The 57,187-nt window shown below is 59.9% G+C and carries 54 protein-coding genes; 31 read left to right on the forward strand and 23 right to left on the reverse strand.

All coding sequences use genetic code 11. From position 1 onward, the window contains the following. The first annotated feature begins 208 nt into the window (after positions 1–208). The 5 genes from CD928_RS22520 (at position 209) to CD928_RS22535 (ending at position 4,359) form a co-directional block, all read left to right on the forward strand. On the forward strand, positions 209–724 hold the full coding sequence (locus CD928_RS22520) for a sigma factor-like helix-turn-helix DNA-binding protein (RefSeq protein WP_095389337.1): 516 nt from the start codon (positions 209–211) through the stop codon (positions 722–724). 216 nt (positions 725–940) lie between these two features. Next, positions 941–1,591 carry a GntR family transcriptional regulator gene (locus CD928_RS22525; protein ID WP_095389339.1) on the forward strand — a complete coding sequence of 217 codons (651 nt, stop codon included), beginning with the start codon at positions 941–943 and terminating at the stop codon, positions 1,589–1,591. Positions 1,592–1,757: 166 nt separating this feature from the next. Further along, positions 1,758–1,886, forward strand: coding sequence for a benenodin family lasso peptide (locus CD928_RS23205; protein WP_176473673.1), 129 nt, complete (start codon positions 1,758–1,760; stop codon positions 1,884–1,886). A 56-nt stretch (positions 1,887–1,942) separates the two neighbouring features. Next, positions 1,943–2,605, forward strand: a complete 663-nt coding sequence (locus CD928_RS22530) for a lasso peptide biosynthesis B2 protein (protein ID WP_095389341.1) — start codon at positions 1,943–1,945, stop codon at positions 2,603–2,605. A gap of 119 nt (positions 2,606–2,724) precedes the next feature. Continuing rightward, on the forward strand, positions 2,725–4,359 hold the full coding sequence (locus tag CD928_RS22535) for an asparagine synthase-related protein (protein WP_176473674.1): 1,635 nt from the start codon (positions 2,725–2,727) through the stop codon (positions 4,357–4,359). On the opposite strand, the gene CD928_RS22540 is transcribed toward CD928_RS22535, so the two are convergent. The 4 genes from CD928_RS22540 to CD928_RS22555 form a co-directional block, all read right to left on the reverse strand. After that, positions 4,326–6,464: an Atxe2 family lasso peptide isopeptidase gene (locus tag CD928_RS22540; protein ID WP_095389344.1), complete on the reverse strand. Its 2,139-nt coding sequence runs from the start codon at positions 6,462–6,464 to the stop codon at positions 4,326–4,328. The two genes, CD928_RS22535 and CD928_RS22540, sit on opposite strands and share 34 nt — an antisense overlap. A 1-nt stretch (position 6,465) precedes the next feature. Next, positions 6,466–9,045, reverse strand: coding sequence for a TonB-dependent receptor (locus CD928_RS22545; protein WP_095389345.1), 2,580 nt, complete (start codon positions 9,043–9,045; stop codon positions 6,466–6,468). 65 nt (positions 9,046–9,110) lie between these two features. Continuing rightward, complete coding sequence (locus tag CD928_RS22550) at positions 9,111–10,184, reverse strand: FecR domain-containing protein (RefSeq protein WP_095389348.1); 1,074 nt, start codon at positions 10,182–10,184, stop codon at positions 9,111–9,113. After that, positions 10,181–10,759, reverse strand: a complete 579-nt coding sequence (locus CD928_RS22555) for an RNA polymerase sigma factor (protein ID WP_095389350.1) — start codon at positions 10,757–10,759, stop codon at positions 10,181–10,183. Before CD928_RS22555 ends, CD928_RS22550 begins: the two co-directional genes overlap by 4 nt. 383 nt (positions 10,760–11,142) lie before the next feature. Between CD928_RS22555 and CD928_RS22560 the strand changes: the two genes are divergently transcribed. From CD928_RS22560 to CD928_RS24090, 5 genes are all read left to right on the forward strand, one after another. Beyond that, a complete protein-coding gene (locus CD928_RS22560; RefSeq protein WP_176473675.1) occupies positions 11,143–11,679 on the forward strand; it encodes an RNA polymerase sigma factor in 537 nt (178 codons plus the stop codon). After that, positions 11,676–12,626, forward strand: a complete 951-nt coding sequence (locus tag CD928_RS22565) for a FecR domain-containing protein (RefSeq protein WP_095389354.1) — start codon at positions 11,676–11,678, stop codon at positions 12,624–12,626. Before CD928_RS22560 ends, CD928_RS22565 begins: the two co-directional genes overlap by 4 nt. 97 nt (positions 12,627–12,723) lie before the next feature. Next, on the forward strand, positions 12,724–15,339 hold the full coding sequence (locus CD928_RS22570) for a TonB-dependent receptor (RefSeq protein WP_095389356.1): 2,616 nt from the start codon (positions 12,724–12,726) through the stop codon (positions 15,337–15,339). Between the two features lies 1 nt (position 15,340). Continuing rightward, positions 15,341–17,467, forward strand: a complete 2,127-nt coding sequence (locus CD928_RS23210) for an Atxe2 family lasso peptide isopeptidase (RefSeq protein ID WP_141237234.1) — start codon at positions 15,341–15,343, stop codon at positions 17,465–17,467. A 135-nt stretch (positions 17,468–17,602) separates the two neighbouring features. Next, the gene (locus CD928_RS24090; RefSeq protein ID WP_095389360.1) at positions 17,603–18,034 is read left to right on the forward strand and encodes a GFA family protein; all 432 of its coding nucleotides are present in this window, start codon (positions 17,603–17,605) and stop codon (positions 18,032–18,034) included. A 59-nt stretch (positions 18,035–18,093) separates the two neighbouring features. On the opposite strand, the gene CD928_RS22585 is transcribed toward CD928_RS24090, so the two are convergent. The 5 genes from CD928_RS22585 to CD928_RS22605 form a co-directional block, all read right to left on the reverse strand. Beyond that, complete coding sequence (locus CD928_RS22585) at positions 18,094–18,705, reverse strand: plasmid pRiA4b ORF-3 family protein (RefSeq protein ID WP_095389362.1); 612 nt, start codon at positions 18,703–18,705, stop codon at positions 18,094–18,096. A gap of 18 nt (positions 18,706–18,723) precedes the next feature. After that, complete coding sequence (locus CD928_RS22590) at positions 18,724–19,347, reverse strand: NUDIX hydrolase (protein WP_095389363.1); 624 nt, start codon at positions 19,345–19,347, stop codon at positions 18,724–18,726. 258 nt (positions 19,348–19,605) lie between these two features. Further along, positions 19,606–20,526, reverse strand: coding sequence for a nucleotidyltransferase domain-containing protein (locus CD928_RS22595; protein WP_095389425.1), 921 nt, complete (start codon positions 20,524–20,526; stop codon positions 19,606–19,608). A 40-nt stretch (positions 20,527–20,566) separates the two neighbouring features. After that, positions 20,567–20,950: a type II toxin-antitoxin system VapC family toxin gene (locus CD928_RS22600; protein WP_095389365.1), complete on the reverse strand. Its 384-nt coding sequence runs from the start codon at positions 20,948–20,950 to the stop codon at positions 20,567–20,569. After that, positions 20,943–21,191, reverse strand: coding sequence for an AbrB/MazE/SpoVT family DNA-binding domain-containing protein (locus tag CD928_RS22605; protein ID WP_037514232.1), 249 nt, complete (start codon positions 21,189–21,191; stop codon positions 20,943–20,945). The genes CD928_RS22600 and CD928_RS22605 overlap by 8 nt, the downstream gene beginning before the upstream one ends. Before the next feature lie 179 nt (positions 21,192–21,370). On the opposite strand from CD928_RS22605, the gene CD928_RS22610 reads away from it, so the two are divergent. From CD928_RS22610 to CD928_RS22675, 14 genes are all read left to right on the forward strand, one after another. Continuing rightward, entirely contained in the window at positions 21,371–22,066 is a 696-nt protein-coding gene (locus CD928_RS22610) for a helix-turn-helix transcriptional regulator (protein WP_255247301.1), read from the forward strand. Between the two features lie 62 nt (positions 22,067–22,128). Continuing rightward, entirely contained in the window at positions 22,129–22,458 is a 330-nt protein-coding gene (locus CD928_RS22615; protein ID WP_255247302.1) for a hypothetical protein, read from the forward strand. A gap of 59 nt (positions 22,459–22,517) precedes the next feature. After that, complete coding sequence (locus CD928_RS23555; protein WP_176473677.1) at positions 22,518–22,973, forward strand: hypothetical protein; 456 nt, start codon at positions 22,518–22,520, stop codon at positions 22,971–22,973. A gap of 152 nt (positions 22,974–23,125) precedes the next feature. Continuing rightward, entirely contained in the window at positions 23,126–23,914 is a 789-nt protein-coding gene (locus CD928_RS23560) for a JAB domain-containing protein (protein WP_176473678.1), read from the forward strand. 94 nt (positions 23,915–24,008) lie between these two features. Continuing rightward, positions 24,009–28,235 (forward strand): strawberry notch family protein, encoded by a 4,227-nt coding sequence (locus tag CD928_RS22625; protein WP_095389371.1) that lies wholly within the window; start codon positions 24,009–24,011, stop codon positions 28,233–28,235. 263 nt (positions 28,236–28,498) lie between these two features. Then, on the forward strand, positions 28,499–28,960 hold the full coding sequence (locus CD928_RS22630; protein WP_095389373.1) for a MucR family transcriptional regulator: 462 nt from the start codon (positions 28,499–28,501) through the stop codon (positions 28,958–28,960). Between the two features lie 482 nt (positions 28,961–29,442). Then, on the forward strand, positions 29,443–31,488 hold the full coding sequence (locus CD928_RS22640) for a ParB/RepB/Spo0J family partition protein (protein ID WP_095389378.1): 2,046 nt from the start codon (positions 29,443–29,445) through the stop codon (positions 31,486–31,488). Positions 31,489–31,591: 103 nt separating this feature from the next. Beyond that, on the forward strand, positions 31,592–32,143 hold the full coding sequence (locus tag CD928_RS22645) for a hypothetical protein (RefSeq protein WP_052182080.1): 552 nt from the start codon (positions 31,592–31,594) through the stop codon (positions 32,141–32,143). Next, a complete protein-coding gene (locus tag CD928_RS22650; protein ID WP_095389380.1) occupies positions 32,140–33,033 on the forward strand; it encodes an ArdC family protein in 894 nt (297 codons plus the stop codon). The genes CD928_RS22645 and CD928_RS22650 overlap by 4 nt, the downstream gene beginning before the upstream one ends. A gap of 81 nt (positions 33,034–33,114) precedes the next feature. Next, the gene (locus CD928_RS23565; RefSeq protein WP_176473679.1) at positions 33,115–33,465 is read left to right on the forward strand and encodes a hypothetical protein; all 351 of its coding nucleotides are present in this window, start codon (positions 33,115–33,117) and stop codon (positions 33,463–33,465) included. A 175-nt stretch (positions 33,466–33,640) separates the two neighbouring features. After that, positions 33,641–36,472 carry a TonB-dependent receptor plug domain-containing protein gene (locus CD928_RS22660; RefSeq protein ID WP_161785621.1) on the forward strand — a complete coding sequence of 944 codons (2,832 nt, stop codon included), beginning with the start codon at positions 33,641–33,643 and terminating at the stop codon, positions 36,470–36,472. Between the two features lie 125 nt (positions 36,473–36,597). Next, entirely contained in the window at positions 36,598–38,163 is a 1,566-nt protein-coding gene (locus tag CD928_RS22665; protein ID WP_037511917.1) for a sodium:solute symporter, read from the forward strand. After that, positions 38,150–39,043 carry an N-acetylmuramic acid 6-phosphate etherase gene (locus CD928_RS22670; protein WP_037511919.1) on the forward strand — a complete coding sequence of 298 codons (894 nt, stop codon included), beginning with the start codon at positions 38,150–38,152 and terminating at the stop codon, positions 39,041–39,043. Before CD928_RS22665 ends, CD928_RS22670 begins: the two co-directional genes overlap by 14 nt. 59 nt (positions 39,044–39,102) lie before the next feature. Then, positions 39,103–40,179: an acyltransferase family protein gene (locus tag CD928_RS22675; RefSeq protein WP_095389384.1), complete on the forward strand. Its 1,077-nt coding sequence runs from the start codon at positions 39,103–39,105 to the stop codon at positions 40,177–40,179. A 52-nt stretch (positions 40,180–40,231) separates the two neighbouring features. Here the strand turns inward: CD928_RS22675 and CD928_RS22680 are convergent, their stop codons facing one another. Continuing rightward, entirely contained in the window at positions 40,232–41,602 is a 1,371-nt protein-coding gene (locus tag CD928_RS22680; RefSeq protein WP_037511921.1) for an FAD-binding oxidoreductase, read from the reverse strand. 57 nt (positions 41,603–41,659) lie between these two features. Between CD928_RS22680 and CD928_RS22685 the strand changes: the two genes are divergently transcribed. Together CD928_RS22685 and nagA are read left to right on the forward strand one after the other, a co-directional pair. Continuing rightward, the gene (locus CD928_RS22685) at positions 41,660–42,706 is read left to right on the forward strand and encodes an SIS domain-containing protein (RefSeq protein WP_037511924.1); all 1,047 of its coding nucleotides are present in this window, start codon (positions 41,660–41,662) and stop codon (positions 42,704–42,706) included. After that, on the forward strand, positions 42,703–43,833 hold the full coding sequence (gene nagA / locus CD928_RS22690) for an N-acetylglucosamine-6-phosphate deacetylase (protein WP_037511927.1): 1,131 nt from the start codon (positions 42,703–42,705) through the stop codon (positions 43,831–43,833). Before CD928_RS22685 ends, nagA begins: the two co-directional genes overlap by 4 nt. A gap of 24 nt (positions 43,834–43,857) precedes the next feature. On the opposite strand, the gene CD928_RS22695 is transcribed toward nagA, so the two are convergent. Continuing rightward, positions 43,858–44,859 (reverse strand): aminotransferase class V-fold PLP-dependent enzyme, encoded by a 1,002-nt coding sequence (locus CD928_RS22695; protein ID WP_369679318.1) that lies wholly within the window; start codon positions 44,857–44,859, stop codon positions 43,858–43,860. On the opposite strand from CD928_RS22695, the gene CD928_RS22700 reads away from it, so the two are divergent. After that, positions 44,770–46,133 (forward strand): IS3 family transposase gene (locus CD928_RS22700; RefSeq protein WP_095389388.1). Its coding sequence is split into 2 segments (ribosomal slippage): positions 44,770–45,118 and positions 45,118–46,133, totalling 1,365 coding nucleotides; the frame shifts between segments, so codons are not numbered across the junction. The genes CD928_RS22695 and CD928_RS22700 overlap by 90 nt on opposite strands. Before the next feature lie 30 nt (positions 46,134–46,163). On the opposite strand, the gene CD928_RS23215 is transcribed toward CD928_RS22700, so the two are convergent. Then, on the reverse strand, positions 46,164–46,529 hold the full coding sequence (locus tag CD928_RS23215) for a hypothetical protein (RefSeq protein WP_141237235.1): 366 nt from the start codon (positions 46,527–46,529) through the stop codon (positions 46,164–46,166). Next, positions 46,526–46,762, reverse strand: a complete 237-nt coding sequence (locus tag CD928_RS22705; RefSeq protein WP_095389390.1) for a hypothetical protein — start codon at positions 46,760–46,762, stop codon at positions 46,526–46,528. Before CD928_RS22705 ends, CD928_RS23215 begins: the two co-directional genes overlap by 4 nt. 166 nt (positions 46,763–46,928) lie before the next feature. Between CD928_RS22705 and gph the strand changes: the two genes are divergently transcribed. Next, complete coding sequence (gene gph / locus CD928_RS22710; protein WP_255247303.1) at positions 46,929–47,735, forward strand: phosphoglycolate phosphatase; 807 nt, start codon at positions 46,929–46,931, stop codon at positions 47,733–47,735. Here the strand turns inward: gph and CD928_RS22715 are convergent. Beyond that, complete coding sequence (locus tag CD928_RS22715) at positions 47,714–48,811, reverse strand: anhydro-N-acetylmuramic acid kinase (RefSeq protein WP_095389392.1); 1,098 nt, start codon at positions 48,809–48,811, stop codon at positions 47,714–47,716. The two genes, gph and CD928_RS22715, sit on opposite strands and share 22 nt — an antisense overlap. 122 nt (positions 48,812–48,933) lie before the next feature. Here CD928_RS22715 and CD928_RS22720 point away from each other — a divergent pair, with 122 nt between their 5' ends. After that, the gene (locus CD928_RS22720) at positions 48,934–49,806 is read left to right on the forward strand and encodes a protein phosphatase 2C domain-containing protein (RefSeq protein WP_040110192.1); all 873 of its coding nucleotides are present in this window, start codon (positions 48,934–48,936) and stop codon (positions 49,804–49,806) included. 121 nt (positions 49,807–49,927) lie between these two features. Then, a complete protein-coding gene (locus CD928_RS22725; protein ID WP_052182083.1) occupies positions 49,928–50,695 on the forward strand; it encodes a GntR family transcriptional regulator in 768 nt (255 codons plus the stop codon). Positions 50,696–50,774: 79 nt separating this feature from the next. Here the strand turns inward: CD928_RS22725 and CD928_RS22730 are convergent, their stop codons facing one another. Further along, positions 50,775–51,656: a BadF/BadG/BcrA/BcrD ATPase family protein gene (locus CD928_RS22730; protein ID WP_095389394.1), complete on the reverse strand. Its 882-nt coding sequence runs from the start codon at positions 51,654–51,656 to the stop codon at positions 50,775–50,777. A 183-nt stretch (positions 51,657–51,839) separates the two neighbouring features. Between CD928_RS22730 and CD928_RS23220 the strand changes: the two genes are divergently transcribed. Continuing rightward, entirely contained in the window at positions 51,840–52,061 is a 222-nt protein-coding gene (locus CD928_RS23220; RefSeq protein ID WP_040110191.1) for a hypothetical protein, read from the forward strand. Positions 52,062–52,147: 86 nt separating this feature from the next. Here CD928_RS23220 and CD928_RS23975 read toward each other — a convergent pair whose 3' ends face one another. The 8 genes from CD928_RS23975 to CD928_RS22765 all read right to left on the reverse strand — a co-directional run bounded on the left by CD928_RS23975 (position 52,148) and on the right by CD928_RS22765 (position 56,591). Beyond that, a complete protein-coding gene (locus tag CD928_RS23975; RefSeq protein ID WP_255247304.1) occupies positions 52,148–52,276 on the reverse strand; it encodes a hypothetical protein in 129 nt (42 codons plus the stop codon). A gap of 22 nt (positions 52,277–52,298) precedes the next feature. Continuing rightward, the gene (locus tag CD928_RS22735; RefSeq protein WP_052182084.1) at positions 52,299–53,528 is read right to left on the reverse strand and encodes a DUF1173 domain-containing protein; all 1,230 of its coding nucleotides are present in this window, start codon (positions 53,526–53,528) and stop codon (positions 52,299–52,301) included. Positions 53,529–53,530: 2 nt separating this feature from the next. Next, positions 53,531–54,031, reverse strand: coding sequence for a hypothetical protein (locus CD928_RS22740; protein WP_095389396.1), 501 nt, complete (start codon positions 54,029–54,031; stop codon positions 53,531–53,533). Between the two features lie 75 nt (positions 54,032–54,106). Continuing rightward, positions 54,107–54,700 carry a ribbon-helix-helix protein, CopG family gene (locus CD928_RS22745; protein ID WP_037511949.1) on the reverse strand — a complete coding sequence of 198 codons (594 nt, stop codon included), beginning with the start codon at positions 54,698–54,700 and terminating at the stop codon, positions 54,107–54,109. A 122-nt stretch (positions 54,701–54,822) separates the two neighbouring features. Next, a complete protein-coding gene (locus tag CD928_RS22750) occupies positions 54,823–55,122 on the reverse strand; it encodes a hypothetical protein (RefSeq protein ID WP_095389397.1) in 300 nt (99 codons plus the stop codon). After that, positions 55,119–55,628 (reverse strand): hypothetical protein, encoded by a 510-nt coding sequence (locus CD928_RS22755; protein ID WP_037511954.1) that lies wholly within the window; start codon positions 55,626–55,628, stop codon positions 55,119–55,121. Before CD928_RS22755 ends, CD928_RS22750 begins: the two co-directional genes overlap by 4 nt. A 136-nt stretch (positions 55,629–55,764) precedes the next feature. Next, positions 55,765–56,052: a sigma factor-like helix-turn-helix DNA-binding protein gene (locus tag CD928_RS22760; RefSeq protein ID WP_095389401.1), complete on the reverse strand. Its 288-nt coding sequence runs from the start codon at positions 56,050–56,052 to the stop codon at positions 55,765–55,767. Further along, on the reverse strand, positions 56,049–56,591 hold the full coding sequence (locus CD928_RS22765; RefSeq protein ID WP_052182086.1) for a hypothetical protein: 543 nt from the start codon (positions 56,589–56,591) through the stop codon (positions 56,049–56,051). The genes CD928_RS22760 and CD928_RS22765 overlap by 4 nt, the downstream gene beginning before the upstream one ends. Positions 56,592–57,187: the final 596 nt, after the last annotated feature.

Below are 57,187 nucleotides of genomic sequence, written 5' to 3' on the forward strand. Positions count from 1 at the left end.
CAACGCACCCTGCCTACATCATCGGATGAGGCAGACCCCCAAGGATTTCAGCGTCCATATGGACGCGAAGAAGGGGAGAGGGAAGCGAAAGGCCGGGTCAGTGGAATGTCGAGCGAGTTTGAGCCCGGCGTTCCGGTGACTGCGCGTCATATCCCAGGCTGACCCGTACAGCTTTGCGAACGGTCGGTCGTTCCGAAGGGCCCATATCATGATCACCCGCAAAATATCGGAGCTTCTCCAGCAACTCCTCCATTCTCTGCAAAACGGCGAACTCGTCGGAATGGGATTCCAGCGCCGGGCACGAAGGCGAGAACTCGCCGCACGCGTGGCAGAGGAACTGAAGCGCCTGACGGCACCCCCGCATCCAGCAATCCGGGAAGCTCGCGAACGATGGGCGACGACATCGTTCCTCCGAATTGATCAGGATGAGCGGGTAATCGAGGTCAACCCGGACGGAACGACTTGGGTTCGTGCCTGGGTGAAAATTTCAACTGTATTTCCCGCCCGAGCAGATACGCCGGATCGTCGACGCTTCGAAGCTGCGGTAGCTGACATGCCGGAGGAGATGCGCCAGATATTTCTCGCACATGCGCTGGACGGATTGCCATATGAAACAATCGCTGAGCAACTGCTTGTGGGGGTTGCGGAAGTGCAATTGCAGATGGGACTGGCATTGGCCCGACTGGACGAGGCGGTCGCACATGCCGGGGAGAAATCCCCATAGAAAATGGTCCAGAGATTGCAGTTCAACGGAGAAAGTCGCTCCAAAATTGAGGACTGTTTCTTTTGACCGCACGGTTTTTGCTGATTTATTCTGCCCAAGCCGTTCAAAGTACCACGAGAAGAATCGCGAAACTGATTGGATGCCTGCCCAACCCACCTCCATTTGCGATCGCATCCGGTATTTGAGCGATCGCGGCGGCAAGATTGGGCTTTCATCATGATGCTCTCGAGCCCCGCCACATCATCTCGTGTATACGCGCTCCTGAAGGAAGATATCCTTCGTGGCCGCTTTGCACCCCGCACCACGCTGATCGAGCGATCGCTGGCCGATGACTATGGCACGAGCGTAACGCCGATCCGGAATGCCGCTTCCCAGCTTGTTGGCGAACGCCTGCTCTCACTGCACGCCGGAGGCGGCTACGAAATACCAAATGTCGGTGTGGCCGAACTGAGCGACCTATACTTTTGGCATGGCCAGCTCGTTCGCAGCGCCCTGAATCCGAAGCGCATCGATGCCAAACCAGCCGTGCAGTTGATCATCGATCCTCTGCCGGAGCTGACCACGCCGATCAGCATTGCGACTGCCACGGCTCGATTGTTTTCAGCAATCGCGGCCGTATCTTCAAGTAGCGAACTTGCATGCGCCGTCGCCTCTGCAGGGGAGCGACTCAGCGTAGCGAGGTTGAGGGAGCCCGCGGTTCTCAACGGCGTGGCGGACGAGCTACGGGCGGTCCAGGCCTTGACCGTACGCGGTCGATGGTCAGACCTCGTACGGTCAATTTGGGCCTATCATCGCAGGCGTCAGCGACGCGTTGCTGAAATCGCCGCGGCCATCGGGAGTCCTAGCCGGGACGAACGTTCGTACTGATTCCCAATGAGAATGAAGTCGCTCCCCTGAACTGATCCAAGTTACGCGCAAGGCCCAACCGAGAGTGCCCTCATATGCGGGGGCTTATCGCATCGCTGATCACCGGCAGCGGCACTAGCCTTCGAATGCTGCGTTCCGCAGCGATCGAAAGCGAATGGAGAGAATCATGAACCACGAACAGAATGACGATCTCATCGATCTCGGCGGCGTCACCGAGGAAACCAAAGGCCCGGGCCTTGTCGACAATGACAACATCGGCGGCAAGCTGCCGTTCGCCGGCCTTTCGGACGACTGAAGGGGAGGGCGCGCGACTGCCAAAGATCGCGCGCCCAATCCTTCTCTGGCCGCATCATGGCGTTTGAGATTCAAGATGGAATCCACCTCTGCGTTTGCGGAGATCAGGTCATTCTATTAGACCTTCAGGCCGAGCGATACTTCGCACTCCCGCACAGCCAGAACGATATCCTTCGTCGTTGGCTGACGAACCAGGCGATCGGCGATCACGAAGCCGCCGCACTTAGACGGCTTGAGCAACTCCGGATCCTTCGCTCCACGGAAGGCGACTGCGATGGAACCGATCCGAAAATCCCGGAGGTGCCGGCACCGGTGGCGGGCTTGGACACGATGGGAGTGCGTTCCTCGCTACTGGGAATTATCGAGGCCCTCTTTGCAAGGATGGTCTGGGCGTGGCGCATCAAACACTGGCGATTTGATCGACAGATGCGTCGTCTTCGCGAGCCTAGAAGACGCGCGACCTCGCGCAGACCGGCAGATGCGCGCCAAATAGTCCGAGCGTTCGAGATTTCGGACTTACTGCTCGGCAGCCATGACAAATGCTTGGAGCGATCCTTTGCGCTCGCTTCCGTGTGTCAAAAAAACGGTCTGACCGTGCAAGCAGTCATCGGCGTCCAGAAAGCGCCATTTGCCGCGCATTGCTGGGTGCAACACGGATATACGATCTACAATGAGAAGCCCGACCGAGCCAAATTGTTCACGCCGATTCTGGCGATATGAGGCCGCTCCGATACCTCGCAATGGCTTTCGACCCGCGACATTGGGACGATGACCGCCTCCATTCGCTCGCAGTACAGGCGGCAATGCCAATTGCATACCGAACGAATAGGCTGATCGTGATGGTCACCGATACCGGAGAGGTGAACCGAAATCCGATCGGAGACGGAGTAACCATCGGAAAGATTTTTCGGAAAAAAGGCTCCAACCCGAAATCACCGTCGGGGATGCGTCAGAATGCTCGATCTTCGGAGGAGTTGATCTCAAACTTCTGGGGAAGTTACGTCCATGTTGCCGATGGCCCAACCGGTGTGGTTATCCTGCGCGACCCTTCAGGCGGGCTACCTTGTTATCAAGTCGCCGGTACAGGTTTTGCGGCCTTTGCTTCGGACGCCCCGCTCCTTGTAAGCGCGGGACTCCTGCGACCATCCGTGGATTTAGAGGTGGTTGGCCAGACGCTCTATTTCAGTCAGCTCCCGCGAGTTGAAACGGCTATTGCCGGGATAAAGCAGCTGCTTCCTGGCCATATGCTGACATGGGATGGTCAAAGGGAAGAGATTTCGCAGCATTGGAATCCCTGGAGCCACGTCGAAACTGATTTTTCGAAAAGCACGGCGGAGCGAAGTGACCGGCTTGGACAGATTCTCCGAGATACGCACGCCACGTGGGCTGCCTGCTATCCGCACTCACTGGTTGGGCTGTCGGGTGGCCTCGATTCGTCCATCGTAGCCGTCTGCCTCGCTGAAGCTTCTCAGAGGTTGGAGTGCCTTACTGCTGTCACATCCGATCCTGTCGGCGACGAGCGGCTGTATGCGCGTCTGGTATGCGAGCAAATCGGGGCTCAACTCTTCGAATGCGAATACGTTAGCGACGCCATCGATCTCGATCGTTCAGTTGCTGAAGCTGTGCCCATTCCTAATGGAAAATCTCACGAGAGAGCTTACAACCGAGCCGTCCGCGACGCGGCGCACCGTTTGAATGTAGATGCGTTCTTCGTGGGTGCCGGCGGTGACAATGTCTTCTATCTCACACACTCGGCTAGGCCGATCGTCGACAGATACAGAACCGAAGGTCTGTCCAAGGGTTTGATAGACACAATCTCGGATATCTGCACCATTACGGGCGCCAGCATTTGGCGCGTCCTCCGCGAAGCCATTCGCGTTGGATCTCGCGGAAGCCGTGGCGCAACAGGCTGGCATGCCGATGTCGACTATCTCGACCCCGATTTTTTGGCTGACAAAGCTGCACGCCCTGTCGAGCATCCGTGGTTGAATGCGCCGGCTGAAGCGCCGCTCGGCAAGGTCGGCCATATTTCCATGATCTTGCGTGCGATGAACCACATCGAGCATCGCGACAAGGAATTGGCCGTGCCGATGATCAGCCCTCTTCTGTCGCAACCGGTCATTGAAGCTTGCTTGGGAATTCCATCGTGGGAAGCCTGCGAAGGCGGGGTGGACCGCTCAGCGGCTCGCCGGGCATTCTCAGGTGCTCTTCCGCCGAGAGTTGTCGGACGCCATGGAAAGGGTAGCCCCGACGGGTTCGTAGGGGACTTCATCCATCGCCATCGCGCAGGAATCGCTGATCGCCTATTGAACGGTCAGTTGGCCGCGAACCGTCTAATCGATCGCAAAGCGCTTGAAGCAGCATTGCGTGACGGTGCGCCCCTTCAACGAAATGACTGCGCCCGGATCATGGAGCTGGTCGATACCGAAGCATGGATTGCTCATTGGTCTTCGCCTTCCTTACTTCCCGCCTGAGCATTTAGTGCGCCGGCATGGCCCAGCCAATATTTGCGCATCTCTTGCCACCGCTCGACTTCTGTCCTTCGAGTTGGGTCCGACGGGATCTCGTCCTTGAGCCAGAACCCAAACCAATCCAAATTTCGGCGGTAAACGGCGAGCCTGTGCGCCGGCTGGGATTTGATATGATCCTCATCAGGAAAAACAAAAAGGTCGCTCGGCATTCCCGACTGTCGAAGAGCGGTATGGCTGCCGACCATCGCCAGATACTCGTTCTCGGCAGCTTGAAACAACAAGGGAAATCTAACACGTTGAGGCTGCGGGACAAAAGCTATCTGTGACCAAATGCCCGCGGCATTGTCTATAAGCCGAGGCCATCCACTATCGTGATACGTCTGAGCGATCATTGGTCCGAGAACTGCATCTTGATCTGGCTCGAGGCCACAGCCTGAGACGGAGCCAGCGGCGAACTTGTCACTGTTAATCGCGGCAAATTTTGCTGTTGTGCAGCCGTCGCTTAGACCGGTGATGCCGATCCTGTCCTTCGCCACGAGATTTCTGTCAGCAAGGATTTCGATCGCCGATTCGATTGCGGAAAGGATGTGCTTTCTACCGGCAAAGTCACGGTTGAATGCAGCAGTTCGCTCTTCGGCAGTCTTTTGTCGGCCGACAATGTCCTCATAGGTCAGATTGTCCACGCTCAGCACGAGAAAGCCCTGGTCGGCGAGCGTCTGAATAGGGACCTCGTCGCCTGTGCCGCCACGTAAAAATCCCCTAGTGCGATACTGGACGACCACCATCGGGTAGCGAGTGCCGCGCTGATAGCCGACCGGATAAATCAGGTCGCCGTACCACGGCACGCCCCGCGCGTTGCGCCAATGCAGACGCTCAACGCGACCCAAGTTCGATTTTCCTATTTCGGGGTTGGGATCAAACAGCTTTTCCGATGCTCCGTTCCGGAAATCGAACTTTACGAAGTGGCGGGGTTCGAGGGAGCCTTCGCGCAGGCAGAGCAGTCCGGCCCCCAGGGGCTGACATTCGATGAGAGCATCACCCGTCACCAAGACCCGCTTTGGCAACTCGTCGCCGGGTTTCCACGTGTAAATTCCGGTCAGGCTGTTCGCCCAGCCTTCCCGGCGTGTGAAAATTACCTTCTTCCCGTCGCCGGCCCACCAGACATTCGAAGATCGATCGAGTTTGCAGATTGTCGATGGGCACGAGAGATTGGCCTGCCCGCTGCTGACGACGAGGCGATAATCAGGCGGATAGATCGCCGTATTCTCCGGCTCGCTCCATGCTTCTTGCCTCTCGATATTGACGGCCCGTGGTTGTGATTCGTCGCTCGAAGCAAGTTCATGGGCTTCATCGTCAGTCGCAGCCCTCTCTCGCCCGCTCTCGATGTCTTTCAGCACGAACTTGGTGGAGGCCGCCGGAACTTGAGGTCGAGCCCCTCGAACGGGAAAAGCTCTCTGGTCGTAGCGCCAGCCTGTGAGCCCCTCGACATCGATCTGCCGCTGCAGTTCCGGAATCTCCGGGCGCGTCGCATAGACGATCGAACGCCCATCAGGAGAGAGACGGAAGTCGTCGACGTCGGTAGCAGATTGAGAAAATTGCTTGGCACCCGAGCCATCCACGTTCGCGAGCCAGACTTGGGTTAAGCCATCGGCGCGTTTCAGATATGCAATCCGCCGCCCTCCTGGAAGCCACCGCGGGGTGATTGTTGCCGGCGTGCCTATTGGGAACGCTGACCAACCGTACCAGGCAGGCCGGTCCATAATGAGATCATGACTGATGTCGATCAGGCGAGGCCGCCCTCCATTGCGGGTCGGCAGGACGACCAAACCGACACAATAGCTGTTCGTCGAAGGGTCAGCTCTGTGAATTTGGAACGAAATTGATTGTTCGTCGGGAGAGAATGTGAAGAGATGGCGCCTTGGATCTCCGCCATAGGCTTGCCCAATATCGCGAAGTTTCAGGAGCTGCTCGGGCGTGACGCCGGAGCGATTATCAGCCACGTTACTCGGCGGCAGAAGCTCTCCGCACTCCGAGGCCTTCGCTGTTCCAGCTAAGGCACAGAGCGCGCAGAATATCATCGACGCAGTCGTTGCAATTCGCTCGGCCATTCTACCAAGCCTTCGATAGCGTCAGGCTGAAAGTTCTCCCGAGCGTCGATTGGTTGACAGAGTCGTACCGAAGCGCGGCGGGATCCACGAAGCGGATCGGAGACGGCTTCTCATTAAAGATGTTCTGGATGCTAACCGTGAAACCCAGCCCCCCGAGGAGGCCGCTGTTTCGTTCGGTAGTAAGGTGCAGAACCGTGTCGACGGTTACGAACGCTGGCACCGAGGTAATCGGCTGAAAGCGATCGTCCCGCACGGGGCCGATATAGCTTCCTATCGCGGTGATGCTGACATTATCCTTTTCCCAGCCTCCGCTCAATCTCGCGCGCCAATGGGGTGGCCGGAAGATCAGGCCCGACTGCGCCATCAGGGGCAAATCCGCGGTAATCCGACGGGTGCTATCGAGATAGGTTACCGTGCCGTTGATCTGTATTTTCCCGCTGTCGCCGAAATCGTGCGAATATTTCACTGCGGCGTCCATGCCGCTCAGCGATTGCAGCGAAATATTCTGAAGCCGATTATCGAGTATTGCCGCCACGCCGGCTGGGTCGAAGGCTTGGCCCGACGAGTTTTCGAAGACGCCCGAAATGTCGTCGATTGCACCATTCACCTGAGCGGCGCTCGGGTTCAGCCGCACGAAAGCCGCATAGACCGGGAGCAGGGCGCTCGTAATTGGAGAAAAGGGAGAGCTCACGCGGTTACGGTAGCGAATATGGAAATATCCCAGCTCCGCGCGCAGACCTTCAAAGGGCTCGACTGTCAGCGACGTGGTAAACGTCGTAGCGCGCTCGGGGGTGAGATTCGGATTGCCGCCGAAAAGATAGAGCACAGGGTTGCTGCTCGTCGGTGCGGGCGAGAAAATGAAGCCCGGAAGGAGCTGCGCATTCGACGTCTGCCCGGTCTGATACAAGGTCGGAACCTTGAACGATTTGCCCCAGCTCGCTTTGAAATCAACGCCGTTCGATGGAGAATAGACGACACCAACCTTGGGCGTCGTCACCTGGTCGATACCTCGATGATCTTCGAACCGAAAGGCTCCGACGAGTTGAAATTTGTTGACGAGTGGCAGCGAATTGCTCGGGGATACAAACGGCAAAGAGAGCTCGCCGTAGCCAAAGGTGACCTTTCGCGTCTCCGTGAATATGTCGATCGGCGTTTCGATCCCACCGACGACACGCCGGGAATCGACTGTCAGCTTGTTTGTGCGGACACCGCCACCAATTGCGAGCCTTGCTTCGCCTCCTGGAAGTGGAAACAAACTTCCTTCGGCGCCGAATTCAAAGGACCTCAACGCATTTGCATAATTGGGCAACGCAAGCGAGGCCTCGGCCCGGTTGAAAAAGACACGCGTTGCTATCGACGTGTCACTTTCTCCGTACGTTCCGGAAAAACGAAGCGACCAGTCGCCGCTCAGTCCAACTTCCAGAGACGGCGATACCGACCAACTGTCAGCCGTCGATGACACCACACTGCCTTGGCCATAACAGCTTGGCGATACCGACGCCGTGATGCACCGTGCCGTAGAGCGATGCATATAATGCCCGTCGATCTCGAACTTGATGCCATCGCCCAGGATCTGGCGACCAGCTGCCACAATGCTGACCTGCTTTTGACCCGGTATAAGTGTCGCGTCCGGGGGCAAGTTGCCGGTGTAAGCGCGTTGGCGGGCGGTGATTTCGTCTGCTTTCTGGAAATCGGCGGCCGCCATCAAGCTTCCAGAGCTCCAGGAAGGACCACCCACTAAATTATACTGTTGCGTAAAGCCTCCGCCGTCGGTCGTTCCCGCAAGGCGCACAGACGTGACGACCTCTTCGACCCGGCGCCGCAGGATCACATTCGCTACGCCGGCAACCGCATCCGACCCATAGAGCGCTGACGCCCCATCAGTTACGATGTCGACCCGCTCAATAGCGGACAGCGGAATCGCCGAAATGTCGATACCTTGGCTCACAGCGTCAAAGGCAACCCGATGTCCGTTGAAGAGCGTCAGCGATGCGTCTGGCCCGAGACCGCGGAGGTTGAGGGCGGACGATCCGGAGACGTTCGTGAAACCACCTTGGCCTGCCGCAATAATTGTCGGGTTCTGGCCGCCCGAAAAATTCTGCGGGATATCACGAATGACCTGACCAAGGTCGGTCTGTCCGGCTCGTTCCGCGTCGCGGCGCGAAATTGTGGTCACGGGCGACGTAGCCGGGCCTCCTCGAATGCGCGATCCGGTAACGATAATCTCGCTTTGACCGCTGCTGTCGTTCACCGTCGCTTGCGACGCGGGAAATCGCTCGCGGAGAATGATCGCCCCCCGCCGTTCGAGGATGACGAGGTTCGTCCCTTGGATCAGAGCTTCTACGGCCTCGCGAGGCGTGTATTGCCCTCTCAGGGCCGGCGCTCGCTTCCCGTCTACGATGTTTGTCTCGAAGAATATCTCGCTGTTCGACGTTCGCCCGACCGCGCGCAATGCAGTACCCAAGTCCTGGGCTTCGAGTTGATAACCGCGGCGCTGCTCGGTTTGCGCGGCCGCGGGTGTGCACGCCAGCGCCGCGCTGATCGCGATCGCGGACGTAAAGATTTGGTCCCTGACTGACATGAATTTCGCCTCCCTGTCCCGGCGAGCGCGCCGGTGTTGGGGAAGCGACGAGCGAGGCTCTCGAATTATGAGGGCGGAGTGCAGTTTTCCTTCCGCGGTGATGGGCACGTCTTGACGAGAAGCAGCTGATTGTTTCCGCGAATGAGAGCCAAGCGAAGCATATCGGCGAGATTCTCGGCTAGCCGCTCGACATCTCGAAGGCGGTACGTGCCTGAAACTTTTCTGTCGCTGACGTCTGCGGCCGCCACCAAAATAGGCCCGGTCGCGTAGCGGTTCGCTTCCCCGACGACATCGCCGAGCCGCACGCCGTCATACTCCCTGACCCCTTCGGGCCAACGCCGATCGGTAACGGGCGCATTGGTCACCTGAATCGGGGCCGCCGCTTTCTCGGCCCGGAAAATCAGCTGCTGACCAGGGGCAAGCCGGACTGGCGTTTCAGCCGCAGACAGATCTCTTCGAACTCGGACGTCGACCGAGCCTTCGAAGAGTTGGACCGTGACCCGCTCGTCGCGAGCCAGGCCAACGTCGAAGCTTGTTCCCAGCGCGGTTATGGTCCCATTTCCCGCTGCCACGACGAACGGCCGATTGTCCTTCTCTACATTGAACCGGGCACGGCCGCGTACTAACCGAACATCACGCAGGTCCCGGTCAAATTTGGTCAGCACAAGGCTATCGGTATCGAGCGTCACGCGCGATCCGTCTGGCAACTGCACTTCCCGGATTTCACCGAGCTTGCTCTGCAGCTGGCTCGAGTTTCCACCGGCGGTGCCCCCATTGGCGATCTTGGGGCCATCCTGCTTGAGCGTGCCGGGCGAAACCACGCCGAGATAGAGCACCGCCGCCGCGCCGACGAGGCACAGTGCAAGCCCGGCCATTTTCAGTATTCCGGGCTTCTGACTGGCAGGGCTCGGCGCGGCAGAGCCAGCGTCGTCCGGCGCATCCTCCTTCAGCCCTTTGCCGATACTGAAGGTCTCCGCGATTTTGTTATAGGCCGTGCGATGCAGGGCACCTCGTGCGAGCCATGCTTCGAACTCTTCGCGGCGCGCATCGGCATCCGGGCCGCGCATGATCGCAAACCATTCAGCGGCCTCGTCCCTCAGATTACCGGGCCGCTTTGGCGTATCATTATCTTCGTTCATTCCCGCTCCAGGGCCGCGTCGATGTGGGCGAGAGCGCGTGCGACATGATATTGCACCGTGGGAATCGAAATCCCGAGCTTTTCCCCAATCTCTCTGTAGGCAAGCTCGTCAACACGGTGAAGCAGAAATACTTCTCGCGTGCGATCGGGCAGCTCGGCCAAGGCGCGGCGATAAGCTCGCATCACGTCCTCAGCTTCGATACCGTGATGCTGATCGGGCGAGACAGCCGGTTCGCATCCTTCGCCGATCGGCACATGAAACGATGCCAGTCGCGCCTCCGCGCGCTTGCTGCGGTCGTAAAGCAAATTGCGGGCGATGCGTTGCAGGTAGGCACCGGGTGTCGGCATCGCTCGCTGCGCCAACGATCCCACGAGACGAACGAAGGACTCCTGGACGAAATCGCCCGGATCGTCGCCGTCGCGAAGCCGCGCGCGGAAATACCGCGTGAGGCGAGGAGCTTCCTTCCGGAACAGTGACTCAATATCTTCCTCGATCGCGGCCTTGCCGTCGACAATGGACGAGTCCTCTGCATTCAGCCCGCCCGTCGGGCTGCGGAGATCGCGGTTCGGTGACATGAATGCACTTGGCCTCTCGGGCCGACAGATGTCGGGCGCCCGGGATCGCCGGTGCCAAACTGATGCAAGGTGTGCCGCATCGATAATTTCGACCGCGACCGCTCGACGCAAACAACGAGCGTAGTGATACCCGGCAGGATAATCCCATGGAGCGATTGCCGGCTCTGTCCGCCCCACAGCCATATCCATAATCGATCGGGGCGATGCTTCAAGTCTATGTCGAAGCTCGGTCAGACTAATTCATCTTCAAAGGATCCCCAGTCTCGAAATAAGGAAAATTCCTTGCTGAGGCTCTTTCCACTAAAGAGACGTCGAGCGAGCACGGGAGGTTAGCGACGAAGCCGAACATGAACCGGGATCGGCTCCGAAGGCGGGCGGGGTGGGTGGCTCAGTGGGTCATCCCACACGAACATCGTGTGCGCGCTTGGCTTCGCGCATCGCGCGCCTCGCCGGAAGAAGCCGACGAAATTGTGCAGGATTGCTACTGCCGTTTTGCTACGATCGAGAGCGTCGAGCATATCGAGCAGCCGAACATTTATTTCTTCGCTATGGCCCGCAACCTGCTCATTCGTACGCGCAAGCGAGCGAAGATCGTGCCGATCGAATCGATTGTGGACCTGCAGGACGCGTTAGTCGATGACCTTCCCGATCCCGAGACAGTGGCCGCTGATCGGCATGCTCTGGCAAAGCTCATCGCGTTGCTACCGGATCTTCCGGAACGATGCAGACGCATTCTCGAAATGCGAAAATTCGATGGTCTCTCCCAGCGTGAGATCGCAGCGGCGTTGGGGGTAACGGAATCGGTTGTGGAGAATGATGTGCAATTTGGAGTTCGGTATCTTCGCGCCGCATGGCGCGATGCTGAGTATCGGGCGGACCAAGCCATGCAACGGTTTGGTGAGGGAGGCGCGCGCCGATGACCCAAACCAGCGCCTCTATCGACGCAACCGCCGCTCAGTGGGTTGCGCGTATGGACTCCGAGAATTGGACCGAGGCCGACGACGTCGCGCTCGAGGACTGGTTGAACCTCGACATTCGCCATCGGGGCGCGCTCGTGCAAGCTCAGGCGCTATGGACCACGCTATCCGATCAGCGTCCGTTTCAATCGATCAATGAGGATGTCGAACAACCTGTATCCGACCCCGGTCGCCGAAGCCTGCTGCTATGGGCTGGCGGAGCACTCGCGGCCTCGATTGTCGGTGGTCTCTATCTTGCCGATGCCGGCAGCTCGTACTCCACCGAAATTGGCGAAGTGCGTCGCGTCGCGCTTGATGACGGCTCAACCGCGGCCCTTAACACGGACAGCAAGGTCGAGATCGCCTTCGCCAAGAAGGCCCGGGTCGTTCGCCTCGATCGCGGCGAGGTGTGGTTCGAGGTTCATAAGGATACCACTCGTCCCTTTGAGGTCGAGGCTGGCGACATCCGGGTTCGAGCTGTCGGAACGGCCTTCGCGGTAAGGCGCCGCGCAGATGGCGCCGAGATAGGCGTCACCGAAGGCGTCGTTGAGGTTTGGAAGATCGGCAACGAAAGTCCGCGCATGCGCCTTCGGGCGGGCGAGGCCGCTATCGTGAGTGACAGCTCTGCTGTCGTTCGCGAGCAATCGGAACCGGACGTTGTCGAACGTTCGCTTGCGTGGCGCACTGGGAAAATTGATCTTGTCGGAACGCGCGTGAAAGACGCCATTGCCGACATCAATCGCTATAATAAGCGGAAGGTCATCTTGGCGGATCCGAGCTTGGCGGGCGAGGAGTTCGACGGAGTATTCCGCACAAACGATCCCGAAGGCTTCGCGCGGGTCATTGCTGGAAGCTTCGATCGGTCCCTCGACCTCACAAACCCCGAGGAAATCAAGATTGTTGCCCGCTAAAGAGACATCGTTCTGAGGGAATAAATAAGGAAAATTCTCTTGGAAGGCTCCTTTCAATGACAGGGCTTCAACGGCCCGTGAATGAGGGGGCAATTCAATGAATTTCGGGACCAAAAGCAGCATTCTTCTGGCGTCATCGGCGTCCATCTGTGTCGTGGCGATGCCAACGCCCGCCGCTGCCCAAACACGTTCATTCGACGTTCCCGCGCAGCCAGCCGAGACCGGGATTCCGGCGCTCGGGCGCCAGGCGGAGATTCAGATCGCAGCCGCCAGACGATTTACCAAGGGTCTTCGCACAAACGAAGTCCGCGGAACGATGACGGTGAAAGAGGCTCTCTCGAAATTGCTCGCCGGAACGGGGCTGACCGTAAGATCGACTGGACAGCGGACCTACATGGTTGTGCCTTCCCCAGTGCGGTCGACGGCGGAAGAGCTTTCCTTCACCGGCGAACCTTTGGCTGCTCAAGACGAACAGATCGTGGTGACGGGCTCGCGGATTCGGGGTGGTCAGACGACCTCACCGATTACCACCATTTCGCGGCGCGATGCGGAGCGGGCGGGCCAAACCGATCTCGGTCAAGTGATCCGCGATCTCCCGCAGAACTTCTCGGGCGGTCAGAATCCCACGATCGCGCCGACCGGCCAAGGCAGTTTTTCGAACGTCTCCGGTTCCTCGACTCTCAATCTGCGAGGTCTGGGCCCAGATGCGTCGCTGACGCTATTGAACGGCCATCGCGTCGCATTCGATGCCATCAGTCAAGGCATCGATATTTCGGCAATACCGCTGGCGGCGATTGAGCGCGTTGATGTGATAACCGACGGCGCATCGGCACTCTATGGATCGGACGCCGTAGCCGGCGTCGCCAATATCATTCTCAGGCGCACCTTTGACCGGTTGTTCACTTCCGCGCGGATCGGCGCCGCGACAGAGGGCGGAGCCTTTGCACAGCAATATAGCGCTGTCGGAGGTCCTTCGTGGAACGGTGGTAGCTTTATGCTCGCCGGCGACTTCTCCCGAACTGGCGAAATCAAAGGACGGCAGCGACCCTATACCAGCAACCTTCTTCCCGACTCCACTGTCGTGCCCGGTCAAAAGCAATTGAGCATCGTCCTCGCAGGCAGGCAAGAAATCTCCGATACAAGTGTCCTTGAGATTGACGGCCACTTTACGCATCGCACGACGGCGCGCTGTATTTCGCCGACCAGCGCCGCCGTTTCGATCAGCTGTTACCGGCAAGGGAGTGTTGTCGCCTCGGGCGTCGACAGCTGGTCTGTATCCCCGGCATTCCGCTTTTCACTGCCCTCGGGTTGGAATCTGAATATCCTTGGAACGTACAGCCAGAGCAACAACACGATCTCGAATCTCACATATGCCGGCGGTGTCGAGACAATGCGCGCCTTGCCCAATTATGATAATAGTCTGAGGTCAGGCGAGATTGGCGCAGAGGGGCCAATTTTTAGTTTGCCCGGCGGCGACGCAAGATTGGCGATCGGGGCGGGCTATCGCTCCAACCGTCTTCGCGTCGATTCTCGCCGAATTGTCGGCGGCGTTGAGGCGCCAATCGATGTTTTTCGTGAATCGCGCGAAGTCTTGTTCGGTTACGGCGAAGTGTCGTTGCCGCTGATTTCAGAGACAAATGCGGTCGCCTTCGCAAGCAAACTGCAGGTGAATGGCGCAATCCGCATCGAGGATCATAGAGGAATCGACCGTGTTACGACGCCGAAGCTGGGGCTGATTTACGCGCCCATCCACGGGTTAGAACTCAAAGCAAGTTGGGGCAAATCGTTCAAGGTTCCGACCCTCTTTCAGACGGGCCAAACGACGAATGCACAGTTGGTGCCGGGATTCATTTTCAACCCCGCGCCCGCAAACGCGAATCCCGTGCTCTTGGTATTTGGCGGCAATGGGAACCTTCAGCCGGAACGTGCGACCACATTAAGTCTGTCATCGTCGATCGAGCCCGTGAGCGTTCCCGGGCTGAGGATCGACTTGGGATACTTCAGGATTCGATATAAAAATCGCGTCGCGGAGCCGATTTCTCCGGTGACAAGTGCATTGCTTCCGGTATTTGGCGACTTTGTAGCGCTCAATCCGTCGGCGACGGACGTGCTCTCGATCGTCGACGGCCTTACCGGCACATTCGCAAATTTTACAGGCGCCGCCTTCGATCCCGGCGCGGTCGCAGCGATCGTCAACGATCAGCTCCAGAATATATCTCTGCAATCGGCCGAAGGTTTCGACGGATCGGTGAGTTTTCTCCATGATCTTGGAGACGACAGGACTTTGTCATTCAAGGGAGCGCTGAGCTACCTCGATAGCTCTCGGCGGATAACGGCCAATCTTCCGACCATGCCGCAAGCGGGCTTGATATTTCAGCCGCCGCATTGGCGCGGAAGAATGAGCGCGAGCTGGGAGGAAGCCAATTTCGTGCTAAGTGCGTCCGGATCATTTGTTGGCGGCACCAAAGACAATCGATTCCAGCCAAGTGCGAGAGTCCAATCCTTTGTGACGTTCGACACTGTCGCGACCTTCCGAAGCGCGAGGGCGAGCGGCCTGCTGTCGGGCACGAATTTGACCATCGCTATTCAAAATCTGTTCAATGAGAAGCCCAGCCTCATTCGAACGGTCGATCCGGCGGCATTCCGATATGACTCGATCAATCATTCGCCATTTGGGAGGGTAATAAGCCTGACGTTGTCGAAGGCTTGGTGACGTGTCGTTCCCAAAGCGCTTCGCCGCGACATTGGTGGCCGGGGCAGCGGGCGTCCTCCCACATTCCGCGCTCGCCGCCGATGTCTGTGCGAGATTGGCGCCACCAGCACAGAAGGAGATTCGTACCGGTCTCGTCACGCCCGAGCTGCTTGCGCAGCTACGTGATATTGGGCCGGCGACGTTGCCAGACCGCCGCCGAAAGCTGTTCACCATATCGCCTGACGGAAAATGGGTGGCGTTCTTCCTCCATCGAGGATTTCCAAGCGAAAACGTGTACTGTGTCGGACTGGCTATTCTTTCGCTCGAGAGGCCGGCAAATGTTCGGATCCTCGATTTTAGCCGCGAACTCATCCGTGACGAACCGCCCAGATATGGGTGGGCGAAGTTTCCTATTGGAACTGCCGCGCCAGTTACGCCCCGTTGGGAACCGGCGGGGCGCTGGATCGCATATCTGAAACGCGAGCATGGTTTGACTCAGGTGTGGCGTGTCGATGTCGGCACGGGGGCTGCCAGTCAGGTCACGAATTCTCTCGTGAATGTCGATGACTTCCGGATTACCGAGGACGGACGAACGGTTGTTTATTCGTCCCGCCCAAAATTGCCCGAAAAATCAGCTGAGATTGATCGGGAAGGATTGAGGGGCTGGCGGTTCGATGCGCGGGCGTTTCCGGTGCGTGGCGCGAGGCCTCAGACGCCCGACGCGGATCGCTTCTTGGCGAGTGTAGATCTTGAAGAGGGGCGGGAACGAGAGGCGCGTGCCGATGAGGCCAGTCTGTTTGACGTAGCTCGAGGTCTTCCGGGAAACGCCACGGCGTATTCGAGAGCTGCTGGCGGCTCGGAAGCATGGGCGGAAACCATCGACACTCCACTCTTCCCTCCCCTCTATCGCTTGACGGCCAAACGTAACGAAAAGTCAGAACAGTGCCATTTCAGGGCCTGCGAATTCGATTGGTCCACTTCAGTCTGGTGGAATGACGATGGAACCAGGATTAGATTCTCGCGCCGCGAGGGTTGGGCAAACAGCCTCACTGCCATTTACGAATGGATTCCGGGTCAAGGTGAACCTAGACGCCTTCTCCTCACCAGCGACGCGTTGATCGAATGTCAGCCGATCGCAGATGATTTGCTCTGCCTGCGGGAGCGGTCGCGACGACCGCGCCATTTCGTGAGACTTCAGCTAGCCACCGGCCAAATCAAAGAGATATTTGATCCAAACCCGGAGTTCTCGAACCTATCGCTCGGGCGCGTAGAGCGGTTGAATTGGCTCAACGCTGAAAACGTGCCCTTTTATGGGGATCTTGTTTATCCAGTCGGGTACGAGCCTGGCCGCCGCTACCCGATGGTGATCGTTCAATATCGGACCAAGGGATTCCTTCGCGGGGGTATCGGGGACGAGGTGCCGATCCAAACGCTTGCCGGAAGAGGCTACTTCATTCTCAGCGTCGACAATCTGACGTATGAAGATATCGTCGGGAGAAGACAATCAATCGAGCAACTCGTAGCAGCCTTCAACGACGATTTCAGAGGTAGACGGAGTATTATATCGGCGATCGAGATCGCCACCCGTCGACTGATCGACAAGGGTCTCGTTGATCCGCAACGTATCGGAATCTCCGGACTGAGCGACGGATGCACCACAGTTCAGTTTGCCGCGGTAAACAGCCAGCTTTTTTCAGCTGGGTCAGTCTCGGGCTGTGGATGGGAGCCCTTCCAAGACGCGATCTTAGGGCCAATGATCGCGCAGAACTATCACGAAAGCGGGTGGCCTCGCCTCGCGGACGCGAACCCCGGGTTCTGGTCGAAGATCTCAATCACCCTTGATCCCCGGCGCGTGAGATTTCCGTTCCTTTTTCAGGCTGCGGACAATGAGTATCTAGCGATGGTCGGTAGCCACACGGCGTTAGTTCAAGCAGGGATTCCCAGCGATCTCTATATTTTTCCGGACGAAGATCACATCAAATGGCAACCCGCGCACCGGTTGGCAGTCTATGAGCGAAATCTCGCATGGTTCAATTTCTGGTTAAAGAACGAGATGCCGACCGATCCTGCCCAACTGGATGAAGCAGGCCGCTGGAAGGCGATGAAAGACAACTGGCCCCGCAAACCGACCGCGGATGAGCCGAGATGACTCCGGCGAAGAGCGCCGGCCCAAATCGATGTGATTTTCGTCTGGCGGGAGAAATCTGTTGGTCAGAAGATGATCGATTGCGTGCATACCGAGCTTCGGTAGTGTCGGTTCGTGCCAGACATACAGGAGGTCGTCATGCCCGAACCAATTCATGGCTCTTGCCTTTGCGGACAAATTTGCTTTGTCGTCGAAGGAAAATTTGGACCAGCTGGGCAATGCCACTGTTCAAAGTGCCGAAAAGTGTCTGGAACCGACGGCAACGCCGTTTTTTATACCGCAAGAAATGGCTTCCGCTGGATAAAAGGCGAAGACAATATTGGGACCTACGAAGTCCCCGGCCAAAATGGATGGCGCTCCAGCTTCTGCAGAACTTGCGGTAGCCCAACGCCTCACACCGACCGGGATGGCAAAATATTCTTCATCCCCGCTGGCTTGCTAGACGACGATCCGGGGTTTCGAGGTTATGCCGCACATATATATGTCGGTTCGAAGGCTCCCTGGGTGTGTATCACAGATGGAGCCCCACAGTTTATGGCGGGGTTGAACTCGGACAAAGTAGATAGCTAACGCCTCAGAGAAGACGGTCCGCTTCTTAGCTATGGTGCAAGCGAGAAAAGCGACGCCGATCAGTCGCCTCGAGATGGGGAGGATGCGTTAGCCAACTTTCCCTGCGCCCGTCGCTTGGCGAGCTTGGCCATGCGTGTGTTGACCTCGTCAGGACTGATATCGGCGGGATCGAAGACGCCGCCATACCATTGGATCATCGACGCGCGCTCCGGATGGCGCGGCTTCGCCATGGCCTTGAGAAAGTCTTCAAACCCCGGTGTGCCGCCGACATCTTCGGGCGGGGCGCGCCGTTCACCATCGACGAAGCGAGGATAGTCCGTTGCGGGAATTGCTGACGTCACCTCTTCGATCTCCACACGATGGCGCCAATTATCCCCGAAATCATAGGTGTAGATGAAGCTGGTGACCCCGCGCTCGACGAGCGTGCCGATGCGTACATTGGCGGCGTCGCGGGTGCGGATCATGTACGCATCATCGTCGCGGAAGCGGATGCCATAGGCAGCATCGCCGACCTCGAAGCGGAACAGATGATAGTTTTCGAAGAGCATGCAGGCTTGGATCGCAAGATGCAGCGTCTTTAGGCTGTTGGTCACGGGCAGCTCGACACGGCGCCAGATGGCTGGCTTCATGTCTTCGAGCGTGATGCGAATCCGGGCGATTTGATCAGTCATATTGCTATCGAGCCAACCTTAGTCGAAGAATGCAGGCTTTGTCGTATCGGTGGCATAGGCAAAGGCGGCGTGAATGTCGGCCTCGATCGTCCGCCCTCTCGACAAGGGCGGCAAATCGTCGATCCCGAAGAAACGCGCCTCGATGGTTTCGAGACCCGGTTCGGGAATGGCGTTATCAGTCCGGTCGCACAGGAAAAACATTTTGTAAAAGTCGCGGACGTCGGCGGGATAGCTTGAACTGGCTTTGTGTCGAACGCCGAATAGGCGCCGGGCTGAAACCTTCAACCCGGCCTCTTTTCTCATCTCCTTCTCGATATTGCGAGCAGGGGAGAGACCAACGTCGGCAAAGCCGCCGGGTAGCGTCCACAATCCATCGCATTCCTCGCGCACGAGAAGTATCATGTCCTCTTCGACGAGCGCCCCACGCACGTCCACCTTGGGTGTCGCATATCCGCGCGCAAAATCCGGCACGAGATCTGAGATTCGTTCGATCGGGACATTGCCGAGAGCGGACAGCATCTCGTTGGCGATCGTGGCGATCTCTTCATAGCGTTCCCGGTCGAACCGATCTCGCGTGAAGTGGAGCCCCGTCGAAGCGATGCTCTGAAGCCGTTTCCCGTAGGTGAGCCATTGTGGTTCCAAGGACCGATCCCCTTTTCTCCGCCAGGCAGAAATCCTGGCCAGGCTAGCGCCGACATGCCGAGCAGACAACGCCAAGTCGTGGAGCATTTCGGCAGATGTCTGCGTCCTCGACAATTCTCACGCGGAGCAGCGATGTTGGCTGGGGGAGGGGCGCCTCCCTTCGGGATCGCCGCTCTATCTCCGCTTCGCTTCGACCGAGCCCCGTTCCGGGTCTCGTCCGTTCCGGCAACGATCGGCTGGCGGGGCGCGGCGCTACAGCTATGCCTTTGCTTCAGCCTCCAGCGCGGCGATCCGTGCCGAGCAGATCTCATGAACACGCTGCCCGAGGATCTCGACGCGGCCCGACAGCCAGTCCAGCTCCTCGCGCGAAATCTTATAGTGACGCGAGTATCGCGCCTTCCGATAAGCGTCCTTGAGCTTCTGATACATTGCCCGCTCGGCGCGGGTGCCGCGTGGCCAGACATCATATAGATGGCGATCCAATTGCTCGGCCATGTCGCGCAGGAACAGGATATTGTGATCGTAGGGCGTGTAGAATTTGAGGACGAGCAGCAGGCCTTGGTAAAGATTCTCCACGGTCTGATGAAGGTCGAATGCGGCCTTCCTTAGGTGCTCGCGTGCTACCGCATCCCGATACCCATCGAAGAACGCAGTCGCGTCCGACATATATTCTGCGAAATACTCCTGCGCGGCCTGCAGAGCCATTTCAGGGGTCTTCGGCTTCGGCTTGCCGAGCTCCTTGTCGTCCGACTGGTAGAGGATGACGCCGTCCTTTACGATCTCCATGAAGAAGACACGGCCATGGGCGAGCGCGTCGTTCACTTCCTGAAGCGAATGGACGATGAAGTTCGCCGGCGTCTTGATCACCTTCTCGAGGAGATAGGCGTCGCTGATCCGGCGCTCCGCATCCTCCCAATAGGTCGCGCGGTCTGCGAGTTCATTCTGATTGACGATGACGAGGATGTCATAGTCCGAACGATATTGGTTGGCATCCTGCGGTGCCTCGACCCAATCGCCGCGGGCGTAAGAGCCGAAAAGGATGACCTTGAGAATCCTGCCGTTACGCCGTGCGCCAACGGCATTCTCCGTCGCGGCGCGTAAACCTTGAAACAAAATCTCGACGATAATATCCAGCTCGCGCTGCTTGCGATGCGGCAGGAAGTCGATCTCGGTACGCATCATGCGGTTCCGCGTGCGTTATAGGCGTGCTGCAGTCTCATCACCGGGCAACTTCGATGGCGACGCCGATTTCGAGATCCTTCCACGCCCGGTCCATGGTGATAGCCGTCGCCCCGAGGGAGTGTGCGAGCGCAAGGCAAGCCCGGTCGCCAAGCGAAAGGCCGGCGACCTTCGTCGATTGCCGCAGCTTGCCCATGAAAACCGCGCCCTCCTTGTCCAAAATGCGTGTGTCGAGGTCGAGCAATGCAATCAGCTCATCGATTTCGTTGTCGCCAAGCCCCCGATCTTGCAGCTTGCCCACAATCTCGGCCAGATTCACTGCGCTAATGCAGCCGGTGTCCAGATGCGCTTCGATCCGCTCCGCTCCAGGCTCTTCCTGAATCACGGCGAGGACGGCGGAGGCATCAAGCACATAATCAGTCACGCGCGGCCTCCGACCGGCGATCCGCGATCAATTCGTCGGCCAGCGAAGCGCTGGCAGGGACATGGTGGCGGACAAGAGCTCGCACACGGCCAAGCGCTGTCTGGAATGATCGGACGCGCAACTCTCCGTCGACAACCTCGAGGCGCACATCGTCCCCATCGGCGATCCCGAGCGCCTTACGCACGTCCGCCGGAATTTGAAGCCTGCCGCCCGACACGATACGAGCCTTGTGAACGCTCATGACGAAACCCCTATACGATGTTCAAGGATGCCAACAGTGTCGCTTAGCCACAGCCTGTAGGCAAGTTAAAACAGTCCATGTTTGGCCTATCATGTCTTAAACTTCCAGATTGGCACCATTAAGCCCGGGTCGCCGGTTTGCGAATATTGGCTTCTTGCCCTATTAACAGAGATGTAGAGATGTCCGGATCAACCGCCTCGCGCGATGTTTCGGACCATAACGATCGAATGTCGATCGAGGGGAGCGAGCGATGTTGCGCGCTAATGGTTCGTCCCATTCCGATGGGGCGGCGACGCTATGCCGTGGGGTCGGAAGGGCCACCATGGAATTTCCGGCTCGCCAGGTTGCCGGGTGCTCTCGTGAGCGATGAGGCCGACTTCGAGCGTTGGTCGCGGTTGACGAACAAACACCGCGCCTGCCTCGACCCGCTGCTCGAACGAAAAACTTCCAAGGAGATCGCGCGCATGATCGGCCTGGCGAAGCCGACGGTCGACCAGCGCCTTACAAAGGCTCGATCCATCCTTGGTGTCGATACGCGCGATCAGGCTGCAGTCGAGTACGCACGCCTCAAGAAAAAGTATGATCGGATCACATATGATCCGATACACATTCCCGACAGGACGGAAATAGTGCCATCTGACTTCGCGGAGGGAGACCCCTCGACCGTAATCCATCTGACCGACATGGCAGTCGCCGCTCGGAGCACGGATGGACCGGTGGAAGGACTTTCCGATCCGCTCGGGCTCATCTGGAGACGAGATCATAAAGGTTTGGCGCGCCTCGCGCTCATGATGACGATGCTGGTCGCTTTGCTGCTTGTCGTTCATGCAAGTCTGGGAATTTCCGAGACTCTGACCCGGCTCGTCTCCGGCTGAACTTTTGAAAAGCAACGCCAACAAATGCCCGGAAGTCCTTCGCTTCCGGGGAAGGAGAAGTTATGCCTGAGAATCTCAAAGCAATGACCCTGCGACTTCAGCAGGACGTTCCCCTTGCCGAAGCAAGCCTCGACAGCGCCCTCATCGCCGTCTCGACCCTTATGACGAGCGTCGTCACTGCCCGGCAGCGCGTTGGCGTGGCGCCCAAGGCCGGCCAGGCATCGATCATGCGTCTCGCAAAGGCTCAGCTTTCGCTGGTCGAGGTAAGCGGTGACGTCTTGCGTGTCCATGGCGAGCTCGCGGACATCGCGCAGGAGACCGCGGGTCTTGATGTGCACGAATGCCCAAATCAGGCCAAAGCAACCGGCGCGCAGCTTGCCCTTGTCGCCTGAAACTTGACTGGGAGCCATCAGCATGATTTCGAGGAAGAATGTTGCGGATAGTCATATTCTTGATCTTGCTGCTGATGGCTTCGGCCTACGCGCTATGGAAGGGAGGGGGCCCCGAACGTGTGATGGCGACAATCCTCCTGGGCATGCTCGTCGTCGACCAGCTGGTTCATCTTCTGATCCCTGCGCAGTTCGCGAGCGTCGATACCGCCCATCTGGCTCTCGACCTGATTGCGGCACTTTTGACCTTCATGTTGGCGATGACAGCACATCGCTTCTGGCCGATGGTGGCAGCTGTCCTGCAGACTTTGCCACTTCTGGCGCACTTCAGCCGGCTGGCGGACGTGGGGATGCATCCGATTGCCTATTTGACGATGCAGGTTGCTGCCTCCTGGCTTCTGCCGCCGCTCCTCGCCGCCGCAACCTGGAGGCATCAGACCCGGTTGCGGAGGAGCGGCAGCGATCAGTCCTGGCAGCCCTCATCGCTGCAGTCGCACCTTCCGAGAGTCTTCAGATAGCTGACCGGCTGCTCTGCGAATTCCGCAGCCTCGACCGCGTCCTGACACAGAAGCCCGAGGCTCTCCGGCGAACCCTGGGAGGCCGAGACAGCGTTGCGGCCCTCATATTCGCGGCACGCGCCGCCAGTGTCGAAGCACTACGCTCCAGCCTTATGGGCCGGACTATCACGCCGACTGATCCGAAACTCATTGCCTATCTCAAGACCTCGATGGGGAGCCTTCCCGAAGAAGTACTTCGGGTTCTGTTCCTCGACGGAGCCTGCCGTCTCATAACGGACGAGCAGCTGCAGCAGGGCAGCCTGGCCCAGCTCATCCTCTATCCACGCATCATATTCAAACGAGCATTGGAGCTCGATGCGGCATCGATTGTGCTTGTGCACAATCATCCCAGTGGTGATCCGACCCCAAGCGAAGCGGATATCTCGTCTACGGAAAGACTCGCGGCTCTCGCCAGCAACTTGGGAATCGAGCTCACCGAACACATCGTCGTCAGCCGATCGGGCCACGCTCTGATCGGACAGCGGCCACATGGCCGCGGCCTCATGGAAATGGTCAAAAACCACCTTCTCCGGGATTCTGGCCGGTCGACCGGATTTCCTGATCGTGACCTCGCGCTGTCGAATGCAAGGCGTACTGCACGGAGGCGCTTGCTCCGCAGACATATTGTTGGATCTAGGAAATACTTAGGCGAGCCGGCGTGGGACATGCTGATCGACCTCTTCATCCAGCATTGCGAAGAGAGAAAGATCGCCACCGGCGATCTATGCGTATCTTCCGCATTGCCGCTGAGTACGGCTCTCCGCCTTGTCCAGCGAATGTGCGATGACGGGCTCATTCGCAAAATAGCCGACACCACCGACGGGCGTCGACAATTCGTCGAGTTGAACCCCGACCTCGCGTGGCGTCTCCTGGCCTACTTCGGCACGCCAATAGATGACTGAATGCTCCACTGAGACAGCAACGCCCGGCGTAAAGGAGTGAGAGAAGGGGAGGGGCTTTCGGGGCCAATATTGGCCCGAAAGAGGAGACCCTTCCATGATCATCGAAACCGACCAGGCGCCTGCTGCGGCAGCGCGCCAATATGCTGCGGCGTGCCAGATCGCAAAGTCGCTTCAGAATGATGCGCCACTCCCGAGAAGCCTCGCCACCGAGGCAATGACCGCAGCGTATGGGAGTAGCTCGGCCGACGGAACCTGGACGCAACGCGACAGCTTCGTCGCGATCGAGGTCGGAACGATACTCGCGCTGCGCTCGATGATGCTTCCTGAGACGCCAACAGGGATCGTCGAGAAGCTCGAGGAATTCGAGAGGCGGCTCCCGACGCAAACGGTCCGGAGCGAGGAGCAAATCTCGACCCAGCATTTTTCCACCCCATTGGCGCTCGCATGGCTGGTGTCCCACCTCGCCGCGATCGGCGACGACGATATCGTCCTTGAACCCAGCGCAGGCGTGGGAATGCTCGCCACATGGGCGGATCGCGCCAAAGCTGTCTGTATCAATGAGATTGATCCGGTCAGGGCAGGGCTGCTCCGACACCTGTTTCCCGGAATCAGCGTCACGTCATTCAACGCGGCTCAGATCAATCAGCACGTATCGGTCGCACCGACTGTCGTGATAATGAATCCGCCGTTCGCTCGCAACGCAGCCGGCGCCGTGGACCCGTTCGCCGCTCACCGCCATTTCGCCGCTGCGCTCGCTGCCCTTCAGACCGGCGGCCGTGTCGTCGCCATCATGCCGGACAACTTCCACCCGGGCGGAAAGCACGGCTCGCTGTTCGATCGCGCGGTTTCCGGTTCCCATGTCCGGTTGATGCTCCGGCTCGACAAGGGCTTTACAGGGAAGGGGACATCGGTCGCGGTACGCATTATCGTTGCCGACAAAGGATCCGGGGGCCGGCGCCCGCCCTCGACAATCAACCGGGCATCGGTTCGCAGCCTTCTCGAAGCCATTCGCGAAGTCCCGCCCCGCGCGGTTATTCAACCGGCTCCCCTGCCGCCGCCGCCGGGGGCGGCGAAGCCTGCGTCGCTATTTGGTGCGTTCCGAGCAGTCCCCGCCAAGTCTTTCCCGCGGGCCGCGCGACCGCTTCCGAGCTTCGAGATAGCTACTGTCGATTATCGGGTTCACGATCCCGTCGCCGCGGCCCATGATGATGCCGCCCTATATGTTCCATGGCGCAGTCAGCGCCTAGAATTCGACAACCCTTCCGAGCACCCGAGCCCGCTGGTCGAGTCTGCCGCGATGGCGGCCGTCGCGCTACCGGCGCCGAACTATAGGCCGCAGCTTCCCAAACGGGTGCTCGACGACAAGGTCTTGAGCGCGGCCCAGCTCGAGACGATCGTCCACGCACTCGCCGCGACCGACATCGACCTCCCGGGCCGCTATCGCCTGCCGGATAAGGGCCTTGCCCTCATCCCCCACGCCGAAGGTCAAAGTTATCGCCAGGGCTTCTTCCTTGGTGACGGAACCGGGGCAGGGAAGGGACGCCAGATCGCGGGGATCATCATGGATCAATGGCTTCGCGGTAACCGGCGCCACCTCTGGTTAAGCGATAGCAGCGCCCTGATTGAGGACGCCCGCCGCGACTGGCAGGCGCTCGGCGGGACGCCGCTCGACATTCAACCCTTGGGCCGTGTCCGTGCCGGCGCCGGGATCGAGATCGGCGATTCCATCTTGTTCGCTTCCTACGCCACCTTGCGAAGCGAAGCTGGTGGCGATCGCCGACTTGACCAGATCCTGACATGGCTCGGCGACGAGTTCGACGGATTGCTCCTGTTCGACGAAGCACATGCCATGGGCGGCGTCGCCGGTGGGGAAGGGCGATTCGGAGCGACATCGGGGTCTCAGCAAGGCATTGCCGGGGTCGAGCTTCAGAACCGCTTGCCCCGCGCGCGCGTCATATACGCTTCCGCTACGGGCGCCTCTGACGTTAACAATCTGGCCTATGCGACACGGCTTGGCCTATGGGGCGAGGGCACGGCGTTTGTCGACCGCGAGGCGTTTACCGCGCGCATTCGTGACGGCGGCGTTGCCGCGATGGAGCTTGTCGCGCGCGAGCTGAAGGCCATGGGTGTCTATACCGCGCGCGCGCTTTCCTACGCCGGTGTCGAATATGACATCCTCGAGCATGAGCTGACGCCGGGGCAGATCAGAGACTTCGACACCTATGCGGACGCCTGGGCGATCATTCATCGGAATATGGAAGAGGCGCTTGCGGCCGCCAGCGTCGTCGACCGGCTGACTGGCGCTACCCTCAACGGCCAAGCCTTGTCGGCCGCACGATCACGCTTCGAAAGTGCGAAACAGCGGTTCTTCTCCGCGCTCCTTCTCGCAATGAAACTGCCAAGCCTGCTCCCCGCGATCGATGTCGCTCTGCAGTCCGACCAGAGTGCCGTCATCCAGCTCGTCACGACAAGCGAAGCCCTGCTCTCGCGCCGCCTCGCCGATCTCGATCCCGCAGATCGCGCGGAGCTGGCGCTCGACCTCTCGCCTCGCGAGCTCGTGATGGACTATCTTCAGGCCGCCTTTCCCACGCGGGCGATGGAAATCGTCAGCGATGACGACGGCAATGAACGGTCGCGCCCATTGTCCGACGCCGACGGCAATCCGGTGCATAGTCAGGAGGCGCTGCGAATTCGCGAGGACACTCTCGAGCTGCTTGGCGCTATGCCGCCGATCGCGCCCGCCCTCGATGCCGTCATCGAGCGATTTGGTACCGACGCCGTAGCCGAGGTGACCGGACGGACAAAACGTCTCGTGCGCCTTCCCGATGGCAGTCAGAAGTTGCAGTCCCGCTCGCCTTCGGCGTGCATGGCTGATGCCGACGCCTTCATGAACGGCGCCAAGCGCATCCTCGTTTTCTCGGACGCAGGCGGTACGGGCCGATCCTATCATGCCAGCCTCGATCACCAAAACCAGCAGCGCCGCGTTCACTTCCTCCTCGAACCGGGCTGGCGGGCCGATCGCGCGGTTCAAGGGCTGGGCCGAACTAATCGCACCAATCAGGCTGAACCTCCGATCTTTCGCCCGGTGACGACCGATTGCCGCGGCGAACGCCGATTCATATCGACGATCGCGCGCCGGCTTGATGCGCTCGGCGCGCTTACCCGGGGGCAGCGCCAGACGGGTGGGCAAAATCTCTTCGATCCGATGGACAATCTCGAAAGCGACTATGCCAAGGATGCGCTGCTGACCTGGTATCGACTGTTGCATCGCGGCAAACTGACCAGCGTCACCTTCGGTGATTTCTGTCACCGCACCGGCTTGCGCCTTGAATATGAAGGCGAGCTGGTCGAAAAACTCCCGCCCATCCAACGGTGGCTTAACCGCATTCTTGCTCTGCCGATCGCGATCCAGAATGCAATCTTTGACGAATATCTCGGTCTTGTCGAAACCCGCATCGATGCCGCAAAGAAGGCTGGCACCTTCGATGCCGGCGTCGAAACCATCCGCGCCGACAAGCTGACAATCGCCGACGAGATAACCCTCCGCGGTGGGGCGGACACGTCGACCTCAACACGGCTCCTCACCGTTGAGGCCGAATGGCAGCGCGAAATGCGCTCGCTGGCGGACGTGTCCGCCTTGGCGGAACGTTTCGGCGCGCGGGCACTCCACTTGCGCAATGCGCGTTCGGGAAAGGTTGCGTTGCAAACGCCGGCGCGAACCCGATTGACCGACGCAGGCGAAGCCGTTGCAACCTGGCAGCTCACCCGCCCCGGGAACCGTCAATTTATCACCGCCGGGGATCTCGAGGAAAGCATGTGGGAGCCGGTCGACGCCGGGACCTTCGCAGACTGCTGGACGGCCGAGTGCGACGGGCTCCGCCAAAATCCCAATCGCGAGCGCTTCTTCCTCGCCGTCGGCCGCCTTCTTCCGATCTGGAACTTGCTTGGTGATGATCCTGAGGTTCGACGCCTCGTGACAGCCGACGGACGCGCGCTGCTGGGCCGCATAGTTCCGCGCGGCGACGTAAACGCGCTGCTCGGCAAGCTCGGTATCGCCGGCGCGATCGAACTTGCGCCCGCCGAAATTGTCGCCGCCGCATGGGAAGGAAAGACCGTCCCGATCGGGAGCAGCACGGGTCTGACGCTTCAGCGCCGGCGCGTTAACGGAGAATCGCGCCTCGAGCTCAACGGGTTCGATCCGCGGTCATTGCCATCGCTGAAAGCCCATGGCTGTTTCACAGAAATCATCCAGTTCAAGACCCGTATGTTCATTCCGGTGTCGCGAGCTGCCGACATTGTCTCGGCGCTATCGGCTAAATGACACCGGCGATCGGAAGATAGTTCAGGAAGAATGGGTCGCCGAAAATAGAGGCGGTTTGTCGGGCAGGTTCGCGGTAGTGCTTGAAATGTCGATGTGTCTTCATTTGACGGCACTATAAGCTTACACCTTTGTAAGTTATTGAATGTCAAATCATGGCGCTTTCCTGCAGCCTACCTCGCAGGTATAATGAAAAAACTGCTTGCAGGACGGCTCTCCAGTGAGGATTACGGCGCCGGTCGCAACCAACCATCAGGAAAAATCAAATGAACGATATTCCCCAGGATACGGGTGATCTGCTCACCCTCACCGCAGATATTGTTGCCGCGCATGTGGGCAACAATAGTGTCGCAATTTCGGACCTGTCACTTCTAATCAACAACGTGCATTCCGCACTCTCTGCACTATCTCATCCCGCTGAAAAGCCCGAAGAACCTCTTGTGCCGGCGGTCTCAATTCGTTCGTCGGTGAAACCTGACTACATTGTATGTCTTGAGGACGGAAAGAAGCTTAAAATGCTTCGGCGACATCTTATGACCCATTATGGGCTCACGCCCGAAGACTACCGCGCAAAATGGGGACTGCCTGCCGATTATCCCATGGTCGCACCAAGCTATGCGGAAAAACGGCGGGTGCTGGCAAAAGAAATCGGGCTCGGCACGAAAGGTCGCGGTGGCGGTCGTAAGCCTGCCCGGAGTGCTGCCAAACCAGCGGTAAAGCGCACCTGATTACCAATCAGGGTGGCGGGGCGGCCTATGACGGAGCCTCGCCACAACTTCCTGCCATTCGGTCTCATCTCGAGGCCCAAATTCGATTGTAGGCGCTTCTAACGTCGCAGCGACCTCGACTGGTCGGCGACGGCATATTGTGCAGCGCATATGCTCGATGACGTCTGTCGGCCGACTATCCCAGTGGTGCAGAGCAAACCAGCGCCACAAAATTCCGCCGTCCACGACGCCCCGATGCTCACAGAATCCGCATCGCACCGCGACATTTGAGCGGTTTCGCCTGATCTCTTCGAGCGATTCAAAACTCCCAGCCACACGCTCTCCCATAGGAGGATAGCACAAGCGCGCAATAACCTGGGCTGCGCGGAGCCATGGCGCGCCTTCGGCGCGCCAGGAATGAGAGGGAAGGGGGAAGGAAGGGGGCGAGGCCCCTTGGGAGTTAAGCCCATGAACCGGGTCTCGGTTGTTACCGGAGATTCATCATGCAGAACCAGCCGATTCCTTTCAACAAGCTCCGTCTCTCGCCGGCCAATGCCCGCAAAACCTTCACCCAAGCCGGTATCGATGCCCTCGCGGTTTCGATCGACGCGTATGGACTTCTACAACCCGTCATCGTCAGCCCGGCTACCGACAAGAAGTCGTTCTTCGACGTTCATGCGGGCGGCCGACGCTGGCGCGCGATCGCGCAGCTCATCAAAAGCGGCGAACTGCCGAAGAATGCCATGGTCGATGCGCGCGTGTGCAATGACGAAAAAGCCGCGCTCGCTGAAGAAATCAGTCTGGCCGAAAACATCATCCGCGAAGCCATGTCGCCCGCCGATGAATGCCGTGGCTACCGCGCCGCCATGGACAAGGGCGAAAGCGAAGAGGAGCTCGCGCGGCGGATGGGCGTCACGGTCCGTCACGTTCAGGGGCGTCTCCGCCTCGCCGATCTTGCCGAGCCGATCTTCGATGCGCTCGCCGAAGGGAAAATTACCCTCGACGTCGCCAAGGCATACGGAAGCACCGCCGATCGCGACACGCAGCTCGCCGCCTGGAATGTTTTCAAGGATAGCTGGCAGGGCGATCAACCCCACACGATCCGGCGCTATCTCAACGAGAGCGCGATCGAGGCGAGCAGCGCCGTCGCGAAACTGGTCGGTGAGGAGGAATATCTCGCCGCCGGTGGTCGCATTGAACGTGACCTCTTCGCCGGTGAGGGGGAAGGCCAATGGCTTGATCGCCCGATCGCCGAAGACATCGCCCGCGGGAAGCTCGAGCAAGCTGCCGAAGCCATCATGGCCGTCGGCACACTGGGATGGATTCGCGTTCTCCTCGCCCAGCATGTTCCGCATTCGGCGACCGCAGGCCTGCACGACTATTACATCCGGCGTGGCGAACTGAGCGAAGACGATCAGGCCCGCATGACCGCGATCGAAGAGCGGCTGCAGTCGATTGAGGAGGAACTGGAGGATGCAACCGATCCAGACGTGATTTCGCGTCTCGAGGCCGAGAATGAAGCGTTGGACGCCGAGCATACCGAGATCGATAAACGCAGCTATGTGATTCCGGAGGACGAACGGCCGCACGTTGGCACATTCCTCTTGCTCGCCGCCGATGGCACTCCGAAGGCGTCGCACCGCTACTTTTCGACGAAGGCGCCCAAGCGCGAAAAGCAGTCCCAAAAGGCCACCGGCGCTGACCGCGCTGCTCTGGAGGACGCTCTTCCCCGATCGCTCGAGGAGCAGCTTGCCAAGGAACGGCGCGACGTCTTGGCGTTGCACATCGCCCATGATCCCGCACTCGCGCTCGATCTGACCATCTTCCGCCTCGCGCGGAAATTTACGGGCCACGCCGCTTACAACGACACCGGCGTCATGGTGACGATCGGCGAGCTCTTTGACCCCGCCGGCGTCCCCGCCGCCCATTCAACGGCCGCACAAGATGGCCTCGACGCGGTCCGCTCCGGTCTTCCGTGCGATTGGGCAGGCGCCGACGACAGTTTCAGCGCGTTCATGGCGTTCCGCGAACTCGACGAAACGGACAAGGCAGCATGGCTTGCGTTTGCCGTCAGTCAAAGCCTTCAGGCGAGCCTCGCCAGCGGCGATCGCGCTAACCGCTTCCAATCCGAGCTTGGCGCGCTGCTCGAAATCGATACCGCCGAACACTGGCGGCCGAGCGCGGATGTCTTCTTCGACAAGATCCGCAAGCCGCAGATTCTGTCGATCCTGGGCAAGCTCGATCCCGAGCTTCCGGGTCGCTACGCCAGCGAAAAGAAGGCCGCCCTATCGTCTGCGGCCGCAAAACTCTGCGCCGGCGAAGCCATCGTCACGCCTGAGGTGAAGGCGCGGGCGCAGAGCTGGATCCCGGACGTCATGATGTTTCGCGCTGCCGGGACCCCGGATGAACCGGAAGCGCCGCTGGTCGACGATGACAGCAGCGAAGAGCAACCTGCCATCGATGACGCTGATGACGAGCAAGCCGACGAGGCCAACCCTGCCGTGAACGAGGTCGACCAGACCGAGGCCATTTTGGCCGACGCAGCCTGAGGCATCGCTGGGCGGCGCGGAAGCAAGGGTCTCGACTTCCAGTTGGAAGCCTGCCTCCGCGCCGCTGTCGACATTCTGAAATTTCTCTATTGGAGTCAACAAGATGCCCGATTGTGCATTTGCATCGATCGTCATCGGCGGCCGCGTGTCCGCCGACGACTTTATCACGCTCTGTCATCTGATCGTCTGTGAGGGTCTTTCCCGCGAGGAGGATGGAGAGGAATTCTCGCCAGAACTTCGAAGTGAAGGCCAGCCACTTCGCCTGTTCGACCATCAAGCGATCGGCGGGCGTTTCGGCGCTCTGGAAGAATGGTGTGAGGATCGCGGCCTTCCGTTCACACGGACGTGCGCCGGCTATCCGGGAGGCTGGCGCGCCGAACGTGTCGTTTTCACGGGGCGCGGTCCCGTGGAAGATTATCCGGCGGACAACGATGGGAACGTCGTCGCTACCAGCGAGACTGTCAAAGCACATGAACACATCTCGACGCTGCGCGCCTGGTTCGCCGCCGCCGAATTCAAGATTCCCCCGCTGGTGATCACCTCCGAAGACGTCACGTCGCCCCGCGACATTTCCCGCGCGAGCGCGGGAAGGGAGGAAAGTGGGGGAGGAGGCGGCGAGCACCGCTCGCAGCTTCAGAAAGGACCAGCGACATGAAACCTCGTCACGATATCTATCAAACCATCACCGCCGAGCTAGCCGCTGCGATCGACGCCGGCGCCGGCCAGTGGCGTATGCCCTGGCACCATGACGGCGGGACGGTGATGCGGCCGACCAGTGCTGTCGGACGCGCATATACCGGCATCAACCGTCTCGTCCTTTGGGCGTCGGCCGAAGCTCACGGTTTTCAGTCCGGCACTTGGGCTACCTACCGTCAGTGGACTGAGGTCGGCGCACAGGTGCGCCGCGGCGAAACCGGTACGCACGTCATTCTGTGGAAAAAGCAGGAGCGTGACGAACCCACGTCGGCGGATTCCGATGGCGAGGAACGCAGCGCCCGCTTCTTTGCTCGGAGCTTTGTCGTCTTCAACCAATCGCAGGTCGATGGCTCGCCCGAACGGACACTGGCAAGCGCACGGCCGATCGGCGAAACAGCCGCCTCTGCGAAACTGTTCCTCGAAAGCGTTGGCGTCCCTGTGCACTACGGCCCTTGGGACGCGTATTTTCGGCCCGATGAGGACCGCGTCTACATGCCCGACCGCGAAGCCTTCGACAGCGACGAAGACTTCATTTCGACGCTCGGACATGAAATCGTTCATTCGACGGGAAGCGCGCAGCGCCTCGCCCGCGAAACGCTTCGGGACTATTTCAAGGATCGGACCATCCGGGCCCGCGAAGAGCTGGTTGCCGAGATCGGCGCCAGCTTCTTGATGGCCGACCTTGGTCTGGGCTATTCGCCAAGGCCGGACCACGCAGCATATGTTGCCAGCTGGTTGAACATGCTCGGGAACGATACGCGCGCGATATTTCGCGCCGCGGCGGCGGCACAGGCTGCAACCGACTGGATTCATGCCCATGCCGCCTCAGGTCTGCCGATTGCGGCTTGATCGATGAGTGCGCTTCCACCTCGAGCCCATCGGTTGCTCATCCTCGCCTGTTCCGCGACAAAGCGGCAAGATGACGGCTATATGCCCGCCATCGACCGCTATGACGGACCGCTTTGGCAAACGGTCCGTTGCCATGCGGGCGATCGCAAGATGCTGAAAATCACCGTGCTGTCCGCACGATATGGTTTCCTCGACTCCAGGTCGCCGATCCAGAACTACGGCACCCATTTTACTGGAGAGTTCGCGGATCGGATGATGGGCGGTGGACTGGGCCACGCTGGTCACGGCCGCCTCTTCCCTCAAGCCGGACAATTTCGGGATCGGCGCGGCTTGCGAGATGGCTTTGCTCAGGGCGCATGGCGATCGGCCTTTCACCGTTTTCCCCTTCGACTGGTATCAGTTTTAACACCAACTGCCGAACCTAACCTATGACCTAAAGCGTGGCGAGGCCATTGGAGGGTGTTTAGGCGTCGCGCACTCATGTCTGCCTATGACACAAAATCTACGGTTAGCGTTCAACGAACCGTAGATGCAGAGCGGGATAAACCCTATCCAAATAAGACGCCTACGCCGGGATCTCGACTCGTCACACGAGATGAGCAAGCGAATGGAATTGATGCTCAGCATAGCTGCTCATATTGGTATTGAAATGGTATATAACTGTGTTATTGTCGAGACAGGTTTGAAGAGGGGAGTGAGCAAAATGGGACGGATAAAAGGCGGATTCCTGCGTTGCGGGTCGGCGATAGCTTCAGCGATTGCGCTCATGTCAGCAAGTGCCGTGTTTGCGCAAGAAACCGATAGCACAACGAGCGAAGCGCGCGCGGAGACGGACATCATCGTCACCGGCACGCGTGTCCGTACGCCCGGCCTGACCTCCACCAGCCCGATCAGCGCGGTGGAGGGTGAGCAGATTTCGCTTCAACGGGCGGTCACGATCGAAGACTTCTCGGTCAAGATGCCGCAGCTCGCGGGCGGCGTGAACTCGACATCGGTGGGCAGCGACGCATTCGGCGCGCAGACCCTGGACCTGCGTAACCTCGGGCAGAACCGCACCCTCGTACTGATCAACGGAACGCGCGCCATTCCGTTCAGCTTCCGCAATGCGGTCGATGTCAACTCGATCCCGGCTCCCTTGCTCAAGCGCGTCGATGTGCTCACCGGCGGCGCTGCAGCGGTCTATGGCGCGGACGCCGTGGCAGGGGTCGTGAACTTCATCATCGATGATTCGTTTGAAGGGTGGCAGGCGAACGCAAATTATCGAGCGGTGTCGGGTGGAGCTTCGCAATTCGGTGGCCATGTGATGGGCGGCATGTCGCTCGGCGGCCGCGGCAATCTGGTGGTCTATGGCGAATACACCGAGCGCGACCCACTGCTGGCCGCGCACCGCGCCTTTGCGCGGCGCGGCGTGGCGACGTTGCCGATCGGCGGCAATTTCACCGACGTGGCGAGCGGTAGGACCTTTTCCTACGATGCGTTGGGCAATTTCACGCTGACGCCGCAATCGACCGACTACACCCCCGATTTCCTGCTCGTCCAGCCGTTGCGGCGCATCAACGCGAGCGCTTTTCTGAAATATGACGTGTTTGACAATGTCGAGCTCTATGGCCGCCTGATGTACTCCGACCTGCGGACGCGCGGCGGCAGCCGGTCGGGGCAGAATCCTCCGACCACAGGGGCCAATGGGATCAACGTCCAGATCGCCGAGAATAATCCATTCCTCGACCCCCAAGCGCGGGCGCGGCTGACCTTCGTCAACGGTTTCGCTACCGTCAACGTCCGGCGCTCGCTCGGCGAACTCGGTGTGACCTATGCGCAGAACAATCGCGAAACCATCCAGGGCCTGATCGGGCTACGTGGCAACATCACGCCTGCAATCAGCTGGGATGCCTATTATCAGCATGGCCAGTCCAAGGAATCGATCGTCGTCAAGGGCGACGGGACGCGGTCCGCCTTTGCCGGCCTAGCTAACACGACCGACATCTTCGGGCCGGGCGGTGACTTCACCAGCGTGCTGCGCGATTTCAATTTCGGCAACCGCAAACGCACGCAGCAGGTGGCATCCGCCTATGTTGCCGGCGATACGAGCGACTTCTTCGCTGGATGGGCAGGACCGATCGGCTTCACCGCAGGCTATGAATTCCGCCGAGAAACCGGCCGGTTTGTCTATGGCGCTGACCTCGGGACGTCGTTCAACCAGGGAACCGAATCGGCGCCGCTGGTTCCGCCCTTCGTCAAGGTGAACGAATTGTTCGGCGAACTAATCGTCCCCTTGCTGTCGGATTTACCGCTGGTCCAAAAGCTGACCGTCGAAGGCGCGTATCGTCGATCCTGGTATGAAAAATCGGTGGGCGCCGACCGGCGCTACGATACGAACAAGCTTGGCATCAACTGGATCGTCTCCGACGACCTACGGCTGCGCGGCACGCGCCAAACCGTCATTCGCGACGCCAATATTGGCGAATTCGCTAACCCAGTCTTTTCGATTCCCTTCGCTAATCTACGTACGGTTGCACGTCTTTTTCCGCGCTATGCCGGGGATCCGTGCGTGGGCGCGACCAATTCGGCGACGATCACGCAATGTACGGCGCAGGGATATCGGGGAGCCTATGATTCCAACAACCCCGCAAATCTGCAGGGCGGCTATTTCTTCGGTGGCAACGCGAACATCGAAGCCGAAAGGGGCAAAACTTACACGCTTGGCGGCGTCTTCACCCCGACCTTCCTGCGTGGTCTCAATCTTTCGGTGGACTGGTACAAGATCGATATTCGCAACGCGGTCGGCCAGATCCAACCCGTCGATGCGCTTACGAGCTGCTACATTACCGATCCAACGCCGGGCAATCCACTCTGCGCCGCAGTAACCAGGGATCCAACCACCGGTTACATCCTCAATGCCTTTGTCGATGATCGAAACCTTGCGCTTATCAAGCAGCAAGGCATCGACATCGACTTCCGTTATGGATTCGATCTCGATTTCGGTCCGCCGGAGAGCCGGCTCACCCTCGGCTATACGGCGAGCATCGTCACCAAATATTCGATCCAGCGTAACGCCGCGCTAACTCCCGTCGATTGCAAGGGAACCTATGGCGCTGCCTGTTCATCGGACCTTGTGACGCTGGTTGCACCAGATTTCCGGTCGCGCGCTACGATCACCTGGGACAGCAAGCCGTTGACGGTCCAGTTCGGATGGAAACGCATCGGATCGGTTCGCGATTCGACCGCGGGTAGCACCGGTCGGATTCCTGCTTATGATTATTTCGACCTGAACCTGGCGGTTCGTCCGCCCGTCGAGGGGCTGACCCTAGCCTTCGGGATCGACAATCTCTTTGACAAGAAGCCGCCGCTACCGGTCAATCCCGGGGCATACAATACATTCCCGGATACTTACGACGTGCTGGGAACCACCTTTGGCTTCTCCGTCACCCTAAGGCGGTGAGGGCGTGGAGTGGAGGCATTGTAGACACCTAGCCTCCATTCCACCAGGGCGAGTTGTCCAAGGCGCGGCGCATCAGACGATTTCTCAGGTCTGACGTCCGCGCCTCACCGCCATCCGGGGACATTATGCACACGTTACAATTTACTTCGCTGGATTGGTCGATTCTGATCGGATATGTCCTGATCCTCGCTATCGCCGGCTATGCCTCAACGCGGCGCAACATGCAGAATGCGGATGATTATTTTCTGGCCAGCCATCGCGCGCCAACATGGCTGGTTGCGGTGTCGGTTCTGTCGACCGTGCAATCGACAGCAACATTTCTGGGGGTCCCCGACAATAGCTTCAGGGGCAATTATACCTATCTGACGAGCGTGATCGGCGCGCTGATCGGCGCGTGGCTTGTTGCCGCCATCCTGATGCCGCGCTTTTATGCGATGGGCGCCACCACCGTCTATGAACTGCTCGAGGCCCGGTTCAGCCCGGCCGCTCGCCGAGCGGCAGGCGCCATGTATCTGGTCGGGCGGGTGTTTGCCAGCGGGGCGCGCCTCTATCTTGCTGCGATCGCCGTTTCGATGATCCTCTTCCTCGACGTCGCGCCCGAGCATATCATCATCGCCTCGTTTGTTTTGCTGGTCTTCGGCCTCGCCTTCACTTTTATGGGCGGCCTCAATTCTGTGATCTGGAGCGACCTGGTCCAAGTCGTGCTTTATGTCGGAGCGGCGATCTTCGTCGTCCTGTTCCTGCTGTCCAAGATTCCTGCGCCGGCCGCCGATATCTATACCGCGCTTGCGCATCCTCCCTCCGGAGCGAGCAAGTTGCAGGTCCTTGACTGGACGCTCGACCTCGGCACGCCCTTTTCGGTTCTGGCGGCAGTGACGGGGATGGTCCTGATCAACGCGGCGAATTCGGGTCTCGACCAAGATACGACGCAGCGCCTGCTCGCCTGCGATTCGGCGAAACAGGGCAGCCGCGCCCTCTACTGGTCCGTTCTGGCATCGATCCCCGTCATCCTGATCTTCCTCTTCATCGGCTCGCTGCTCTACATCTTCTATGAACGCCCCGACCTGATGGCGGCCATCCCGGGACAGATCGCGCCGACATTCCAGGGCGAAAAAATCACCGTTTTCATGAGCTTCATCCTGAGCGAAATCCCGCCCGGGTTGCGTGGGTTCGTAACGGTTGGCGTCATCGCCGCCGCCGCCATCAATTCGGGCCTGATCTCAATGGCCGCCGTAGCAATCAACGACTTCTACCGTCCTTTCATCGAGCGCAAGAGACCGCGCGACGAGCGTCACTTCATCCTCGCGGGGCGGCTTGCGACAGTTTTGCTGGGCGTCCTCCTCTTCCTGATGTCCATCGTCTGCTTCTATTGGCAGCGATACAGCGACATTCCCCTGCTCGAATTTGTCCTAGGAGTGATGGCATTCGCCTATTCAGGATTGCTAGGAGTCTATATAACAGCGGTGTTTTCAAAGCGCGGATCAACGGCGTCGGTCATCGCGGCCCTAGCGGTCGGCTTCATCGTCGTCATGCTGTTTCAACCGTTCACGATCGACGTGCTTGGCTTGCCCGAAGCACTAAAGAAAATCGCTTTCCCGTGGCACTTGTGCGTTGGCGTGACAGTTTCCACGCTGGTTTGCCTCATCGGCAACGCGAACAAGAAAGAGAGAAGCACAGATGCCGGGTACTGAAGCGATTGACCCACGTTATGCCGAAATCGACAATTGGCCGACGATCGACGCCGTGACCGCAATGATCGAGGGGCAACGAGAAGCGATCGAAGCCTTGAACAGCCAAGCGGATGCGATTGCCGCGGCGTGCGCAGCGGCCGCGCAGCGGCTTTTGTCTTCGCAAGGACGCCTGATCTATGTCGGCGCCGGGACATCCGGCCGCGTCGCGGTTCAGGACGGTGTCGAACTGACGCCTACCTTCGGCTGGCCGGAAGAGCGATTGCTGTATCTTCTGGCGGGCGGGCTCCCGGCACTCATCGAGAGCGCCGAAGGTGCCGAAGACGATGTTGCCGATGCCGAGAGGCAGATTGCCGAGCACGCCGTGAACGCGGCCGATGTCGTGGTAGCGGTGGCGGCGAGCGGGCGTACTCCGTTCACTTTGCGGGCAATCGAGGTTGCGCGGGCGCGCGGGGCGCTTACGATCGCGATCGCGAACAATGCATCGACGCCGATCCTCGAAGCCGCGCTGCACCCCATCTTGCTCGGCACCGGAAGCGAGATCATCAGCGGGTCGACGCGCATGAAGGCTGGCACGGCCCAGAAGGCCGCCGTCAACATCATCTCGACGACTATCATGCTGAAGCTCGGCAAGGTCTATCAGGGCCAGATGGTCGACATGATTGTCTCGAACGCGAAATTGCAGCGGCGGGCGGCCGGAATCGTACAGATGCTGACGAGTTGCTCCGAGGAAGAAGCCATGGCTGCCCTCAAACGGGGCGAAAACAGCATCTCCAAGGCGGTCCTCATCGCAAAAGGCAATACCCCCGAGGGGGCGGCAAAGCTTCTCGGAGACAACGGCGGAATATTGGGCAAGGCCATCGCAGCGCTCGGGGAGAAATGAAATGGCGCGATGTCGCAGAGCGATTTGACGGCATGCGCGGATCCTGACCGGCTGGTGCCATGACGCGATTGGCGCCCGCCCGCGACCTGCCGCTCGATTTCCTGCGGGGAGTCGATGTGATGCTGATGCTGCTGGTCAATTTCCTGGTGCCCGCGGCACCAGCGATCCTCCGGCACGCCGCCTGGCACGGCCTGACGCTAGCCGATATCGTCTTCCCGATATTTTTGTTCATTGTCGGCATCTCTGCATCGCTGGCTTTCGATGGACGTTTGCGGCGGCAGATGCCCTGGGGTGCGATTGCCCGGCGCGGGGCGTTGCTCTTCGCGATCGGCGTCGCGCTCAACTGGTGCCTGCGGCCTGGATTCGATTGGGATCAATTGCGGTGGGCAGGCGTGTTGCAGCGCATAGCCATCGTATATCTCGCTTGCGCGGTGATCGTCTCCGTCGGGCGCGGCGCGATCGTTCCGCTGGGACTGGGGCTGGCGATCATCGCCACTCACACATTCGTTCTGCTGAACATCGGTGCAGAAAATACTGTAGCCAGCCTCGCTCCCGGAGCGGGCATCAGCGGGTGGCTCGATCGGCAACTCCTGCCGGGATTGATATTGCGCGGCAGCTGGGATCCGGAGGGCATTTTGTCCACGCTGCCTTCCATGGCGAGCGGTTTCCTTGGCGTCGCGCTTGCGCGCTGGGCCAGCGCGCCGAGGCCCATCTGGCGCCTCGCGTTCGCCGGCATCCTCCTCGTGCTGACCGGGCTGCTGACGACGATCGTCATCCCGATCAACAAGGATTTGTGGACCGCGAGTTTCGTGCTTGTGACGTCGGGGATCGGCGCGTCGGGTTACGCTGCGGTTCGCGCCGCCTGGCCCGTGCTGCAGCCGCATGGGTGGGCGAAGCAGTTCGTCGCCGTGGGCCAGGCGGCGTTGACCATCTATGTGATCCATATGCTCCTGATCGCCCTGCTGCGCCTTCCGCCGGGCGGCGAGGACCGGCTCTGGGACAGCCTGCTCGCGGGGCTTCGGGCGTCCGGTCTGTCGGCCATGTGGGCGTCGGTGCTATTTGCCGTTCTTGCGGTAATTCTTTGCAGGTTGCTGCTGGCACCGCTTCAACGCCGCGGCCTTTTGCTGCGGGTGTAGGCGGGTCCGCATGACGCCGGCGTGGTCGTCGCGGGCCTGGCGGCTTTCGGCATCATGCTGCGAATATCTTGCCAGGATTGAAGATGCCCTCCGGATCGAGCGCCTGCTTGAGTTGCCGCATGATCTCGACGGAAGCCGTCCCGTTCTCGCGCAGCAGGGAGTCGCGCTTGCCCAAGCCGATCCCATGTTCACCCGTGCAGGTTCCGCCAACCGAGAGCGCGTGATCGATCATGGCATCGTTGATGACCGCCGCCTTTTGCCACGAGGGCTTGTCGTCGGGATGGAGAATGAAGAAGACGTGGAAATTCCCGTCGCCGACATGGCCCAGGATCGGAGCGAACAGCCCCGATGCTTCGATCATCGTTTCCGCACGCGAAATGGCTTCGGCCAATCGCGAAATGGGGACGCAAATGTCGGTGATCCAGGCTTGCGCCTCAGGAACCATTGACCGCGATGCCCAAAGCAGATGGTGCCGCGCCTTCCATAGCAAGTTCCGTTCCTCCGTCGCGGTCGCGGACCTGAGTGTCCCGCCGCCGTTGGCATCTCCCAGAACGCGAACGATTTCCAATTGCTCGGAGATGCTGGCGCCGGAACCGTGGAACTCCAGAAAGAGGGTTGGACATTCGGGGAGACCGAGATGGCTCTGGCGGTTGCACGCGATCATCGCGCGCGTGTCGAGAAGCTCCATGCGCGCGATGGCGATCCCAGATTGGATGGTCTGAATCACGGTATCGACCGCACCCTCTATGCTGGCGAAATCCCAGCTTGCGGAAACGATCTGTTCGGGTTGCCCATGAAGGCGCAGGGTCGCCTCCACGATTAGGCCCAAAGTGCCTTCGGATCCGGCGAAGAGATGAGTAAGGTCGTAGCCCGCCGCCGATTTGCGGGCCCGGGTCCCCGTCTGGATCAGATCGCCAGTTGCCGTAACGACCTTGAGGGCAAGCAGATTGTCGCGCATGTTGCCGTAACGTACAGTCGTCGTTCCGGACGCCCGGGTTGCGATCATCCCGCCGATGGTTGCGTTCGCCCCGGGATCGACCGGAAAAAAGAGACCTGTGGTGCGCAGCTCCTCGTTGAGCTGTTCGCGCGTTACGCCCGGCTGAACCACGACAAGTAGATCTTCCGGGGAAATCTCGACTATCTCGTTCATGCGCGAAAAATCTACGACGAGCGTGTCCGATGTGACGGCGGCCGCGTTCCCCTCGAGAGAAGTGCCGGCACCATAACCCACGATCGGGACGCCCTGCGCGGCAGCTGCGCGAACTAGCTGGCGAACCTCCTCGATCGACACGGGCTGTGCCACCAGTGCCGGAAGTTCGCCCGGATGGTGACCCTCGGTTTGCGTATAGGCGACGCGCGCGGTTTCAGCGGTGATCAGTCGGTCGCCAAGGAAATTCGAAAGCATGTCGCGCAGATGGGTCATGCCGCGAATATATCTGCCTTGCGGATCAAGGTAAACTGGTATTATACAGGTATTATAATGAACGCAGCCCGTCACCCCACCTCCACCCTGATGTTTTCCGAGGCCAGCGAGGCTGGCCAGATCGTGGCCAAGCAGTTGTCGGACAATGCTGTCTTGGCGAAGGAACTGGCGAAGCTGATACTGCGCCCCGCAACGCACACGATTTTCACCTGCGCCCGCGGCAGTTCGGATCACGCTGCCGCCTATGGGAAATTCCTGTTCGAGGCACATCTTCGCAAGACGGTATCGTCACACCCGCCATCGATGGGTTCGGTATACCGCGTACCGATGGAGCACATGGCGGGGCAGCCGTTTATCGTCGTGTCGCAGTCGGGTAAGAGCCCCGATCTGCTTGCGTCCGCCGAGGTGGCGCGAGAGGCCGGGGCGATCGTCATCGCGATGGTCAACGACGAAAGCGCACCGCTCGTACCTCTCGCCGACATCGTCATACCGCTCCGCGCGGGACCGGAGCGAAGCGTCGCAGCAACCAAAAGCTTCATTGCGACGCTTTCGGCCTTCGCCCAGATCATATCCGAATGCGCCGGCGGACAAGCCCTCGACCCCGTCATTGCTGCCCTGCCGGATCAGTTGTGCCAAGCTTGGGCCGTGTCATGGGACGAGGCTCTGGCACCTTTCTCGCAGGCACGCAGCCTCTTCGTCCTCGGGCGCGGCCCGTCATTCGGGATCGCACTCGAAGCGGCGTTGAAGTTCAAGGAAACATGCGGAATTCATGCAGAGGCTTTCAGCACGGCAGAGGTCGCGCACGGCCCGATGGCAGTGATCGATCGCAACTTCCCTATCCTGGTCTTCCCGCCGCTCGATGAAGCCCGGGCGGGGATGGACGCATTGCTTCGCCTGTTCCTCGAAAAAGAGGCAATCGTGGCTGGGGCCGGACCAGTCGGACATGGGGCCATCGAACTTCCCGTCGTCGCAGGCCTGCATCCTGTGACCGCGCCTATCACGATGATCCAGTCCTACTACCGCCTTGCCAACGCTCTTGCGATTGAACGAGGACTTGATCCCGACAGGCCGCCGTTGCTCAGGAAGGTTACCGAAACAATATGACTAGAAAGGCTTTGATCGGCGCGCGAATCCTCTCGGAAAGGGGATGGCGATCAGATCACGCATTGCTGATCGAGCGATCGGCGATCGTCGACATCGTACCCGATAGCGGCGTCCCGACCGACTTTGATCCAGTTCGCTTGGACGGCGGCATGCTCGTTCCCGGTTTTATCGATACGCAAGTGAACGGGGGTGGCGGCGTATTGTTCAACGAATCCCCGACGATCGACGGGATTAGGGCGATCACCGAGGCACACAGGGCATTCGGGACCACGGCCTTGCTTCCTACCCTCATCAGTGATGATTTCGACGTGATTGAGCGCGGGATAGCCGCAGTACGTGACGCTATCGCGATCGGGACCCCCGGCGTTCTGGGAATCCATATTGAAGGCCCCTTTCTGAACATTGAAAAGAAAGGCATTCACGACGCATCGAAAATCCGCAAGATGGATGAGCGGGCCGTGAATCTGCTTTCCTCGCTAGGTGCAGGAAAAACACTTGTGACCCTCGCGCCCGAAATGGTCGCTACCGGCCTGATCGCCGAATTGACGGCTCGGGGCGTCATTGTCTCTGCCGGACACACGCTGGCAACAAGCGAGGATATGGATCGCGCAATCAGCGAAGGGCTTCGGGCAATCACCCATTTGTTCAACGCTATGCCCCCGTTAGCTAGCCGGACGCCAGGAGTCGCAGGGGCTGGATTGGCGTCCCCGCTGATTTGTGGCGTGATAGTCGATGGCCACCATGTTCATCCGACCGCGCTGCGGGCCGCTTTCCGCGCGAAGGGTCCCGACGAATTGATGCTCGTAACGGACTCCATGCCGACGGTCGGCACCGATATCGATACATTCTTCCTTGGCGAGACCGAGATTTTTCGCAACGAAGGTGCACTGCGCTCGGCTGACGGAACCTTGGCCGGCTCCGACCTCGACATGGCTCGGGCCATTCGGAACGCTGTTTCGAACATGCACGTCGAACTTGCGGACGCTTGCAAGATGGCGAGCGCGACGCCGGCGGCTTTGCTGGGGCTGACCGGCACCTATGGATGCCTCGCGCCGCGCGCGCGCGCAGATATCGTGCACCTCTCCGAAGACATTGAGATCGTCCGGACCTGGATCGGCGGCGAGTAGCGAGCACCCTCCAGGCGGCCGACCTCACTTTAGGATTGCCAACGCCTCTTCCACTGCATCGGCAAGAGCGTCGACTTCATCCAGCGTGCTGTACATGGCGAACGATGCGCGGCAGGTCGAACTGAAGCCTAGCATTTGATGGAGCGGTTGAGTGCAGTGCGCGCCGGCACGGACGCAGATACCCTTGGCGTCCAGGATCGCCGCTATATCGTTCGCATGGGCGCCGGCAGAGGCGAACGTCAGAATTGGACCGGGCTTTTCGGCATCGCCGAAGACGGTGATGTTTGGAATAGCCGCGAATCGAGCCCGCGCGTGGCGACCAAGCGCTGCCTCGTGGGTAGCGATAGTCGTACGCCCCACGCCCTCGACATAGTCGAGGGCGGCGACAAGTCCGATCGCTTCCAGAATTGGCGGCGTCCCGGCCTCGAACTTGTGCGGCGCGGCAGCATATTCGACGTGATCGCGGCCGAAGGTTGCGACCATCTCGCCGCCGCCGAGCATCGGTGGCATGCGTTCGAGCCAGCCGGGCTTGGCATAGAGAGCCCCGATACCCGTCGGCCCATAAAGCTTGTGACCGGTGAGCGCATAGAAATCGACGTCGAGCGCCGAAACGTCGATTGCGTGATGTACCACGGCCTGGGTTCCATCTGCGAGCACAGGAACGCCCTTTTCATGGGCAAGCCGAACAATTGCCTCGAGCGGTGTCAATACCCCGAAAACATTCGACATGTGTGTGACCGCCACGAGCCGCGTGCGAGGCGTGATCGCGTCGGCGAAGGCGGTGGGATCGAGATTGCCGAAGGCGTCGGGATCGACCCAGCGCAAGACGATGCCGTGCCGCTCCCGAAGCATGTTCCCCGTCAGCACCCATGGCACAGATTTGAGGTTGTGATTTAAGGAGGGTTGGGGCTTCGTCGTAGTGACGAAGGAACGAAGATGAAGCCCCAACCCTCCTTGAAAAAATCGCCGGCAAAGGCCCCTGCTGAGCGGGTGGTGAAGGATATTCGGCGTCAGACCCGTCGCCACTTCTCGGCTGAAGACAAGATCCGCATCGTTCTCGATGGGCTGCGCGGCGAGGACAGCATCGCCGAGCTGTGCCGCAAGGAAGGCATCGCCCAGAGCCTTTATTACACCTGGTCGAAAGAGTTCATGGAAGCGGGTAAGCGCCGTCTGGCCGGCGACACCGCCCGCGCCGCAACCACCGGCGAGGTTCAGGATCTGCGCCGCGAAGCCCGTGCTCTGAAGGAATGCGTGGCCGACCTGACACTCGAAAACCGTCTGCTCAAAAAAAGCATGATTGCGGATGGGGGCGACGACGAATGAGGTATCCCGCATCCGAAAAACTCGAGATCATCCGGATCGTCGAGCAGTCGCACCTACCCGCCAAGCGTACGCTGGACCAGCTCGGCATCGCCCGCCGGACGTTCTATCGCTGGTACGACCGCTACCTCGAAGGCGGGCCGGAGGCGTTGGAGGATCGGCCGTCAGCGCCAAGCCGGGTGTGGAACCGTATCGGCGACGACATCCAGGACCAGATCATCGAACTCGCGCTGGATTACAGCGAGCTGTCACCGCGAGAGCTGGCGGTGCGCTTCACCGACGAGAAGCGCTACTTCGTCTCGGAAGCCACGGTTTACCGCCTGTTGAAGGCCCATGATCTGATCACCAGCCCGGCCTATGTCGTGATCAAGGCCGCCGATCAGTTCCACACCAAAACCACCCGGCCGAACGAGATGTGGCAGACTGATTTTACCTACTTCAAAATCATCGGATGGGGCTGGATGTACCTGTCGACCGTGCTCGACGACTTCTCGCGCTACATCATCGCCTGGAAGTTGTGCACCAACATGCGGGCCGACGATGTGACCGAGACGCTGGACCTGGCCCTCATGGCCTCGGGTTGCGACAGCGCCACGGTGCTGCACAAGCCCCGGCTGCTCAGCGATAACGGCCCCAGCTACATCGCCGGCGAGTTGGCCGAGTATATCGAGGCCAATAAAATGAGCCATGTGCGCGGTGCTCCGATGCATCCGCAAACCCAGGGCAAGATCGAACGCTGGCACCAGACTCTGAAAAACCGCATCCTGCTGGAAAATTACTTCCTGCCCGGCGACCTCGAAGCCCAGATCGAGGCCTTCGTCGATCACTACAACCACCAGCGCTACCATGAGAGCCTGAACAACGTGACCCCCGCCGACGCCTACTTCGGCAGGGCGCCAGCCATCATCAAACAGCGCGAAAGGATCAAGCAACAGACCATCGAGCATCGGCGCTTGCAACACCGAAAGCTCGCCGCATAATATCCACCCACAGACGAGGCCTGCACTCCGCTAATTTACGCCACGGCCTGTGCCAAATGTTCTGACGACGGACACCTTGCTCGGCCGAGGCGGCAGGGCCCGCGGATGGGAGTGGACGAAGCCGACCGCGAGTTGCCTGGTTTGCGCGAGCTTCGCAACACGCCGCAAATAGGGATGGTTGATTCGAACATTGCCTTCCCCCCAACCGATCTCGCCGGCCTCCGGAGTGATTAATTCAGCAAGTGTGAAAACCATTGACGTCGCCGTTTCGCGCATGCCGAACAAGGCGAATGCGCCGCCCTCCAAGGGATCGGGCGCATCTAGAACGGTCGCGATCAACCTTCCGAGCTCGGGTTGTGCAAGGCGCAGCAGCGCGCCGCCGTTCGCATTTGTCATGCCGCGCCGCCCATGATGAATTGGCGTGTCACGAGAAAACTCAACCCGTCGGCCGCGGCCAATGTCCCGTCGAGGGCGACTTCTTTCAGTCCGGCTGGCGTCTCAAGTTCGATCACGACGTTGTCCAGCGGGACCCCGGCCATTGCGGCGACTTGCGCGGCGGGAAGCGGCGCGCGCGAGATGTCGTGCGGGCGGTTGTTGATGTAAATTCGATATGTTGTTTCAGACGGCATTCAGAATCCTCCGTTCCGTCGCGCCGTTCGACTGCTTTCGCCCGTCGATCCGATGCATCTAATACCAGATTGTAACCAATTTTGGTAGCAGCGCAATCCGACGGAAAAGCGGCGACATCGAGCGGGCCGCGATGGTCGCGCCCCGGGATAGATTCGATGCGCCAGAATGGCCGGAATGGAAGGCGGGTCGCATAATTGGCCCTTGTATTGCGATCTGGGGCCGGGCATCAGCATGGCAATGCGGGGCCCGAAAATTGATACAATAGTATTTGACCTTGACGGGACGCTTGTCGACACGGCTCCCGATCTCATTGCTGCGCTCAATCATTCGCTGGAAGTCCTTGGCCGGCCTACTGTCGAGCCGATGCTCGTGCGCCCCCTTGCCGGCCACGGCGCGCGCGCGCTGCTGGATGCAGGACTGACGCTTAACGGAGATGCGCCGGAGGAACTGATCGCACGAGCCATTCCCGTATTCTTGGAACACTATGCCGACAATATTTGTACGTTTTCGGCACCCTATCCGGGACTGGAACTCGCGCTCGAAGAGTTGCGGATCGAGGGCTTCAGGCTCGCGATTTGCACCAATAAGCCGGAGGGACTTGCGAACCATCTGGTCGAAGCGCTCGGCTGGGCTGGTGTGTTCGACGCTATTATCGGTGGCGACACATTGCCTGTTCGAAAACCCGATCCACTCCCGTTGCTCACCGCAATTACGCAGGCCAAAGGGGCCAAGGCCATCTATGTTGGAGATTCGGCGGTCGATGTAGCGACAGCGAGAGCCGCGGCGATGCCGTCGATTGCTGTCGGCTTCGGATTTTCCGACGTGTGCGCCAGCCAGCTTGGCGCGGATTTGCACATCGATCATTTCGACATGCTCCCCGCCGCCGTGCGGTCGATCATTGCACCCGCCACACTGATCGCACAGCGCGTGAGTCTCGACCTTGACTCCGGTCAGGCGACCGTCGCCGTCTGAGCCTTGTAGAGCTTTCCGGCCGTGGTGAGGCCGGGCGCGCCCGTCGTGTTCGGGAAGGTCACCGGCAACCCCCGAACCGAGCGCGCCGCGATAAATCCGATGGCTTCGGCTTCGATAAAATCTCCGCGCAACCCGAAATCGTCAGCGCTTTCACAAGCGCCAAGCACTTCTCGCAAGGCCTCCATTATGACGGGATTATGTCGCCCGCCACCGCAAATGATCCATAGTTCCGGTTGTTCGGGGAGCTGGCGTGCGCCCAGCGCCACGGAATTGGCGGTAAACGCGACCAACGTCGCCGCTGCGTCGGCGGCCGAGAGATCATCCACGATATCGAGCGGAAAGTCATAGCGATCCAACGACTTCGGGCCTTCACGCTCGAAATAGGGATGCGCAAGTAAATGACTCAGCACTGCCTGATTGACCTCTCCGCTCGCGGCCAGCGCTCCGCCATCATCATATCGGCCAAGACCGCGCTTCTGGACCGTGAGATCGAGCATCCCATTGCCGGGCCCGGTATCGAGTGCGATGATTTGTTCATCGCTGCCAATGAACGTGAAATTCGCGACGCCGCCTACATTGAGAAAGGCGATTGGACCTGACTTCCCGATCTTCCGTGCCAGTGCGGCGTGATAGATGGGAACAAGAGGCGCGCCCTCTCCGCCAACGGCCATATCGGCCTGCCGAACGTCCGCGACAACGTCAACGCCGAGCGTATTGGCGATTCTTGCAGGGTCGCCAATCTGGATCGTCAACCCGCGGTCGGGCCGGTGAAGGACGGTTTGGCCGTGATAACCGATCAATTCGATCTTACCGGCCCCCGGTTTGGAGAGAAGTTCGCGCGCGCAGCGTACATGCGCGCTGACAATGATATCGTCAGCCTCCGCCAACAGTCTCGGTTCGGCCGTACCGGTCGCCACAAACTGTTCGGTGGCGTCTTTGACGATGGCGCGCTCTGCGGTCGAGAATGAGGTGAGGTGCGTCGGGCCGAAGTCGTCGATTGCTTCGCCATCGGAACTCAAAATGGCCGCATCAACGCCATCGAGCGATGTCCCGCTCATGAAACCAAGAATGCGCATCTCTCGTTCCCCTAACCGTAGTCGATGTTGCGCACCTGCTACCACTATGATACCACATCATCAAGCTGCGATATCGGTCGGCGCGCAGAAGGCCGGTCGCGCGTCTATTTAATGGAGCCGAGATGTTCAACGTCCGTTTGGCGGAGACTCGATCCGGAGCGGCAGCGAATGAGGATGTGGTCGGATATACGGACTTCGCGGCCTGGGTTATCGATGGCGCATCAGGCATTGGGGAGAACCTCGTCTCAGCTGTCAGCGATGCACAATGGTTCGCGCAGCGGGTCGATAGGGAACTCCGCGATCTACTGGCTAGCAAGCCGACGATGCCTTTCGAGGATTTGTTCGCGGCCGTCATACGTCACTGCCGGTCGTCCTATTCGACGCTGGCGCGGCGACCGCCCGCGGGGCGCCATGAACTGCCAAGCGCGGCGATAGCTTTTGTCCGCGCCCTGCCCGAAAAGGTTGAACTGGCAACACTCGGAGACTGCAGGATCGCCTACCGGTCCCTAGGCGGAGAAGAATTCGCCGAACATGGAGACGGCGGCAATATAGGCCCTTTCGAACACCGCACCAAGGCGTTGGCCCGATCGATCCTCGCCGAGCGACCTGAGATTTCGGCGGCCGAACTTTTCGAGGAATTGCGGCCACAACTCGTCCAAAATCGAGCCTTCATGAATGTCGATGGCGGCTATTGGGTGCTGGGTCTTCAAATGGAGGCAATCGAGCGCGCAGATCGCGCCGAACTGCCCGCCGGCGACTGGGCAATCGCGCTAGCAAGCGATGGTTTCCTGCGCCTCGCCGATATGTTCGCTCACCTTGGGGCCAGCGATCTGCTCTCAATCGAGAACCGCGCCGAATTCGAGAAATGCTATTCCGACCTTCGCAATCTCGAGCAAGTCGATGGGTCCCTTCGCCGCCACCCGCGCGCGAAAATTTCGGACGACGTCAGCTTCATAAGGATCGATGTGCATACCAATAGTGTGCCAAATGGTTGAAGCCGGCAACCTCAAGGTGCTATTGGACCTTTATCGGTCAGGCTGACGGGAACGAACAGGCGAAAATGCGATTGTTCCTCGGCCGCTTGCCGGATCGGAATATGTGCGGAAAGGACCAATAATGCGAGACAAGCTTGCCGGATTGAAGGAGAGCAACGCGCCTCTCTACCTTCAATTGGCGCGCAATCTTCGTGAGCACATCCAAAGCGGCGGCGTGGAACCGGGCGAGCCGCTCCCGTCCGAGCGCGAACTCTCGGAACGAATGGGCATGTCCCGGGTCACGATCCGAAAGGGCATCCAGAAGCTCATCGAGGAGGGCTTGCTCTTTCGTCGGCATGGTTCGGGAACATATGTCAGCGATCGTATCGAGGCGCGGGGTGCAATGCTAACGAGCTTTTCTGAAGATGCACGATCGAGAGGTGATGATCCTAGTGTCGTCTGGATGATGCGTAGCTACGCCAACGCCACCGACGAGGAGGCGGCCGCCTTGGAGATTCCGATCGCCACCAAGGTCGCAAGGCTCGCGCGTGTGCGCCTTGCGAATGGCGAACCGCTGGCGATAGAACATGCTGTCGTTCCCGCGGAGTTCCTCCCGGATTTGGATGCCGTGGGTGACTCGCTCTACGCAGCGCTTCAGAGTTCGGGGGTATTTCCTGTGTCCGGCACGCAGCGTATTCGGGCTGCCTTGGCCACTCCGACCGAAGCCGGGATGCTCTCGATTGCGCAGAGCTCGGAGATATTGCGCATTGAGCGCCTGACCCGTGATACGAAGGGTACGCCGGTTGAATTTACCAGGTCTGCGTATCGAGGCGATCGATATGAATTCGTCACTGACATCGCTGCCAGCACAGCGTCGGTGTCACGGCGCGATCCTGTTGGAATGCCGTGACGGAGTTTGAGGTGTGCCCACCACATCGCGCATATCTTGCTCGGTTCCGGGGCAGTTGATTCTCGATGGCGGCACGCCATCACCGGCCAGATGCTAAAGACCCGATGGGCAGGCCGGCGAGAATCAGGGCGCCGTCGAGCGCGTCGCCAAGCGGCGCACTCAGCTTCTCGACGACACGGGCGCGCAGCCATGGCTTGATCCGCGGTGCGAGTCCACCCATCAGCACGCAACGGCTCGCGCCCTTAGCGAATATCGTCTCGATGAAGCGCTCGATATGCTGCGCGGCGTCGCGAACGATCAACAGCGCAATCTCGTCACCTATCTCCGCATATTCCATCACCAGTGGGGCAAAGGCGGCATAATCGGCCGGCGCTGCATCGTCCATCCAAGCGATGACATTCGGGATAGCATGGTCGAACTGCTTGGTCACCGCCTGACTGAGCTGTGTCGGCCGTGTCCGTCCGTCGAGCGTGCGCAGGGCATGGCGGATTGCACTGAGACCCAACGCCGCACCGCTTCCTTCGTCTGAAATGGGAAAGCCGTAGCCGCCGATGCTTAAACTGTCCTCACCGCGCTTGATCAACCCGACGCTTCCGGTACCGAGGATCAAGATCGCACCATCGCCGCCCATATGTGCACCCAGATTGGCGATGATCGAGTCGCTGGTTAACTGAACATTGGCAAAGGGAAAATCGAGCGCCTGGATTTGCTGCTTCATCCCCATCCGATTGATGCCCGCAATTCCCATGCCGACCCGGACGCTCCCATAATCGCTGTCGGCGACACCACCATCCTTGAGCGCCTGGGTGCAGGCGTCGAGCAAGGATCTGTGCAGCGCGTCGAGCCCGATGCGCGTATTGGCGGGGCCGGCCTTCCCCGCACCCAATCGCAGGCCGTTCGCATCGACAAGCCTCGCTTTACTTGCGGTGCCGCCCGCGTCGATGCCTAGATATAAGACCATATTATCGACCCGCTGCCATTGTGATGGGAACCATGAAAGCTCAATCTAGCTACTGATAACAAATTCGCTACGTTATCTCCTGCTTTCCTCACTATGACTCCATGCGTGGATGGCCTCCTGGTCGCAAGAGCTTTTCTGCAGTGAAGACGGCGCGCACGCATCGACGAGGAGACCTGGGTCGGCATGGATGAACCCTGGCGGTGGAGTTCGCGGTTCAACCTGATAGTGCTCGATAGTCCTTTCTTTTCCATCTATATGACCTCGCGCACAAAACTACTGACAGGACCAAGCTCGGACGTCCTTCTTCGGCGTTGCGATCGCGATATCAGCCGCCAACTTCACACCCCGCGCCTCGGTACCTTCAACAATCTTGTCGACGATCGCTTCTATCTCGGCGGCCTCTGACATCCCGTTGGGAGTTCCTTCAGCTCGGCTTGCGGCTATCCTTGAGCACTCGAGGGGCATAACCGTCGCCCTGCCATGCCACCAACTCACGGAGGAGGCCCAGCGCCGATGAAGCCATGACATGCACCGCTAAGCACATCATCGTTTCGATTCAGCATCTCGACCGCAGCCTGCATAAGCCATTCTGCGGCCATCATCTTATCGACAATCGCCATCCAAGCCCCCTGGTGCGGAGTCTCAGTGGGCAGTTGATGTTCCCGCCACCTTTATTGGGGTCGAACCACTCTGCGCAATCTGCAGACAATCACCGGGTCGCCAAGTAAGATGCTCGACGCCTTGCGTCCGCATGAGCTGCTCGAGTGCCTCGTCATACCGCGGCTCAGGCAGGTTGTGTGCGAGATAGACCGCCGTTGCCTCCGCGCCGGTGTCGGTGAGGGTCAAGCTCGCGATCGGCATCTCGAGGCCGAGATTGACCCGCATCCCTTTCACGAAATGGCGCTTCTCTTCGATCGCTTGCGTGACCAGCATTCTCTCTTCGAGCCGCTCATAGGGGATCCATTCACGGGTGACCGGCATCACCGACATCTCGAATATCTGCGCGAGGCCTGACGCACCCATGGAAAAGCTCGCGGCCATGATCAAACTGCCGTCGCGATCGTCGGACCTCCAAAGCTCCTCTTCGGCCGCGAACCGCTTATGGAAGCGGCGCGCCATATCGGCATCCATGAGGAACGGTCGCTGAGGCATATGCTTGATCAGGATCTTCTCGCCATAGCGCGCACTCTCGATCGAACGGATCTCGCCGATCAGGATCATGATCCGGTCGGGCTCCGATCGGGCAATGGCCAGCTCCGCGTCCTGACGGCCCGCGATCGCGTCCTTGTCCTCAAGACGGAATGTCTCGGGCACGAACAGCCGCTGCGCGAGAGGGTCGCCCCGCACCTTGCAGCCGAGCGCTGCATTCAGGAGCTGCCGGCGAACAATGTACCAGTTGCGCTTGCCCGCCATGCGCGGATGCCAGTGGGTGAGCTGCGCTCGATCCCACAGGAAATGCAGCATCCCGCGCATCGACAGCCGCTGACCCGTCGCCTTCACATCGGGCTTGTCGTTCGTGAACGACGCCGGTGCCGCGCGCGCAGGACCCTTCGACAGCGGGAAGCCGAACTTGAGCGTTGTCACGCCATTGTCGATGTCGTCGACGATAGCGCTGCCGAGCACCTGGCCGAGCCCTGTCAGATGATCGGGCGCCTCATAATGATCGCAGTGCGGTGCGTGCCGCGGGCCCGTCCCGGGCCAGCGCGACAGCACATGCCCGCCATGTCGATGGGCAATATAGAGATCGAGCGCGATGTCGCGCCGGCAGAGGCAGCGTACCGCCTGCTTGAGCCTATAGGCTCGCGCCACCATCGCCTCGAACCCGTCTTCGCCTGCGGCCATTTCCCGGTCGAGTACATAGTAGCGCTGCATCGTCAGTCCTCCGGGAGCAATTCTGACGGCAGAAATGGCGTCCAATGTTCGCCGAGCTCGAAGCGATCGCTGAAAGTCGCCGGCGGTCCCTCTGGTCTTGTCGTCCAATAGGGATTGTCCGCCTTTGCCGGTGTCAGCCCTCGATCGTCAGCCTCGACCCAGAGCATCGCCCGAGCAGCCATCAACTTCTCGAGCTCGCCGAACGACGTCGCGACCGCGAGCGGATCGCGGCCCGCGACCGTATACCAGAGGCAGCGCTGGTAGTCGTCGCCGGCACGGCCGAGGATGCTCGCCAGTTGCGCCTTGCCGTCATTTTCGCCGCGAACGATCCGTTCCATTGCGGTGCTGAGCTCGATGACAGCGCGCAGTCCCGCGATCGGATCGATACCGATGCTCGCGCCCGCAAGCGCGCGCACTTCCCACGCCTGCGTGTCGTCATCGCGAATATCGTAAAGCGCCGCATCGACATCGATGCCTTCCAGCCATAGATCCTGCAGCGCCATAATATTCTCCTCGTTTCTCTGCCGAACACGATATGAAGATCGGCATCTTATCAATTGGATCGCATCTGCGAATCCCTAATTCGCATCCGGTCGCACTCGTTTTTTATCGTCCGCCTCCAGCCGCGCTCGCGCCCGTTCAAAGACCACCGGAATTTCGTTGAAGGCGTCCCAGCCCGCTAAACCGCAATAATCATAAAATGCCTGCTCAAGCGGTGTCACCAGTGCATGTCTGTCGTCGGCCGCAAAACCGATTACTGCGACCACCTCCGGGTCTCTGGCATCACTGCCCCCGATGTAGGGGTTCGGCGCATATGCGACGCGTGACTTCTCGATCACCTTCCGCCGAAAAATCTCGTAGACTGGCTCGATCGACTGTTCCCAATCCATATTCCCGATCTCGACCAGACGAGCCTCGAATGCCTTGCGTACCGTGTCCAGCTTGGCAACCTGGACACCAACGAGAGCTTCATAGGCGTCCTGTACAGCCGACCCATATTCGCTCCAATCGTCCTGGAGCGTTTCCCATCGCCTCTCGTCGTCGGCCATGTTCTTCAGGTGAGCCGAGATCGCGTCGCGCGCGATCTCGGATTTGCTGCGACCGGATTTTTTCGCGGCGGCGGCCAACTCCGCTTCATCCTCGCGCGAAAGCCGGACATTGAAAATCGTCATTCGCATCTCCCGATGACAAGTCGGCCATGCGTAAGACAGATTTGGAAGCCCTGCAAGTTTGTATTACGCCCTCCACGAATCGGCATCCGATGCACGGAAGGTGCGAAAATGACGGTGCGAATTTAGCCAGGGGCCTCGCCAAACTGGTCGCAGATCGTCCACATCGAGACGAGAGCGTCGGCAATGCACAATTCGACGGTGCTGACATCTACCCCGACGCATGTCGCAATCTGGCGATAACTCAAATCATGTACCCCGTTGAGGAGATAGACCGATCGCGCCAGCGGCCAAACGAGCTGGATCGCGAGCTTCACTTGGTCGCGGATGTCCGGCGCTGGGCCGATACTCCGCGCAAACGCGGGATAGTGCCTCAATCTGACGTGCAGCCAATAATTGCGCGCGATGCGGTGATGCAAGATCATCGACCTGCTGCCTTGCCTTCGCCGCCAACCAGGTGCGACCGAACCGCTATCAGCAACTGCGAGACCGCGGTTTTAGCCGCGCCGGCGTCAATCGTTCCGGCATCGATGTGACCACCCATCGCCGGCGATCGCCATCGTCCATATGGCGACAGCAACGGGACAATTCGCGCGAAGCTATCGGAATCGAATTGCAGCCCGCCGGCCTTCGCAAAGAAGTGAGCTTTGCCGACGTCCAGTCCGATCCGGCGGCGACAATCCTCGTCCGTCCAACCATCCGCCACGACACACGCCGTCAGGGCGAGCTGCGATGCAATGCCCAACTGATAGAGCAGGTCGCCGGCGCGAACGAATTCTCCCTTCGGGAAAAACGCTCTCGCATTCTGCAGCCGCCACCGCGCAGCTTTGTGTTTTTCATTGTCGAGCGAACTCGGTTCAGCCGAAAGAGAGATCACGCCGACCATACCCGCGGCGATCGGCAATCCGCCAACAAATGTCCGCCGTTCCATTTGGCGCCCTCCAAGCTACGCGCAAATCGTGCACAAAGGAACGATCAGGTTCGGGGCGGCGAAGTCACCCCCTGTAAATTGTTATTCGAATAAATGAGGGGTAACATGAGGGTGAAGTTACGTCGGTTTCGGGCCTTCATTCGAATTCCCGGCGGACCATTCTGACCGACCACAATGCATCAGCGACACAGCGTTCGACGGTCGCCACGTCGACGTCGACCGCGATCGCGATCACCCCATATGGCAGCTCGTCGACCCGGTGCATGAGAAACACACGCCGCGCGAACGGCCACAATAGATCCATCGCCAGATCCAGTTGATCCAGGACAGGCGGATCGGCGCCGAGCCGGCGAGCATATTGCGGATAGCGTTTCACGCGAATCCAGAGCCAATAGGCGCGCGACAAACTATGATGCCATTTCATCGCTCCGCCCCTTCGTTGCTTACCCCGGCGAGCCGGCGCCTCACCGTTCCTAGCAAGCCGTCAAGCGTAGCGGACACTCGAGACGTGTTGATCGTCTCGATCGCCGGTAGATCGGCCGCGAAAGGACCACGCCATTGCCCATAGGGCGAGAGCAGCCCGGCCAGCTCGAGCATGGCGGGATCACGATGATACAAGCCGGCCTCGTTCGCTATCGCCAATGCCTTGTCGACGAAGAGGCCGATCCGCTGCCGGCACCAATCGTCCGAAGCGCCAAGATCGAGCAAATATGCGCCGATGCCGAGCTGGGCCACGATCCCCGCCTGATAGAGAAGGTCGTGCGGATGCCGATATAGCCCCGCGGCTACGCCCCGGTAGAATTCCTCCGCTCGCTCGAAGCGATCGGCGCCGCGGCCTTGCAGTCCACGCCCCCCATCGCTCACACTGTCGTCGATCGGCAATATGCCGGTCAGCAAAAGTCCTCCGCCGGCGCGCACAAGGCCCCGGCGCGACAAGCTCGTTGTCACGATCATCGTCTTCATCCTGCTGTTGTTCGGCCGCTGCCCGGCGAGGGCCTCAAACGACCGAGGTCAATGAAATCAGACTTTTCGCTGTCGCGCTATACCCAGAAAGGGGGGTGTGTCTGACGTCAATAATACGGCTCCGCCGAAGCCTCACTGGCGCGAATATCCCCCGACATTTCGTCTGGAAAGTGCGGAATTCTGCGGCTGATGGATTGGGGGAGGGTGTTGATCGGAGAATTGGATCGCGGAAGTGCGGGCCACCGACCGGCATCCGCCGATCGGTAACCTGCTCTACTCGCTAGGGCCGCGATTCTGCGATCGCGACCAAGCTCGCCGTGCCCCTGCGGGTCTCGGCCCTTCGGGTAACGATCAGGGGCACGGGAAGATGGTCGGCCGCCTTTTGGCGCCCGCAGTCGTTTTCGAGGCCTCGCCACGCTATTCGCGTGCCGAGGCGCCAGGGTGCGCGCAAACCTGTCCCGCTCCCTTCTACGCCGCCTTTCAGGCTCCCGGCGTCGCATCCGGCGGCGCGCGGGGACGCGCCCTGCGGGCGCTCAAGCAGAAAACCGGCCCTCCGGGCCTACGGTTTCCACCGCTACGCGGCGGAGCCTCCGTTT

This window comes from Sphingopyxis sp. GW247-27LB, from assembly GCF_002277025.1.
GTDB lineage: Bacteria > Pseudomonadota > Alphaproteobacteria > Sphingomonadales > Sphingomonadaceae > Sphingopyxis.

What these genes read in the sequence shown, in the direction of transcription:
- CD928_RS22520 (WP_095389337.1), top strand. Translation starts at nt 209, where the DNA reads ATGATCACCCGCAAAATATCGGAGCTTCTCCAGCAACTCCTCCATTCT.
- CD928_RS22525 (WP_095389339.1), top strand. Translation starts at nt 941, where the DNA reads ATGATGCTCTCGAGCCCCGCCACATCATCTCGTGTATACGCGCTCCTG.
- CD928_RS23205 (WP_176473673.1), top strand. Translation starts at nt 1,758, where the DNA reads ATGAACCACGAACAGAATGACGATCTCATCGATCTCGGCGGCGTCACC.
- CD928_RS22530 (WP_095389341.1), top strand. Translation starts at nt 1,943, where the DNA reads ATGGCGTTTGAGATTCAAGATGGAATCCACCTCTGCGTTTGCGGAGAT.
- CD928_RS22535 (WP_176473674.1), top strand. Translation starts at nt 2,725, where the DNA reads ATGGTCACCGATACCGGAGAGGTGAACCGAAATCCGATCGGAGACGGA.
- CD928_RS22540 (WP_095389344.1), bottom strand. Translation starts at nt 6,464, where the DNA reads ATGGCCGAGCGAATTGCAACGACTGCGTCGATGATATTCTGCGCGCTC.
- CD928_RS22545 (WP_095389345.1), bottom strand. Translation starts at nt 9,045, where the DNA reads ATGTCAGTCAGGGACCAAATCTTTACGTCCGCGATCGCGATCAGCGCG.
- CD928_RS22550 (WP_095389348.1), bottom strand. Translation starts at nt 10,184, where the DNA reads ATGAACGAAGATAATGATACGCCAAAGCGGCCCGGTAATCTGAGGGAC.
- CD928_RS22555 (WP_095389350.1), bottom strand. Translation starts at nt 10,759, where the DNA reads ATGTCACCGAACCGCGATCTCCGCAGCCCGACGGGCGGGCTGAATGCA.
- CD928_RS22565 (WP_095389354.1), top strand. Translation starts at nt 11,676, where the DNA reads ATGACCCAAACCAGCGCCTCTATCGACGCAACCGCCGCTCAGTGGGTT.
- CD928_RS22570 (WP_095389356.1), top strand. Translation starts at nt 12,724, where the DNA reads ATGAATTTCGGGACCAAAAGCAGCATTCTTCTGGCGTCATCGGCGTCC.
- CD928_RS24090 (WP_095389360.1), top strand. Translation starts at nt 17,603, where the DNA reads ATGCCCGAACCAATTCATGGCTCTTGCCTTTGCGGACAAATTTGCTTT.
- CD928_RS22585 (WP_095389362.1), bottom strand. Translation starts at nt 18,705, where the DNA reads ATGACTGATCAAATCGCCCGGATTCGCATCACGCTCGAAGACATGAAG.
- CD928_RS22595 (WP_095389425.1), bottom strand. Translation starts at nt 20,526, where the DNA reads ATGCGTACCGAGATCGACTTCCTGCCGCATCGCAAGCAGCGCGAGCTG.
- CD928_RS22605 (WP_037514232.1), bottom strand. Translation starts at nt 21,191, where the DNA reads ATGAGCGTTCACAAGGCTCGTATCGTGTCGGGCGGCAGGCTTCAAATT.
- CD928_RS22610 (WP_255247301.1), top strand. Translation starts at nt 21,371, where the DNA reads ATGTCCGGATCAACCGCCTCGCGCGATGTTTCGGACCATAACGATCGA.
- CD928_RS22615 (WP_255247302.1), top strand. Translation starts at nt 22,129, where the DNA reads ATGCCTGAGAATCTCAAAGCAATGACCCTGCGACTTCAGCAGGACGTT.
- CD928_RS23560 (WP_176473678.1), top strand. Translation starts at nt 23,126, where the DNA reads ATGGGCCGGACTATCACGCCGACTGATCCGAAACTCATTGCCTATCTC.
- CD928_RS22625 (WP_095389371.1), top strand. Translation starts at nt 24,009, where the DNA reads ATGATCATCGAAACCGACCAGGCGCCTGCTGCGGCAGCGCGCCAATAT.
- CD928_RS22630 (WP_095389373.1), top strand. Translation starts at nt 28,499, where the DNA reads ATGAACGATATTCCCCAGGATACGGGTGATCTGCTCACCCTCACCGCA.
- CD928_RS22640 (WP_095389378.1), top strand. Translation starts at nt 29,443, where the DNA reads ATGCAGAACCAGCCGATTCCTTTCAACAAGCTCCGTCTCTCGCCGGCC.
- CD928_RS22645 (WP_052182080.1), top strand. Translation starts at nt 31,592, where the DNA reads ATGCCCGATTGTGCATTTGCATCGATCGTCATCGGCGGCCGCGTGTCC.
- CD928_RS22650 (WP_095389380.1), top strand. Translation starts at nt 32,140, where the DNA reads ATGAAACCTCGTCACGATATCTATCAAACCATCACCGCCGAGCTAGCC.
- CD928_RS23565 (WP_176473679.1), top strand. Translation starts at nt 33,115, where the DNA reads ATGCCCGCCATCGACCGCTATGACGGACCGCTTTGGCAAACGGTCCGT.
- CD928_RS22660 (WP_161785621.1), top strand. Translation starts at nt 33,641, where the DNA reads ATGGAATTGATGCTCAGCATAGCTGCTCATATTGGTATTGAAATGGTA.
- CD928_RS22665 (WP_037511917.1), top strand. Translation starts at nt 36,598, where the DNA reads ATGCACACGTTACAATTTACTTCGCTGGATTGGTCGATTCTGATCGGA.
- CD928_RS22670 (WP_037511919.1), top strand. Translation starts at nt 38,150, where the DNA reads ATGCCGGGTACTGAAGCGATTGACCCACGTTATGCCGAAATCGACAAT.
- CD928_RS22675 (WP_095389384.1), top strand. Translation starts at nt 39,103, where the DNA reads ATGACGCGATTGGCGCCCGCCCGCGACCTGCCGCTCGATTTCCTGCGG.
- CD928_RS22680 (WP_037511921.1), bottom strand. Translation starts at nt 41,602, where the DNA reads ATGACCCATCTGCGCGACATGCTTTCGAATTTCCTTGGCGACCGACTG.
- CD928_RS22685 (WP_037511924.1), top strand. Translation starts at nt 41,660, where the DNA reads ATGAACGCAGCCCGTCACCCCACCTCCACCCTGATGTTTTCCGAGGCC.
- nagA (WP_037511927.1), top strand. Translation starts at nt 42,703, where the DNA reads ATGACTAGAAAGGCTTTGATCGGCGCGCGAATCCTCTCGGAAAGGGGA.
- CD928_RS23215 (WP_141237235.1), bottom strand. Translation starts at nt 46,529, where the DNA reads ATGACAAATGCGAACGGCGGCGCGCTGCTGCGCCTTGCACAACCCGAG.
- CD928_RS22705 (WP_095389390.1), bottom strand. Translation starts at nt 46,762, where the DNA reads ATGCCGTCTGAAACAACATATCGAATTTACATCAACAACCGCCCGCAC.
- gph (WP_255247303.1), top strand. Translation starts at nt 46,929, where the DNA reads ATGGCCGGAATGGAAGGCGGGTCGCATAATTGGCCCTTGTATTGCGAT.
- CD928_RS22715 (WP_095389392.1), bottom strand. Translation starts at nt 48,811, where the DNA reads ATGCGCATTCTTGGTTTCATGAGCGGGACATCGCTCGATGGCGTTGAT.
- CD928_RS22720 (WP_040110192.1), top strand. Translation starts at nt 48,934, where the DNA reads ATGTTCAACGTCCGTTTGGCGGAGACTCGATCCGGAGCGGCAGCGAAT.
- CD928_RS22725 (WP_052182083.1), top strand. Translation starts at nt 49,928, where the DNA reads ATGCGAGACAAGCTTGCCGGATTGAAGGAGAGCAACGCGCCTCTCTAC.
- CD928_RS22730 (WP_095389394.1), bottom strand. Translation starts at nt 51,656, where the DNA reads ATGGTCTTATATCTAGGCATCGACGCGGGCGGCACCGCAAGTAAAGCG.
- CD928_RS23220 (WP_040110191.1), top strand. Translation starts at nt 51,840, where the DNA reads ATGGATGAACCCTGGCGGTGGAGTTCGCGGTTCAACCTGATAGTGCTC.
- CD928_RS23975 (WP_255247304.1), bottom strand. Translation starts at nt 52,276, where the DNA reads ATGGCGATTGTCGATAAGATGATGGCCGCAGAATGGCTTATGCAGGCT.
- CD928_RS22735 (WP_052182084.1), bottom strand. Translation starts at nt 53,528, where the DNA reads ATGCAGCGCTACTATGTACTCGACCGGGAAATGGCCGCAGGCGAAGAC.
- CD928_RS22740 (WP_095389396.1), bottom strand. Translation starts at nt 54,031, where the DNA reads ATGGCGCTGCAGGATCTATGGCTGGAAGGCATCGATGTCGATGCGGCG.
- CD928_RS22745 (WP_037511949.1), bottom strand. Translation starts at nt 54,700, where the DNA reads ATGACGATTTTCAATGTCCGGCTTTCGCGCGAGGATGAAGCGGAGTTG.
- CD928_RS22750 (WP_095389397.1), bottom strand. Translation starts at nt 55,122, where the DNA reads ATGATCTTGCATCACCGCATCGCGCGCAATTATTGGCTGCACGTCAGA.
- CD928_RS22755 (WP_037511954.1), bottom strand. Translation starts at nt 55,628, where the DNA reads ATGGAACGGCGGACATTTGTTGGCGGATTGCCGATCGCCGCGGGTATG.
- CD928_RS22760 (WP_095389401.1), bottom strand. Translation starts at nt 56,052, where the DNA reads ATGAAATGGCATCATAGTTTGTCGCGCGCCTATTGGCTCTGGATTCGC.
- CD928_RS22765 (WP_052182086.1), bottom strand. Translation starts at nt 56,591, where the DNA reads ATGAAGACGATGATCGTGACAACGAGCTTGTCGCGCCGGGGCCTTGTG.